Annotated in this window: 59 protein-coding genes (1 of these 59 running past the window's edge); 27 read left to right on the top strand and 32 right to left on the bottom strand. The window is 68.6% G+C overall.

Annotated features, from left to right (window positions below):
- The 9 genes from ACLQ7T_RS10475 to ACLQ7T_RS10435 form a co-directional block, all read left to right on the top strand.
- Nucleotides 1-123: the 3' end of a hypothetical protein gene (locus tag ACLQ7T_RS10475; RefSeq protein ID WP_420479381.1), read on the top strand. The gene continues 138 nt to the left of window position 1, outside the view; only the last 123 of its 261 coding nucleotides appear in the window; its start codon lies off the left edge, out of view; it ends in the stop codon at nt 121-123.
- On the top strand, nt 120-677 hold the full coding sequence (locus ACLQ7T_RS10470) for an endonuclease domain-containing protein (protein ID WP_420479380.1): 558 nt from the start codon (nt 120-122) through the stop codon (nt 675-677). Before ACLQ7T_RS10475 ends, ACLQ7T_RS10470 begins: the two co-directional genes overlap by 4 nt.
- Nucleotides 678-1,007, top strand: a complete 330-nt coding sequence (locus tag ACLQ7T_RS10465; protein WP_420479379.1) for an NAD(P) transhydrogenase subunit alpha part 2 — start codon at nt 678-680, stop codon at nt 1,005-1,007. It begins immediately after the preceding gene.
- Nucleotides 1,004-1,315: a hypothetical protein gene (locus ACLQ7T_RS10460; RefSeq protein WP_420479378.1), complete on the top strand. Its 312-nt coding sequence runs from the start codon at nt 1,004-1,006 to the stop codon at nt 1,313-1,315. The genes ACLQ7T_RS10465 and ACLQ7T_RS10460 overlap by 4 nt, the downstream gene beginning before the upstream one ends.
- The gene (locus tag ACLQ7T_RS10455) at nt 1,312-2,742 is read left to right on the top strand and encodes an NAD(P)(+) transhydrogenase (Re/Si-specific) subunit beta (protein ID WP_420479377.1); all 1,431 of its coding nucleotides are present in this window, start codon (nt 1,312-1,314) and stop codon (nt 2,740-2,742) included. The genes ACLQ7T_RS10460 and ACLQ7T_RS10455 overlap by 4 nt, the downstream gene beginning before the upstream one ends.
- Nucleotides 2,739-3,140 (top strand): hypothetical protein, encoded by a 402-nt coding sequence (locus ACLQ7T_RS10450; protein WP_420479376.1) that lies wholly within the window; start codon nt 2,739-2,741, stop codon nt 3,138-3,140. Before ACLQ7T_RS10455 ends, ACLQ7T_RS10450 begins: the two co-directional genes overlap by 4 nt.
- Before the next feature lie 57 nt (nt 3,141-3,197).
- Nucleotides 3,198-3,626 (top strand): hypothetical protein, encoded by a 429-nt coding sequence (locus ACLQ7T_RS10445; protein WP_420479375.1) that lies wholly within the window; start codon nt 3,198-3,200, stop codon nt 3,624-3,626.
- A 36-nt stretch (nt 3,627-3,662) separates the two neighbouring features.
- A complete protein-coding gene (locus ACLQ7T_RS10440; protein ID WP_420479374.1) occupies nt 3,663-4,082 on the top strand; it encodes a DUF1801 domain-containing protein in 420 nt (139 codons plus the stop codon).
- A gap of 64 nt (nt 4,083-4,146) precedes the next feature.
- Complete coding sequence (locus ACLQ7T_RS10435) at nt 4,147-5,244, top strand: acyltransferase family protein (protein WP_420479373.1); 1,098 nt, start codon at nt 4,147-4,149, stop codon at nt 5,242-5,244.
- Here ACLQ7T_RS10435 and ACLQ7T_RS10430 read toward each other — a convergent pair.
- The gene (locus ACLQ7T_RS10430) at nt 5,241-5,465 is read right to left on the bottom strand and encodes a hypothetical protein (protein WP_420479372.1); all 225 of its coding nucleotides are present in this window, start codon (nt 5,463-5,465) and stop codon (nt 5,241-5,243) included. The two genes, ACLQ7T_RS10435 and ACLQ7T_RS10430, sit on opposite strands and share 4 nt — an antisense overlap.
- Nucleotides 5,466-5,554: 89 nt before the next feature.
- Here ACLQ7T_RS10430 and ACLQ7T_RS10425 point away from each other — a divergent pair, with 89 nt between their 5' ends.
- Nucleotides 5,555-6,544 carry a helix-turn-helix transcriptional regulator gene (locus ACLQ7T_RS10425; RefSeq protein WP_420479371.1) on the top strand — a complete coding sequence of 330 codons (990 nt, stop codon included), beginning with the start codon at nt 5,555-5,557 and terminating at the stop codon, nt 6,542-6,544.
- Between the two features lie 65 nt (nt 6,545-6,609).
- Complete coding sequence (locus ACLQ7T_RS10420; RefSeq protein WP_420479370.1) at nt 6,610-8,028, top strand: hypothetical protein; 1,419 nt, start codon at nt 6,610-6,612, stop codon at nt 8,026-8,028.
- Between the two features lie 3 nt (nt 8,029-8,031).
- On the opposite strand, the gene ACLQ7T_RS10415 is transcribed toward ACLQ7T_RS10420, so the two are convergent.
- The gene (locus ACLQ7T_RS10415) at nt 8,032-9,465 is read right to left on the bottom strand and encodes a helix-turn-helix domain-containing protein (RefSeq protein ID WP_420479369.1); all 1,434 of its coding nucleotides are present in this window, start codon (nt 9,463-9,465) and stop codon (nt 8,032-8,034) included.
- A 154-nt stretch (nt 9,466-9,619) separates the two neighbouring features.
- Here ACLQ7T_RS10415 and aceA point away from each other — a divergent pair, with 154 nt between their 5' ends.
- Nucleotides 9,620-10,900: an isocitrate lyase gene (aceA, locus tag ACLQ7T_RS10410; protein WP_420479368.1), complete on the top strand. Its 1,281-nt coding sequence runs from the start codon at nt 9,620-9,622 to the stop codon at nt 10,898-10,900.
- A 29-nt stretch (nt 10,901-10,929) separates the two neighbouring features.
- A complete protein-coding gene (locus ACLQ7T_RS10405) occupies nt 10,930-11,139 on the top strand; it encodes a BAR domain-containing protein (protein ID WP_420471880.1) in 210 nt (69 codons plus the stop codon).
- 29 nt (nt 11,140-11,168) lie between these two features.
- Here the strand turns inward: ACLQ7T_RS10405 and ACLQ7T_RS10400 are convergent, their stop codons facing one another.
- From ACLQ7T_RS10400 to ACLQ7T_RS10370, 6 genes are all read right to left on the bottom strand, one after another.
- A complete protein-coding gene (locus ACLQ7T_RS10400; protein ID WP_420479367.1) occupies nt 11,169-13,469 on the bottom strand; it encodes an ATP-binding protein in 2,301 nt (766 codons plus the stop codon).
- 60 nt (nt 13,470-13,529) lie between these two features.
- Nucleotides 13,530-14,141, bottom strand: a complete 612-nt coding sequence (locus ACLQ7T_RS10395; protein WP_420479366.1) for a M23 family metallopeptidase — start codon at nt 14,139-14,141, stop codon at nt 13,530-13,532.
- Between the two features lie 221 nt (nt 14,142-14,362).
- Nucleotides 14,363-16,183, bottom strand: coding sequence for an autotransporter domain-containing protein (locus ACLQ7T_RS10390; RefSeq protein WP_420479365.1), 1,821 nt, complete (start codon nt 16,181-16,183; stop codon nt 14,363-14,365).
- A 90-nt stretch (nt 16,184-16,273) separates the two neighbouring features.
- Nucleotides 16,274-18,163, bottom strand: coding sequence for a phosphoglycerate dehydrogenase (gene serA, locus ACLQ7T_RS10385; RefSeq protein ID WP_489671820.1), 1,890 nt, complete (start codon nt 18,161-18,163; stop codon nt 16,274-16,276).
- A gap of 158 nt (nt 18,164-18,321) precedes the next feature.
- Entirely contained in the window at nt 18,322-18,639 is a 318-nt protein-coding gene (locus ACLQ7T_RS10375; RefSeq protein WP_420479364.1) for a hypothetical protein, read from the bottom strand.
- Nucleotides 18,640-18,856: 217 nt separating this feature from the next.
- The gene (locus ACLQ7T_RS10370; protein WP_420479363.1) at nt 18,857-20,263 is read right to left on the bottom strand and encodes an SDR family oxidoreductase; all 1,407 of its coding nucleotides are present in this window, start codon (nt 20,261-20,263) and stop codon (nt 18,857-18,859) included.
- A gap of 122 nt (nt 20,264-20,385) precedes the next feature.
- Here ACLQ7T_RS10370 and ACLQ7T_RS10365 point away from each other — a divergent pair, with 122 nt between their 5' ends.
- Nucleotides 20,386-21,309: an Hsp33 family molecular chaperone gene (locus tag ACLQ7T_RS10365; protein WP_420479362.1), complete on the top strand. Its 924-nt coding sequence runs from the start codon at nt 20,386-20,388 to the stop codon at nt 21,307-21,309.
- Here ACLQ7T_RS10365 and ACLQ7T_RS10360 read toward each other — a convergent pair.
- From ACLQ7T_RS10360 to ACLQ7T_RS10340, 5 genes are all read right to left on the bottom strand, one after another.
- Nucleotides 21,306-21,854 (bottom strand): SPFH domain-containing protein, encoded by a 549-nt coding sequence (locus ACLQ7T_RS10360; RefSeq protein WP_420479395.1) that lies wholly within the window; start codon nt 21,852-21,854, stop codon nt 21,306-21,308. The genes ACLQ7T_RS10365 and ACLQ7T_RS10360 overlap by 4 nt on opposite strands.
- A 431-nt stretch (nt 21,855-22,285) precedes the next feature.
- Entirely contained in the window at nt 22,286-23,077 is a 792-nt protein-coding gene (locus ACLQ7T_RS10355) for a hypothetical protein (protein ID WP_420479361.1), read from the bottom strand.
- A gap of 77 nt (nt 23,078-23,154) precedes the next feature.
- Nucleotides 23,155-23,574, bottom strand: a complete 420-nt coding sequence (locus ACLQ7T_RS10350; RefSeq protein ID WP_420479360.1) for a hypothetical protein — start codon at nt 23,572-23,574, stop codon at nt 23,155-23,157.
- A complete protein-coding gene (locus ACLQ7T_RS10345; protein ID WP_420479359.1) occupies nt 23,574-25,436 on the bottom strand; it encodes a gamma-glutamyltransferase family protein in 1,863 nt (620 codons plus the stop codon). Before ACLQ7T_RS10345 ends, ACLQ7T_RS10350 begins: the two co-directional genes overlap by 1 nt.
- Nucleotides 25,437-25,507: 71 nt before the next feature.
- Nucleotides 25,508-26,308 carry a hypothetical protein gene (locus ACLQ7T_RS10340; protein ID WP_420479358.1) on the bottom strand — a complete coding sequence of 267 codons (801 nt, stop codon included), beginning with the start codon at nt 26,306-26,308 and terminating at the stop codon, nt 25,508-25,510.
- A 346-nt stretch (nt 26,309-26,654) separates the two neighbouring features.
- On the opposite strand from ACLQ7T_RS10340, the gene ACLQ7T_RS10335 reads away from it, so the two are divergent.
- A complete protein-coding gene (locus ACLQ7T_RS10335) occupies nt 26,655-27,518 on the top strand; it encodes a bile acid:sodium symporter family protein (RefSeq protein ID WP_420479357.1) in 864 nt (287 codons plus the stop codon).
- A 61-nt stretch (nt 27,519-27,579) separates the two neighbouring features.
- Here ACLQ7T_RS10335 and phoB read toward each other — a convergent pair whose 3' ends face one another.
- From phoB to ACLQ7T_RS10305, 6 genes are all read right to left on the bottom strand, one after another.
- Nucleotides 27,580-28,269 carry a phosphate regulon transcriptional regulator PhoB gene (phoB, locus tag ACLQ7T_RS10330; protein WP_331045337.1) on the bottom strand — a complete coding sequence of 230 codons (690 nt, stop codon included), beginning with the start codon at nt 28,267-28,269 and terminating at the stop codon, nt 27,580-27,582.
- 20 nt (nt 28,270-28,289) lie between these two features.
- The gene (gene phoU / locus ACLQ7T_RS10325; RefSeq protein ID WP_420471892.1) at nt 28,290-29,003 is read right to left on the bottom strand and encodes a phosphate signaling complex protein PhoU; all 714 of its coding nucleotides are present in this window, start codon (nt 29,001-29,003) and stop codon (nt 28,290-28,292) included.
- Nucleotides 29,003-29,866, bottom strand: coding sequence for a phosphate ABC transporter ATP-binding protein PstB (pstB, locus tag ACLQ7T_RS10320; RefSeq protein ID WP_420471893.1), 864 nt, complete (start codon nt 29,864-29,866; stop codon nt 29,003-29,005). Before pstB ends, phoU begins: the two co-directional genes overlap by 1 nt.
- 5 nt (nt 29,867-29,871) lie before the next feature.
- The gene (gene pstA / locus ACLQ7T_RS10315; protein ID WP_420479356.1) at nt 29,872-31,185 is read right to left on the bottom strand and encodes a phosphate ABC transporter permease PstA; all 1,314 of its coding nucleotides are present in this window, start codon (nt 31,183-31,185) and stop codon (nt 29,872-29,874) included.
- Nucleotides 31,178-32,608: a phosphate ABC transporter permease subunit PstC gene (gene pstC / locus ACLQ7T_RS10310; RefSeq protein ID WP_420479355.1), complete on the bottom strand. Its 1,431-nt coding sequence runs from the start codon at nt 32,606-32,608 to the stop codon at nt 31,178-31,180. The genes pstA and pstC overlap by 8 nt, the downstream gene beginning before the upstream one ends.
- Before the next feature lie 137 nt (nt 32,609-32,745).
- Nucleotides 32,746-34,170 carry a sensor histidine kinase gene (locus tag ACLQ7T_RS10305; RefSeq protein ID WP_420479354.1) on the bottom strand — a complete coding sequence of 475 codons (1,425 nt, stop codon included), beginning with the start codon at nt 34,168-34,170 and terminating at the stop codon, nt 32,746-32,748.
- Nucleotides 34,171-34,322: 152 nt separating this feature from the next.
- Here ACLQ7T_RS10305 and ACLQ7T_RS10300 point away from each other — a divergent pair, with 152 nt between their 5' ends.
- Both ACLQ7T_RS10300 and ACLQ7T_RS10295 read left to right on the top strand, forming a co-directional pair.
- Nucleotides 34,323-35,285, top strand: coding sequence for an ABC transporter ATP-binding protein (locus ACLQ7T_RS10300; protein ID WP_420479353.1), 963 nt, complete (start codon nt 34,323-34,325; stop codon nt 35,283-35,285).
- Nucleotides 35,282-36,676: an ABC transporter permease gene (locus ACLQ7T_RS10295; RefSeq protein WP_420479352.1), complete on the top strand. Its 1,395-nt coding sequence runs from the start codon at nt 35,282-35,284 to the stop codon at nt 36,674-36,676. The genes ACLQ7T_RS10300 and ACLQ7T_RS10295 overlap by 4 nt, the downstream gene beginning before the upstream one ends.
- A gap of 277 nt (nt 36,677-36,953) precedes the next feature.
- On the opposite strand, the gene rpsU is transcribed toward ACLQ7T_RS10295, so the two are convergent.
- Nucleotides 36,954-37,190: a 30S ribosomal protein S21 gene (gene rpsU / locus ACLQ7T_RS10290; RefSeq protein WP_331045366.1), complete on the bottom strand. Its 237-nt coding sequence runs from the start codon at nt 37,188-37,190 to the stop codon at nt 36,954-36,956.
- Nucleotides 37,191-37,379: 189 nt separating this feature from the next.
- On the opposite strand from rpsU, the gene ACLQ7T_RS10285 reads away from it, so the two are divergent.
- On the top strand, nt 37,380-38,033 hold the full coding sequence (locus ACLQ7T_RS10285; protein WP_420479351.1) for a COQ9 family protein: 654 nt from the start codon (nt 37,380-37,382) through the stop codon (nt 38,031-38,033).
- 30 nt (nt 38,034-38,063) lie between these two features.
- Here the strand turns inward: ACLQ7T_RS10285 and ACLQ7T_RS10280 are convergent, their stop codons facing one another.
- Both ACLQ7T_RS10280 and purE read right to left on the bottom strand, forming a co-directional pair.
- Complete coding sequence (locus ACLQ7T_RS10280) at nt 38,064-39,143, bottom strand: 5-(carboxyamino)imidazole ribonucleotide synthase (RefSeq protein WP_420479350.1); 1,080 nt, start codon at nt 39,141-39,143, stop codon at nt 38,064-38,066.
- On the bottom strand, nt 39,144-39,635 hold the full coding sequence (gene purE, locus ACLQ7T_RS10275; RefSeq protein ID WP_420479349.1) for a 5-(carboxyamino)imidazole ribonucleotide mutase: 492 nt from the start codon (nt 39,633-39,635) through the stop codon (nt 39,144-39,146). It lies immediately after the preceding gene.
- Nucleotides 39,636-39,760: 125 nt separating this feature from the next.
- On the opposite strand from purE, the gene ACLQ7T_RS10270 reads away from it, so the two are divergent.
- Nucleotides 39,761-40,324: a GGDEF domain-containing protein gene (locus ACLQ7T_RS10270; protein ID WP_420479348.1), complete on the top strand. Its 564-nt coding sequence runs from the start codon at nt 39,761-39,763 to the stop codon at nt 40,322-40,324.
- Between the two features lie 9 nt (nt 40,325-40,333).
- Here ACLQ7T_RS10270 and ACLQ7T_RS10265 read toward each other — a convergent pair whose 3' ends face one another.
- From ACLQ7T_RS10265 to ACLQ7T_RS10255, 3 genes are read right to left on the bottom strand one after another with little or no spacing between them, the layout of a single operon-like run.
- Nucleotides 40,334-40,558: a YdcH family protein gene (locus ACLQ7T_RS10265; protein WP_420471904.1), complete on the bottom strand. Its 225-nt coding sequence runs from the start codon at nt 40,556-40,558 to the stop codon at nt 40,334-40,336.
- Nucleotides 40,559-40,597: 39 nt separating this feature from the next.
- On the bottom strand, nt 40,598-41,065 hold the full coding sequence (locus tag ACLQ7T_RS10260) for a TIGR02444 family protein (RefSeq protein ID WP_420479347.1): 468 nt from the start codon (nt 41,063-41,065) through the stop codon (nt 40,598-40,600).
- Entirely contained in the window at nt 41,062-41,664 is a 603-nt protein-coding gene (locus ACLQ7T_RS10255; protein WP_420479394.1) for a UbiX family flavin prenyltransferase, read from the bottom strand. Before ACLQ7T_RS10255 ends, ACLQ7T_RS10260 begins: the two co-directional genes overlap by 4 nt.
- A 128-nt stretch (nt 41,665-41,792) precedes the next feature.
- On the opposite strand from ACLQ7T_RS10255, the gene ACLQ7T_RS10250 reads away from it, so the two are divergent.
- Nucleotides 41,793-41,966: a YdcH family protein gene (locus tag ACLQ7T_RS10250; protein ID WP_420471906.1), complete on the top strand. Its 174-nt coding sequence runs from the start codon at nt 41,793-41,795 to the stop codon at nt 41,964-41,966.
- 140 nt (nt 41,967-42,106) lie between these two features.
- Here ACLQ7T_RS10250 and ACLQ7T_RS10245 read toward each other — a convergent pair whose 3' ends face one another.
- A complete protein-coding gene (locus tag ACLQ7T_RS10245; RefSeq protein WP_420479346.1) occupies nt 42,107-42,778 on the bottom strand; it encodes a DUF1013 domain-containing protein in 672 nt (223 codons plus the stop codon).
- Nucleotides 42,779-42,994: 216 nt separating this feature from the next.
- Here ACLQ7T_RS10245 and ACLQ7T_RS10240 point away from each other — a divergent pair, with 216 nt between their 5' ends.
- A complete protein-coding gene (locus tag ACLQ7T_RS10240; RefSeq protein ID WP_420479345.1) occupies nt 42,995-43,600 on the top strand; it encodes a beta/gamma crystallin-related protein in 606 nt (201 codons plus the stop codon).
- A gap of 79 nt (nt 43,601-43,679) precedes the next feature.
- On the opposite strand, the gene ACLQ7T_RS10235 is transcribed toward ACLQ7T_RS10240, so the two are convergent.
- Nucleotides 43,680-44,651, bottom strand: coding sequence for an NAD(P)H-quinone oxidoreductase (locus ACLQ7T_RS10235; RefSeq protein WP_420479344.1), 972 nt, complete (start codon nt 44,649-44,651; stop codon nt 43,680-43,682).
- Between the two features lie 58 nt (nt 44,652-44,709).
- Here ACLQ7T_RS10235 and ACLQ7T_RS10230 point away from each other — a divergent pair, with 58 nt between their 5' ends.
- The 3 genes from ACLQ7T_RS10230 (at nt 44,710) to ACLQ7T_RS10220 (ending at nt 45,943) form a co-directional block, all read left to right on the top strand.
- A complete protein-coding gene (locus ACLQ7T_RS10230; RefSeq protein ID WP_420479343.1) occupies nt 44,710-44,934 on the top strand; it encodes a DUF1192 domain-containing protein in 225 nt (74 codons plus the stop codon).
- A 113-nt stretch (nt 44,935-45,047) separates the two neighbouring features.
- Entirely contained in the window at nt 45,048-45,566 is a 519-nt protein-coding gene (rcdA, locus tag ACLQ7T_RS10225; protein WP_420471911.1) for a protease adaptor protein RcdA, read from the top strand.
- On the top strand, nt 45,563-45,943 hold the full coding sequence (locus ACLQ7T_RS10220; protein WP_420479342.1) for a hypothetical protein: 381 nt from the start codon (nt 45,563-45,565) through the stop codon (nt 45,941-45,943). The genes rcdA and ACLQ7T_RS10220 overlap by 4 nt, the downstream gene beginning before the upstream one ends.
- Before the next feature lie 6 nt (nt 45,944-45,949).
- Here the strand turns inward: ACLQ7T_RS10220 and ACLQ7T_RS10215 are convergent, their stop codons facing one another.
- Nucleotides 45,950-47,512, bottom strand: coding sequence for a L,D-transpeptidase family protein (locus ACLQ7T_RS10215; RefSeq protein ID WP_420479341.1), 1,563 nt, complete (start codon nt 47,510-47,512; stop codon nt 45,950-45,952).
- Between the two features lie 162 nt (nt 47,513-47,674).
- Entirely contained in the window at nt 47,675-47,899 is a 225-nt protein-coding gene (rpmE, locus tag ACLQ7T_RS10210) for a 50S ribosomal protein L31 (protein ID WP_420471914.1), read from the bottom strand.
- A gap of 134 nt (nt 47,900-48,033) precedes the next feature.
- Between rpmE and ACLQ7T_RS10205 the strand changes: the two genes are divergently transcribed.
- Nucleotides 48,034-49,884: an ABC transporter transmembrane domain-containing protein gene (locus tag ACLQ7T_RS10205; RefSeq protein ID WP_420479340.1), complete on the top strand. Its 1,851-nt coding sequence runs from the start codon at nt 48,034-48,036 to the stop codon at nt 49,882-49,884.
- Nucleotides 49,885-50,746: 862 nt separating this feature from the next.
- Here the strand turns inward: ACLQ7T_RS10205 and ACLQ7T_RS10200 are convergent.
- On the bottom strand, nt 50,747-51,004 hold the full coding sequence (locus tag ACLQ7T_RS10200) for a hypothetical protein (RefSeq protein WP_420479339.1): 258 nt from the start codon (nt 51,002-51,004) through the stop codon (nt 50,747-50,749).
- Between the two features lie 115 nt (nt 51,005-51,119).
- Here ACLQ7T_RS10200 and ACLQ7T_RS10195 point away from each other — a divergent pair, with 115 nt between their 5' ends.
- Complete coding sequence (locus ACLQ7T_RS10195; protein ID WP_420479338.1) at nt 51,120-51,446, top strand: hypothetical protein; 327 nt, start codon at nt 51,120-51,122, stop codon at nt 51,444-51,446.
- A gap of 85 nt (nt 51,447-51,531) precedes the next feature.
- The gene (locus ACLQ7T_RS10190; RefSeq protein ID WP_420479337.1) at nt 51,532-51,819 is read left to right on the top strand and encodes a GIY-YIG nuclease family protein; all 288 of its coding nucleotides are present in this window, start codon (nt 51,532-51,534) and stop codon (nt 51,817-51,819) included.
- Nucleotides 51,820-51,883: 64 nt separating this feature from the next.
- On the opposite strand, the gene ACLQ7T_RS10185 is transcribed toward ACLQ7T_RS10190, so the two are convergent.
- The gene (locus tag ACLQ7T_RS10185) at nt 51,884-52,927 is read right to left on the bottom strand and encodes a 2OG-Fe(II) oxygenase family protein (protein WP_420479336.1); all 1,044 of its coding nucleotides are present in this window, start codon (nt 52,925-52,927) and stop codon (nt 51,884-51,886) included.
- A 45-nt stretch (nt 52,928-52,972) separates the two neighbouring features.
- On the bottom strand, nt 52,973-53,432 hold a 460-nt coding region (locus ACLQ7T_RS10180; RefSeq protein ID WP_420479335.1), incomplete at its 5' end, for a superoxide dismutase family protein.

The raw sequence follows: 53,432 nt of genomic DNA, 5'->3' as shown, positions 1-53,432 counted from the left end.
ACGTTCGGTAGTGAGGCCAATGACGCTGTCGCCTATTTGCTGGTCGCCTTCTTCGGCGGGCTCGCCTACCTGCTTTCGTCGATAGATCATCGACTCGAACAGAAGCGGGAGGCGGCGGGATGATCGATACATCGACTCCCTTCCCCCTCGACGGGGGAAGGGCCGGGGATGGGGGTGCGCGCGCCGGCTTTGCGGAAGATGGACCGAAAGGCTTCGTCGACGACGCCTCCTGCGCCAATCCTTTAAACGACGGCGCGAACACCCCCACCCAACCCTCCCCCATCGAGGGGGAGGGCTATTCGCGGTTCGAGCGATCTGACGCCAAGACGGCCAGGATTGTCCGCCGGGCGCGCGTTCTGAGAGCCAAGCCGACGTGGACCGAGGCGAAGCTTTGGCAACGGCTGCGAGCCTTGCCGGTACGCTTCCGCCGTCAGGAGCCGATGGGGGCGTATGTCGTGGATTTCGCGTGCCATCGCGCAGACCTCGTGATCGAGGTGGACGGCGGCGTACATAGTCTTCCCGAAGTGGCGGTTCGTGATCTCGAACGCGACGCCTGGCTGGCGAGCCAGGGCTATAGCGTGCTTCGCTTTTCGACGCGGCAGATCGAGGATGACCTCGACGGAGTTTTCAGCGCGATCCGCGACGCCGTCTCAAACCGCCTGCGAAAGGTGATCTGAATGGAACACGTCGATCCCACCGTCTTCCGGCTGGCCATCTTCGTGCTGGCGATCTTCGTCGGCTACTACGTGGTCTGGAGCGTCACGCCGGCGTTGCACACGCCGCTGATGGCGGTCACCAACGCTATTTCCAGCGTCATCATCGTCGGCGGCCTGATCGCCGCCGCGGCGACCGCCTCAGGCGGGGACGGCTGGATCGCCAAGGGGGCCGGCGTGGCTGCTGTCACACTGGCCAGCGTCAACATCTTCGGCGGCTTCATGGTCACGCGGCGCATGCTGGCCATGTACCGCAAGAAGGAGAAGCCGAAGCCGGGAGCCGCCGTCTCGTGAACCCGGCCGCCGCCAGCATCGTCTTCTGGATTTCCATCGCCGGACTGGCCGTCGGCGTGGTGCTGTGGGCGTGGTCCTTCAACGAGAAGCACCCGATCCGTCGCCTGCGTCAGATGGATTGCGGCACGGTGCTGGTCTTCTCGTCGATCCTGCTGCGCTTTGTGGGGCAGGGAAAGCCGATGGGGGTGATCGACTGGGCGCTGGCCCTGCTGTCGCCGCTGTTCATCGCGGGGGCGCTGTGGCGGCTGTCGCGGACGGCCTGTCCGGCCCGCGGGCCGATGAAACATAACAAGGGGGGACTGGAATGAACGCATCCATCGCGGCGCTGGCCTATCTGGTCGCGGGCGTCCTGTTCATCCTCAGCTTGCGCGGACTTTCCAGTCCCGAGACCAGCCGTCGGGGCAATACCTTCGGCATGATCGGCATGGCCCTGGCTGTCGGCGTCACCGTGCTGACCCTGTGGACCTCGGGCGCGCTTGATCTGTTGACCGCAATCCTGATCGTCGGCGGCGTGGTGGTCGGCGGCGGGGCGGGGGCGTTGATCGCGGGTCGGGTGCAGATGACCCAGATGCCCCAGCTGGTCGCCGCCTTCCATTCGCTGGTCGGCATGGCCGCCTGTCTGGTCGCGGTGGGCGCGGTCTATGCGCCGGACAGCTTCGGCATCGCCACGGTGGCCAGTTCGGGGGCGGTCGGCATCAAGACCCTGTCGATCATCGAGCTGAGCCTCGGCGTCGCCATCGGCGCCATCACCTTCACCGGCTCGGTCATCGCCTTCGCCAAGCTGAACGGCAACATGAGCGGCGCGCCGATCATCCTGCCCGCCCGGCACCTGATCAACATCGCCCTGGGCCTGGCGCTGGTCCTGCTGATCGGCGTGATGATCGGCTCGGGCGGCACGGCCGTCTGGGCCTTCTGGGGCGTGTTCGTGATCGCCCTGATCCTCGGCGCGACCCTGATCATCCCCATCGGCGGCGCGGACATGCCGGTGGTCGTCTCGATGCTGAACTCCTACTCGGGGTGGGCCGCGGCGGCGCTGGGCTTCACCCTGGAGAACATCGCCCTGATCATCACCGGGGCGCTGGTTGGATCGTCGGGCGCGATCCTGAGCTACATCATGTGCAAGGGCATGAACCGCAGCTTCATCTCTGTAATCCTTGGCGGTTTTGGGGGCGGTGATGCCGCCGCAGGCGCCGGCGGCGCGGTCGAGACCCGCCCGGTCAAACAGGGCTCGGCCGAGGATGCGGCCTTCATCATGAAAAACGCCTCCAAGGTCATCATCGTCCCCGGCTACGGCATGGCGGTGGCCCAGGCCCAGCACGCCCTGCGCGAAATGGCGGACAAGCTGAAGGAGGAGGGGGTCGAGGTGAAATACGCCATCCACCCCGTCGCCGGCCGCATGCCGGGTCACATGAACGTCCTGCTGGCCGAGGCCAACGTGCCCTATGACGAGGTGTTCGAGCTGGAGGACATCAACTCCGAGTTCGGCACCTGCGACGTGGCCTTCGTGATCGGCGCCAACGACGTGACCAATCCGGCGGCCAAGACCGATCCGCAGTCGCCGATCTTCGGCATGCCGATCCTTGACGTCGAGAAGGCCGGCACCGTCCTGTTCATCAAGCGCGGCATGGCGGCGGGCTATGCGGGCGTCGAGAACGAGCTCTTCTTCCGCGACAACACCATGATGCTGTTCGCCGACGCCAAGAAGATGGTCGAGGGGATTGTGAAGGGGCTGTGAGCCTCCCGCCCAAGATCTACATCCGCTTCGTCTGCTTCCAGACCGTCGGCCGCCAGCGCACCAGGCTGGGCCTGTTCAAGGCGATCGACGAAGCGGTCGAGAGCGAGCATGCCGAAAGCTGGGCGATCGCCGAGGCGCGGCAGCAGTGCGGCTGGTTCAACGCCAATCTCGCGATCCCCAAACAGTTCTCGACCGGCGGGCACAGGGGCTTTGGTCAGCCCGGGCTGTCATGGTTCAAGCCGTCCGCGGCCGAGCACATTCAGCGTATGCATGCGCTGAAGGTGGCGCTCGAGGCCTGCGGCGTCCACGTCGAGGTGCTGACGACGCGCGACCCGGGCCTGATCGTCTGGCAGGATGAACATCAGGTGGTCGCCGAACCGCGCGGCCGGACGTTCTGATGTTGAAGTCAGGAACGATCAGTTCGCGCGATCCCGACGAACGATCAGGCTGAGCTGATGAAATGGATTCCTGCGCTCGCGACGCTTCTTCTTCTGTCCGGTTGCAGTCCGTCGCCCTTCGATCTCAAGGTGTCGGGTTCGCTTGAGCAGCCGGTGCTTGAGATGCGGCGCAATGACGGGCTGATCCGCGGCGAGGGCGTCTGTTTGCAACAGGTCCATATGGTGGCTGCGGCGCACGGGCTTTGGGCGCGGACCGTGCCGGATGAACAGGCGACCTGGCGGCTCACCAACCCTGGCGGCGGATGCACGACCCTGCGGCGTCTGACCTATGGCCAGCCGGTTCAGGGCCTTCTCACGGCGACGGCGCCCCGGCCTCTTTCCGCCGGCGTGCGCTACGAGATCTGGGGCGAGGGGGCGGGCGGTCTCCGGGCTTCGGCCGTCATCCTGTTTGAAAACGGCGCTTGGCGGCTGGTTGCGGAGCGCTAGTCTTCGCAGGAACCGAAGGCGGAAAAGGGAAAGACCATGCCCGCTGAACCCAAGACAAGGCCCACCGACGTCCCTGTCCCGGACTTTATCGCCGCCGTGGAGGACCCGCGCCGCCGGGCGGATGCGGAGGTCGTCAGCGCCCTTCTGGCCGAGGTGTCCGGCGAGCCCGCCGTCATGTGGGGGCCGTCCATCGTCGGCTACGGCAGCTATCGCGGCCCCACCGGAGACTGGCCCCTCGTCGGCTTCTCGCCGCGCAAGGCGCAGCTGGTGCTCTACATCATGCCGGGTTTCGCCGATCAGGCGGAGATGCTGTCCCGGCTGGGCAAGCATTCCATCGGCAAGTCGTGCCTCTACATCAAACGGCTGGACGATGTGGACCTGGGCGTCCTGCGGGAAATGGCCGCCCGCTCGGTGGCGTGGATGCGCGAGAAATACCCGCCTTCAGGGCTGGCGTAACAAGCCACTTTCGCGCGTTCGCGAGCGGCGCTAACACCCGTTCGTGAACACGTCCCCGCATCCCGTGAATCCCGTCCACCGACGCTTCGAGGCGCTGGATTCCCTGCGCGGGGTCTGCGCCATCCTGGTGGTCATGTTCCACATGCCGGTGGCCAGCCACTGGCGGGACTGGGGCCTGATCCAGCACAGCTACCTGTTCGTCGACTACTTCTTCGTCCTGTCCGGCTTCGTCATCGCCCATGCCTATTCGCAGCGGCTGAAGACGTCGCAGGACGCGGGGCGGTTCATGGTGCGCCGCCTGGGGCGGGTCTGGCCGCTGCACGCGACGGTGCTGGCCGCCTATATCGGTCTGGAGCTCTGTCGTCTCTGGTTCCAGATCGACAGCGCCACGCCCTTCACCCGGGACCGGTCGGTGGAGTCGATCTTCACCAACCTGTTCCTGATCCAGGCCTACAACATCCACCCGTCCCTGACCTGGAACGGGCCGTCCTGGACCCTGAGCGTCGAGGTCGGCTGCTATGTGGTCTTCGCCCTGCTGCTGCTGGCCACGCCGAAGGTCTGGCGCTGGATCGGGGCGGTGCTGGCGGTGATCGGCGCGGTGATCGTGCTGACGCAGGCGAAGCGCTACATGAACACCACCTATGACTTCGCCTTCCCGCGGGCGGTCTATGGTTTCTTCCTGGGCAGCCTGCTGCAGGGCCTCTGGACCGCGATCCCGCGTGTGAAGGGCCGGGCCGCGACAGCGCTGGAGATCGCGACGGTGATCGGGGTCTGCGTCTTCATCGGCTATGCGACCGGACCGACGACGGTGCTGGTGACCCTGCTGTTCATCGCGGCGGTCTGGGTTTTCGCGGGCGAGGACGGGGCCCTGTCGCGCCTGCTGGACACGAAGCCGCTGGTCACCCTCGGCCGGTGGTCCTTCGCCATCTACATGGTGCACATGTTCGTGCTGGTGGTGACCCTGATCATCGCCCGCAAGCTGGACTGGGTGGTCGAGCGCCGGATCGACTTCGGTTCGGTCTGGCTGAACAACCTGTTCGGTCTCGCCCTGTTCGGGCTGATCGTGCTGCTGGCCATTCTGGCCCATCGTTTCATCGAACAGCCGGCCCAGCGCCTGATCGACCGCTGGACACGGCCGAAGACGGCCCCCGGGACGGCCTAGGCCGCCATCCGGAAGTCGACCGACGGGTCGAAGGCCGGGCGGGCCTCGTCCCACAGGGCGTCCTCGTCGGCGTACCGGGCCGACTGGCGGGCGTCGATGACGTCGATCACCTGCTCTTCCAGACGATCCCAGATGACGGCCAGGCCGGCTTCGGCCTCGCAGGGGACAATCAGGTAACGGCTGGCGGCGACCTGGGCGGCGGGATCGAAGAGGCGGGCCATTCTGGAACTCCGTGGAGCGGTGTGTCTGTCGATAAGGAGAGGTCTAAAACAGCGTTGCGTCATTTTTGGACGTATGCTCTGGTCCGCCCATGAGATTTGACAAGGCGGCCCTGGTTCTCGAGCTGGCGCGGCGCATGGCCGCCAGCGCCGAAGGCGTGACCATGGAAGAGATCATGCGCGAGACGGGCACGGCCCGACGCACGGCCGAACGGCTCCGGGACGCGGTGGTCACCCTGTTCCCGCAGGCGGAGGAGGTGTCGGACCCGCCGTTCAAGCGCTGGCGCATCCGCGGCGGCCTGTCGGCTTTTGAACAGGCCCCGACGGCGGAGGAGCTGATCGAGCTGACCCGGGCGGCGCAAGGGCTGCGGGCGACCGGCGAACCGGCCCGGGCCGAGGCGCTGGAAGGCCTGGAGCGCAAGCTCAAGTCGGCGGTTCGATCCACCACCCTGAACCGTCTGGCGCCCGATCTGGAGGCGCTGGTGCGCGCTGAGACCCTGGCGGTTCAGGCCGGCCCGCGCGCGACCGCGGACGAGGTGGTGCTGGCCGAGGTGCGGCAGGCGGTGCTGGCCGGCCAGCCGCTGGGCTTCATCTACAGCCGGCCCGGCGCCGAGGCCCGCCGGCGGGTCATGACCCCCTGCGGCCTGATGTTCGGCCGCGCCAACTACCTGGTCGCCGCCGAGCGCGACACCGGCGCCATCAAGACCTTCCGTCTGGACCGGATGAGCGCGGTCAAGGCCGAGCCCGGCGTGGCGGTCCCCCCGGCGGACTTCGACCTCCAGGTCTTCGCCGGCCAGTCCTTTGGCATCTATCAGGACGCCATCGAGGACGTCGTCCTGCGCATCAGCTCCCAAGGCGCTGACGAGGCGAGGGGCTGGCGCTGGCACCCGACGCAGGCGATCGAGGACCGGCCGGACGGGAGCGTGGAGGTGCGGTTCCGCGCGTCCGGCATGCGCGAACTGGCCTGGCACCTGTTCACCTGGGGCGAGCAGGTCGAGATTGTCGCGCCGGAGCGGCTGAAGACCGTCATGGCGGAGGAGCTGGCCGCCGCCTCCCGCGCCCTCGCGCGGTCGCAAGCGTGACGAAAGCGTAAGCTGACGTCCGCGCGGCCTCGCCGCTACGCTTCGGTCATACAGGGGATTTGCCGATGCGTTCGATCATTCTGGCCGCCGGCGCGGCCGCCGTTCTGCTGGCCGGTTGCGCCACCTCGTCGCCGCCCATGGAGCTGGAAAGGCCTGTCCCCCTGGCCACGGTCGCGCGTGACGGCGACCGGTGGAGCGCGGACTTCGTCCTGCCCTCGGATTCGCCAGTCTGGGTTTTCACCCGCTCCGCCCTGGCGCGGGAGAGCGGCAAGCCCTGGCGGGACGGCCAGTGGTCGGTCGAGACGCCGGGCGTGGTGCTGGAGCGTCGTGGCCATTTCGACATCCTGCGCGCCGTGGACGGCGGCGCTGTGCCGCGCAGCCTGCGTATTCGCATGACGCCCAGGGCCGAGGACCTGATGGCGGACTATGATCCGGCGCTGATGTTCACCGACGGGTCGGCGGCGATCTATTCCGGCCATTTCAACGTCTTTCCAATGGGGTCGATCGAAGAGGTCGAGGCCCTGCCGATGGATCTGAACGAAATCCAAGTCGAAGCCGAGACTTCGCGCATCACCTGGCGCGACACGGCGGGGCCGGTGCTTCTGCAGGGGGAGCGCCGCAACAATCCGACCTCGGAGCAAGGCGGCATATACGTGCTGTTCGGTGCGGCGGAGCTGGTCGACAGTCCCCGGCTGGCCACGGTGATTGATCCCGGCCTTCCGACCTGGATGGGCAACGAGATCAAGACCTTCGCGCCGCGGATCGCGGGCTATTACGCGGAGCGGCTCGGGCCGGGCCAGACCGACAAGCCGACGATCATGGTCAGCTGGAACGGGCCGACGCCGCAACTTCGCAGCATGGGCGGCAGCGTCCTGCGCGGCATGATCATCATGGCCTTCGAGGGCGATAACGTCGTGACCGAGTCCACCGACATGCGCGATCACGCCCGCTGGTTCATCGGCCACGAGAGCGCGCACTTCTGGCTGGGCCAGACCGTCCGCTACGAGTTCACCCGCGAGGCGTGGATCACCGAGGGCGGCGCCGACCTGATGGCGATGCGGGCGCAGGCGGCGCTGAGCCCGACCTATGATGTGATGACCGCCCTGCAGGAGGAGGTCGACGACTGCACCACCCTGGCGGTCAGGCCGGTGGCCTCGGCCAACCAGCGTAGCGAGCACCGCGCCTACTACGCCTGCGGCGCCGTCTTCGCCCTCGCCGCCGAGGCGGCGCAGAAGCGGGCGACCGGCGGGGACTGGTTTGATTTCCTGAAGGGCCTGATCGACTCCAATCGCGATGACGGCAAGGTCAACCGCGAGGAGTGGCTGGAGGCCCTGCTGCAGGTCACGGGCGATCCGGACGTGCGCCGCGAGATTGATACGCTGCTGGATGAGGGCGCGCCCGACCCGGCCGTCCTGATCGCCCGCCTGTTCGACCGCACGGGCGTGGCCTACCGGCTGGACGGCGGAAAGGTGAAGCTGGTCTGACGGTCAGCCGGCGTCCTGCACGAACGGCCAGGGGCTGACGGACTTGGACCAGTCGTCCACCGCCGGGGCGCGGTCCACCGGCGGGGCGGCGCGTTCGGCGCAGGGGTGGCGGTGGCACAGGCGACAGGCGGGGCCGATCGGCGTCACCTCGGGCGCGGCGAGGTCGAGGCCGCGGGCGTGGATCAGACGGCGGGCGTGCTTGAGCTCGCACCCCAGACCGATGGCCAGGTCATGGCCCTCGGTGAAGGCGTCGCGGCCCTGACGTTCGACCGTGCGGGCCAGGGTGAACCAGCGACCGCCGTCCGGCGTCTCGATGATCTGGGTGACGACCCGGCCGGGCGTGCGGAAGGCGCTGTGCAGGCGCCAGCGCGGGCAGGCGCCGCCGAAGCGGGAGAAGGGGAAGGCGCCCGAGGCGAAGCGCTTGGAGATGTTTCCCGCCTGATCGACCCGCATCAGGAAGAAGGGCACGCCGCGCGCCGTCGGCCGCGACAGGGTGGTCAGCCGGTGGGCCGCCTGTTCGAAACTGACCCCGAACCGCGCCTCCAGCCGGGTCAGGTCATAGCCGGTCGCCTCCGCAGCGGCCTGGAAGGCGCCGTAGGGCATCAGAATGGCCGCCGCCAGGGTGTTGGTCAGGGCGACCTTCAGCACCCGGCGCGTCGCGTCGTCCGGCATGTCGGCCGCGGCGACAAGGGCGGTCAGTTCGGCGTCATGCTCGGCCAGGGCCAGCTGGAAGGCGACGGCGAAGGCGCGGGAGGAGGGCCCCAGGGTTTCGGACAGATGCAGCCGCTTGCGGTGCGGATCGTAACGACGCGTCCACTCAACCATTACATCGTCAGGCAGGGTGCGGACGGTCAGGCCGTGACGGGCCTGCAGTCGGGCGCGGGCGCGGGTCTCGAAGGGTTCACCCGGCGTTTCGGCCTCCAGCGCGGCCGCCAGCGTTTCGCCCAGCGCGTCCAACTCGGGGAAATGGTTCTGGCGGGCCTGAACGAAGTCGCGAACCCGGTCTGCCGGGGTCTCGCCGCCACCGCCGGTGCCCGTGATGTCCGCCTCGGCCCGTTCGCGCGCGCGGCGATCACTGAAGGCCCGGTAAAGGCGCAGGACGGCGTCGGCGACGGCGGGCTGGTCCTCGGCCAGCTGGACGATCTCGTGACGGGGCACGGAAAGCCCCTGGAACACGGGATCGGCGAAGGCCTCGGACAGGGTGGCTTCCGACGCCGGTCCGCCCGACTGGCCCAGCGTCCGCAGGTCGACGTCGTAGGTCTCGGCCAGACGCAACAGCAACTGGGCCGAGACGGGACGCTGGTTGCGCTCGATATGGTTCAGATAGCTGGGGGACACGCCGAGGTCGCCGGCCATGGCCGTCTGGGTCAGGCCCAGATCCCGTCGCAGCCGCTTCAGGCGGCCGCCGAGAAACAGCTTGCGGTCGGCGGTGTCCATGTCCGCAGAATGTCACAAAATGACTTAACGGCAAGTGTCATGTTATGACTCAATGACGCGAAACAAGCGCCTGCAGCTGTGTTGTTTGTGACATTGACGTGTTTCCTTCCTGTGACCCGCCGCGCATCGACGGCCCACAGGACAGAGACCCGCCATGACCACCTTCGCCGATCTGGTTCCGTCGCCCCAAGGCCGCTTCGACGGCATTGAGCGCCCGTACACCCCGGAAGACGTTCTGCGCCTGCGGGGATCGGTGCCGATCACCCACACCCTGGCCGAACGCGGCGCCAACCGCCTGTGGGAGCTGCTGCACAGCGAGCCCTTCATCAACGCCCTTGGCGCCGTCACCGGCAACCAGGCCATGCAGATGGTCCGCGCGGGCCTGAAGGCCATCTATCTGTCGGGCTGGCAGGTCGCCGCCGACGCCAACACGGCCGGCGCCATGTATCCGGACCAGTCGCTGTACCCGGCCAACGCCGCGCCGGAGCTGTGTCGCCGCATCAACCGCACCCTGCAGCGCGCCGATCAGATCGAGCACGCCGAGGGCGGCGCCAAGCGTGACTGGTTCGTGCCCATCGTCGCCGACGCCGAGGCCGGCTTCGGCGGCCCCCTGAACAGCTTCGAGATCATGAAGGCCTTCATCGAGGCGGGCGCCTCGGGCGTTCACTTCGAGGACCAGCTGGCGTCGGAGAAGAAGTGCGGCCACCTGGGCGGCAAGGTTCTGATCCCCACCCAGGCGCACGAGCGCAACCTGATCGCCGCCCGCCTGGCCGCCGATGTGATGGGCACGCCGACAATCACGGTCGCCCGCACCGACGCCGAGAGCGCCCAACTGATCACCTCGGACATCGACGAACGCGACCGGCCCTTCATCGACCGCGAGAACCGCACGCCGGAGGGCTTCTTCCGCCTGAAGGAGGGGACCGGCCTGGAGCACTGCATCGCCCGCGGCCTGAGCTACGCCAAGATCGCCGACGTCCTGTGGTGGGAGACCTCGCACCCGGACCTCGATGACGCCCGCAAGTTCGCCGAGGCGATCCAGAAGGAGCACCCCGGCAAGCTGATGGCCTACAACTGCTCGCCGTCCTTCAACTGGAAGGCCAAGCTGGACGACGCCACCATCGCCAAGTTCCAGCGCGAGCTGGGGGCGATGGGCTACAAGTTCCAGTTCGTGACGCTGGCGGGCTTCCACAGCCTGAACAACGGCATGTTCGAGCTGGCCGACGGCTACCGCGATCGCGGCATGGCGGCCTATTCCGAGCTGCAGCAGCGCGAGTTCGCCAACGAGGCCCGCGGCTACACCGCCACCCGCCACCAGCGCGAGGTCGGCACCGGCTACTTCGACCAGGTCGCGACCGTCATCTCGAACGGCCAGTCGTCGACGACCGCCCTGAAGGACTCCACCGAAACCGCGCAGTTCGTCGCGGCCGAATAGCAAGGCTCAAACGCAAGGAGAGTGTGATCATGGAACCGCTGCAAACCCCGTCGGCCATCATCGATTTCTGCCTGGCCCCGCTGAACCTCGACAGTCAGACGGAGGCCGAGCGGGAGGTCCGTCGGCGGCTGGAGCATGTGCTGAAGACCTTCCGGTCCAGGCTGGCCCAGCCGGTCAGCGTCGACTTCTCGAAGATGCCCTCACAGGTCATCAACGAGGCGGCGCACGGCTACGAGTAAACCCCCCTGGGGGGCGATCGCCGCCCTGATCAGGCGGCGATCGCGTCCCTGGCGGCGCGGGGCAGGGAGATGACCAGCTCCAGCAACTCGCCCGCATCGAACGGCTTGGCCAGGTGGCGATCGGCGCCGGCGGCCTCCGCCGAGGCGATATGCTCAGGCAGGGCGTTGGCGGTCAGCATGATGATGGGTGTCCGGGCCAGGCCCAGGGCGGCTTCGTGCAGCCGGATTTCCCGGGTCGCGGTCAGCCCGTCCATGACCGGCATCTGCATGTCCATCAGCACCAGGTCGTAGTCGCCGTCGCGGGCGGCGTTCAGGGCCTGGGAGCCGTCCTCGACCGCGGTCAGGTCGATGTCCGCCTGCGCCAGGATCATCTCGACGACCTTGCGGTTGACGGGGTGATCGTCGGCCAGCAGCACGCGCAGGCGACGATCCTCGCCGGCGGCCAGGGCGGAATCGTCCGCGGCGTTGACGACCGGCGCGTCGGCGAGGCGCAGCGGGACCGTCAGGATGAAGCAGGAGCCGCCGCCCGGCTCGCTCTCGCAGTCCAGTTCGCCGCCCATCATGTCGGCCAGCTGGCGGGAGATGGACAGACCCAGACCCGAGCCGCCGAACTTCCGCGTGATGCCGCCGTCGGCCTGTTCAAACCGGCTGAACAGGCGGGCGCGGGTCTCGCTGTCGAAACCGATTCCGGTGTCGTCGATCGAGAACTGCAGGGTCGGCTTGCCGTCACGGACCGGGCCGGGGAGGGCGGTCAGGGAGACGAAGCCCTGTTCGGTGAACTTCACGGAGTTGGAGACCAGATTGGTCAGGATCTGCTTCAGTCGCACGACGTCGCCGGCGATCCAGCGATCCACTTCCGGGGCGACCTCGACGAAGAACTGCAGCCCCTTGTCCCGGGCCGAGGTCTCGTACAGCTGGGCGGCCTCGCGGACGGCGCGGCCCAGGTCGAACGGCTCATCCGTCAGTTCCAGCCGGCCGGATTCGACGCGGGCCAGGTCGAGGATGTCGCTCAACAGGACCTGCAGGGTGCGGCTGGAGGACTGGATCAGCTCCAGCATCTCCTGCTGGCGGGCGTTGAGGTCGGTGTTGGCAAGGGCCTGCGCCACGCCGATGACGCCGTTCAGCGGGGTCCGGATTTCGTGGCTCATATTGGCCAGGAACTGGCTCTTGGCGCTGTTCGCGGCCTGGGCGGCGTCACGGGCTTCGGCCAGGGCGCGGGCGTCGCGCTTCAGCTCGGTGATATCGGTGCAGATGGTGACCGTACCGCCGGCCAGGGTCCGGCGATCGGACACCCGAAGCCAGCGATCGCCGGCGATGCGCTGCTCGATGGTGGTGGCCCGGGCGGCGCGCGTCGCCATCCGTTCCTCGACCCATTCCTCCTCCCGGCCGACAGCGTCGGCGTAGAGGCCTTCGCTCAGGCCGATGTGCAGGATTTCACGGAAGGTCGTTCCCCGCTGCAGATTGGACGACAGCTCGGGGTTCACCTCGGCGTAGCGGGTGTTCCACAGCACCAGCCGGTCCTCGCCGTCATAGAAGGCGAGGCCGTCCGGCATCGCCTCGATGGCCTGACGCAGCTGGCCGAGGGCGCTGGCGCGGGACATCCACCACATCCAGATGGCGATGGCGGCCACGGCAATGATGCCGACGATGATCCCGGCCAGCACCATGGTCATCACGCCCGGCGACACCGTAAACGACGTGACGTCGGCGCCCATCCGGGGCTCGAGGCTCATGGCGCTCATCGCGCCGAAATGCAGGATGACGATCGATACGGCCCCGCAGGCTCCCGCGGCGAACCGTCTCCAGCCCGCCCGACCGTACAGGAAGGCGGCGCTCGTCGAGGCGAGCAGGATGCCGCCCAGAACCGACAGCGCGACCAGGTCGGCGCGCCAGACGATCAGTCCGGGCAGGTCAAGCGCCGCGACGCCGAGGAAATGCATCGCCGCAACGCCCGACATGGCGATCGCGGCGCCCAGTCCACGAGCGACAGGCCCGTTGCGCGCGAGGGTCACCAGGCAGGCCAGGCCGATGCTGGCGAAGGCCATGAAGAAGGAGCTGATCGTCGCCCAGACGGCGTAGCGAACCTCTCCGCCGGCATCGTAGCCCTGCATCGCGAGGTAGTGGGTGGCGAAGACGGACAGACCGCCGGTCATGGCGGACAGCATGGCGAGATTGCGCCGCCGGGCGCCGATTCCCGCACGGGCCCGGCCCAGCAACTGATACGCGGTTCCAACGCCGAAAACGCAAACGATTCCAGCGGCGAGGGTCCACCGCCAGTCGTGCTGGAACGCGATGCAGTAGAGAATACTGTCCAAAAGGGCCCCCTTCATCGGACACTATCCGGGAAAGGGGTGAAGAAAGCGTGGGCGTATGTACGGAAAACGACTCTGTCAGGCGCCGGCGACCACAACCGGGAATGTTTCTCCCATCACCCGGACCGGATTGATCTGACGGTCCCCGCGTCGCACCTCGAAATGCAGGTGTGGGCCGGTCGAGCGGCCGGTCGAGCCGACCAGACCGATCCGGTGTCCGGCCTCGACTACGTCGCCGCTGGCGACGTCGATGCGGCTGAGATGCCCGTAAAGCGTGCTCATCCCGTTGGGGTGGCGGACCTCGATGAAGCGGCCGTAGCCGCCGGCGTCATAGCCTGTGCGCAGCACACGGCCTTCGGCGGCGGACCTCACCCCCGTCCCCGTCGGGGCGGCGATGTCGACGCCGTCGTGGTGACGGGCCGGACTGCCGGGGAGACGGCGCATGCCGAAGGCGGAGTTGATCGCATGACCGCGCACCGGCTCGGCGAAGGTGATCAGGCGCTGGACCGGCCCCGCCGGGGAGGCGACGGCGACCACAGGCGGCGCCTCGGGCACGGCGAGCGGCTCGGCCGCGGCGGGGCGGGAGGTCAGCGGCGCGGCGGCCATGGCCAGGACAGCCACGGCGCCCAGGACTGAGGCCTGGCCGGAATACAGAAGGAACGACCGGGCGGTCGGCAACAGGCGTCGCATGGGCGGCGTCGGCTCCGTCTTCGGCTCGGGATGAGCGGGAACAGGCGGCGCGGCGGCGCTCCGGCGGGCCGGGGCGACCGGGGCTCCGCGCCTCGGGAAGACGGCGGAATACCGGGGGCAGGGGGCGACTTTGGGGCGCCGGGGGCGGCAGGTCGTCGCAGGGGGCAACGAAAAGGGGCGCGGGCGATTGCCCGCGCCCCCGGTTCGCCGGTTCCGGGATCCTACTCGAGGGTGAGGGTCCAGGTCAGGGCGCCGACATGGCTGTCGGCGTGGTCGCCGAAGCGGCCGCGGTAGCCGAGGCTGAGCTTGCCGGGGCCGACGTCCGCCTCAACCCCGACGGAGGCCAGCAGCGAGCCGCCGAACGGGTCCTCGATCTCGCGCTCGAGGGCCTGGGCCGGGTTGCCGAGGATGCCGACCGTCACCGGATCGGAGCTGTCGCCGAAGCTGTCGCGATAGCCGCCCTCGACGAAGAAGCTGAGGCCTTCGCCGCCGCCTTCGGCGCGCAGCGACACCTCGGCCGCGGCGCCCTGAACGGTCCGGTCATGGTAGTCGTACTGGGCCGCGTAGCCGGTTTCGGCGTATCCGTTCACGTCCGTCGAACCCCAGCTGACGGCGGCGCGGGGCGACAGGGCGATCCCGCCCATATCGAACCACAGTCCGCCCTGCAGTCGGGCCCCGACGCTGCCGCCGTTGGTCTCGCCGCCGTGGACGATCGGCGCCAGCGAGGTCAGGCGGGTGATGTCGTCGTAGTTGTCGATCGAGCCGCCGATCGCGGCGCCGAGGAACATGTTCCCCGAACGCCAGCCGGCCCAGGCGTCAATGGCGTAGGTCTCCAGATCGAAGGCCATGGCGCCGGCCTCCACGTCCGCGGTCCGGAAGGCCGCGGCCAGACCGAACCGCATGTCCGGGCTCATCACATGGTCGATCCCCACGCGGCCGCCCCAACCGGTCGCCTTGGCGCCGGAGATGGTGTCGCGCGCGTCGGTCTCGACGCTGTCGGCCAGCACGCCGAAGGTCATCCGCGTACCGGGCTCCCAGGCCTCATGGCCGGCGAAGGTCTCGGTCGACAGGTCCAGCAGGTCCTCGCGCTGGCGGAAGGCGGTCTCGGCCTGGACGGCCGACTGGGCGCCGATGTCGCCGTAGTAGAGGTAGTCGACCGCCAGCTGGGAGATCAGCCGGTGGCCCGCGGCGGTCGGGTGGACGCCGTCCCAGTACAGATAGCTGTCGGGATTGGCGCAGACGGTGACCCCGTTGAAGCAGGGGTTGGTCACATTGCTCAGGCCGAACCGGCCGGGGTTGGCCGCCAGCGGATCGCTGAGCTTGTACAGGTCCATCAGGATGATGTTGGTGTTGGGCTGGGCCCCGGCCGTGGTCATCAGTCGGGTGAGCAGGGCGCTGTTGAACTGCTGCCCCGAGAAGTCGGCCAGGGCGGCGGCGCTGGCCCCGAGCGCCGAGAACTGCGGCGTGATTCCCAGGCGCGGCAGGTTGGTGACCAGGATCGTTCCGGCGCCGCGGGTGGCGATGTCGTTGACGATGAAGTTCACGTCGGTGGCGGCGGCGTTGACCACCGACTGCATGGCGCCGGTCGGGTTGGTCGAGGCGGCGGCGGCGGGGAAGGCCTGGAAGATGTTGTTGGCGCCGCCCAGGACGCTGACCAGGTCATTGGCGCCGAAGGTTCCGCCCGCGCCGGTATAGGCCGAGAGCTGGGTCCGCATCCCCGGAGGGTTCAGCGAGGTGTCGGTGCGGGCGCCGCCGAAGGCGTAGTTGATGCTCCCGGTCACCGGCGCGCCGGCGGCATAGCGCCCGGCGTTGAAGCCCAGCAGTTCGGTGAAGACCGGCCCGTTGGAGAATCGGCCCTGGTAGTAGGGCGGCGAGGTGGGCTGGGTTCCGGCGGTGACGGCGTACAGGTTGCCGTTGTCGCTGAGGCTGTCGCCGAAGACGACGAGGCGGTTGTAGGTCTGGGCGCTGGCCGTGGAAGCGACGGCGCCGACAGCGGCGACCGCCAACGCGGCGGCGGCCGCGTTACGCAGAAAACGAGACATCGATGTTCCTCCCTCGGTCGTCATGATGCGACCGTTAACCGCACTGTGCGCCCGTTTTCCGGGTATGCAAGATGCCGTCGGGTAAGGTTCTCAGTACAACATGCGGAATCGCAGCGTTCCTTCGACGGCGCGCAGGCTTTGAACCGCCTCCGGATCATAGTTCCGGTCGACGTCGGTGATGACGTAGCCGGTCCTTTCATCCGTCTTCAGATGCTGCCCGAGGATGTTCAGGCCCGCCCCGGCGATGGCGCGGTTCAGTTCGGCGAGGACGCCGGGCTGATTCCGGTGGATGTGCAGGATCCGGTGGGCGCCCGAGACCTCGGCCAGCTGCACGTTCGGCAGGTTGACGCAGAAGGTGGTGTCGCCCCGGTTCAGATAGGCCAGAAGCCGTTCCGCGGCGAATTCGCCGATGGCTTCCTGGGCCTCCTCGGTGGAGCCGCCGATGTGGGGCGTCAGGATGACGTTCTTCAGCCCGCGCAGGGGGCTGTCGAACGGGTCGGCGTTGGTGGCGGGTTCGTCCGGGAAGACATCGACCGCCGCCCCGCCGATCCGGCCCGAGCCCAGGGCCTGGGCCAGGGCGCCGACGTCGACGATATGCCCGCGCGACAGGTTCAGCAGCAGGGCGCCCGGCTTCATCTTCGCGAACTGCGCCGCGCCGATGATGTTGGCGTTGTCCGACCGGCCGTCGACATGGAGGGTGACGACGTCGCTCTCGGCCAGCAGGACGTCCAGCGACGACATGCGGCGGGCGTTGCCGAGCGCCAGCCGTTCGGTCAGGTCATGGAAGATGACCCGCATGCCCAGGTTTTCGGCCAGCACCGACAGCTGGCTGCCGATGGCGCCGTAGCCGACGATGCCGAGGGTCTTGCCGCGCAGCTCGCGCGAGCCGGTGGCCGACTTGTTCCATTCACCGCGGTGCATGGCGGCGGACTTGTCCGGCACGTCGCGCATCAGGTTGATCATGACGCCGATGGCCAGCTCCACCACCGAGCGGGTGTTGGAGTAGGGTGCGTTGAAGACGGCGACGCCGTGGTCCGAGGCGGCGGCGAGGTCGATCTGGTTGGTGCCGATGCAGAAGGCGGCGACGGCCATCAGACGATCAGCGGCGGCCAGAACGCGCTCGGTGACCATGGTCTTGGACCGGATGCCCAGGACGTGGACGCCCTTGATGCGCGCGATCAGCTCGTCCTCGCCCAGCGCCCCTTTCGCGGTCTCGACGGTGTAGCCCGCGTCCTCCAGCCGCTCGACGGCGGCGGGGTGGATGTTCTCGAGCAGCAGGATGCGCATGCGGCTGCGCGGGTAGGACCAGCGGCCGGTTTCGCCCTCGGCGTGCAGCAGTTCGTCGATGGAGGCGGCCTCGGCGTCGGCGGCCTCGACGACGGTGGGACGACGGACGATCTCGGTGAAGGCGTAGAAGCGGTCGGCCGCGCCGGCCAGCTTGACCTCGGCGTCGTTCCAGCCGTCGCCGACCATGACCACGGGCGAAGGCAGGCCCAGGGCCTTGATGACGGCGGGCTTGCCTCCCGCCTCGGACAGGGGGTTGGCGCCATCGACGCCGGTGACGCGGCCGTCGGCGTCATAGGTCAGGTCGTTGCACAGCACCCGGTCGGGCGCGACGCCGAGCCGCTCGGCGATCGGGGCGATGATCTCGCGGAAGCCGCCGGACAGGATGACGATGCGATGGGCGTTGGCCTTGAAGAAGGCGAGGTTCTTGCGGACCGAGGGCGCGCCCTCGTCGAGGATGCGATCGGCCAGGGCCTGCACATGGTCGCGGGTGAGGGGCAGCAGCGACAGGCGACGGCGCAGGGCTTCGCCGAACGGGAGGGCCCCGGCCATGGCCTGATCGGTCAGCTGCGCGATCTGCGCGCGCACGGACGCCGCTTCGGGCGAACCCTCGAGCGCGATATCGGCCAGAGCCTCAAGCGTCTCGACCCGGACGAGGGTCGAATCGAAGTCGAAAACATAGGTCGCGTCAGCCATTCCGGGACCTTGGCCCACCTTCGCACGTGCAGCAACGGACACGGCGGCGGCGGAGGGAAAAAGAGGGGCAGGGCGTGGGCGCGACCTATCCTCCACCTCGCCTGAAAGGGGGGCGGGAGCGGTCAGACGACGCGGAAAGTCCGGGTGGAGGGGCGACGTCATCGTCGTCGGAGGTGTTCGCGGACGGCATGGCGGCGGCTTGTTTCCGGCAAGGCCGTCGATTTCGGGGCCTCGCGCCCTGTTTTCGGTACGCCGGAAAAATTGGAGTCCGGAGAGTCCGGTTCCTCCGTCGCCCGGTCGGCCCGGACGCGGGCCGCGTAGCGCAGGGCGCGCAGGCATCGGGCGATGAGGCGGTGGGTCTGGCGGACAGCGTTCAGGTCGCGGCGGCGGCGCGCGTCTGTCCGGATTGTCAGGAGCCGGCGGTGCATGACCCGCAGGTCGGCGCACTGTTCGGAAAGGCGGCGGGCGAGGTCCATGAGGACAGGCTCGCACGCCGGTGCGTCAGGATTGGACGCACGGCGTTCCGCCGGTGGTGGCGGCTGACCGGGCCAGATGGTGGTCTGGAAGGTGACGGGGGTGATGGGTGACGAGGGTCGTCCCCGTCCGGGCGTGTCCTGCAACAGCCCGTTCCGCCGCCAATCACCACCCACCAGTCACTGGCGAGGCTCCAGCCCGACCAGCGGAAGCGCGCTCCTAGAACCGGCCGATATTGCGCAGGCGGCTGTCGGGGCGGCGGGCGTCGAGGGCGGCGGCGCCCACGGCGGCGGCGATGGTGGCCAGGGCCAGAAGAGCGCCGCCCTCCCGGGCGTGGGTCTTGGCGTAGTCACCGGCGTCCTCGGCATAGCGGCGGGCCGTCTTGCCGTGTTTTTTCAGCGCCTTGCGCGAAGACTTTTGCGTCTGCTTCCACCAGCGGCCGCTCCGGTCGCGGGCGTCGTCAGTGAAGTTATGGGCGCGATCGCCCGCTTCGCTCAGGCCGTGGCGGACGGTTTCCGCCAGATCCTCGAACCGGCCGCGGAGACCGTCCGTATCCACCCAGCCGCGCGGGTTGAAACGGCCGCGAAGCGTTTCCAGCCGGGTCGGGCCGGTGCGCTGGTTCAGCAGCAGGGTGGCGAGGCCGACCCCGGCCAGAACCGCCACGGCGCCGGCGGCGACGCCGGGATGTTTGCGGACTTCGGCGAGGGCGGAGAACTGGCGAACCATCGGATAGTGAACCTCTTCATCGAGGCCGTCTTCGGTCGGGTCGTAGAGCCCGTCGTCGTCCGGCGCATAGGCGGAACCCCTGTCCCGCATCAGGGAAGGAGCGAACCGGGCGAGAAGAGGTTCCGCCACGCCGGGCAGGGCGCTGTAGAGTGAGGCGATCAGGCGTCCGCCGCCGCCGACGGTGATTTCGCGGATCGGATGGACGGCGCAGTACAGGATGGTGTCCGCCGCAACCCGGGTCGCATAGACCGGCTGGGGGTTGTGGACCGCATAGCCGGTCAGATTGCGGGCGTGCTTGCGATAGGGGGTGTCCAGCGCCGCGGGCTTGACCAGGGTCAGGCTGACCGGGGCGTCGTCGCGCATCAGCTCCATCCGCAGGGCGTTGGTGAAGCCCTTCACCGCATGCTTGGACGCCGAATAGACGCCCTGAACGGGCAGGGGCGCGTCGGACAGGATGGAGCCGACATTGATGATCGCCCCGCCCCACGGCCGGTCGCGCAGGCGTTCGGCGGCGAGGATGGAGCCGTTCACCACGCCCCAGTAATTGGTCTCGAACAGCCGCCTCTGGTCCGCCAGCGTGGTCTCGCGGATCGGGCCGAAGATCGAGACGCCGGCGTTGTTGATCCAGGTGTCGAAGCCGCCGAACAGACGCTGGCATTTGTCGGCGGCCTCGGCCAGGGCGTCCGGATCGGCGACATCGGCGACGGCGAAGGCCGCGCGGGCGCCGCCGGCCTGGAGTTCCTCGCACAGGGCGGCCAGATCCTTCTCGCCGCGCGCGATCAGAAAGACGCAGGCGCCCGCCTTCGCCGCGCGACGGGCCACGGCCAGACCGATTCCCGAGGTCGCCCCCGTGATCACAATCGTCTGTTTGTTCAACGGCTTGAGGTGGGCTCTGGACATCCGGTCACCGCTTGAGGTTCACGGGAGACTATACCGCTGCACGCGGCGTGGGGGAGGGGGCCTTATCATCGCCGCTTCGGCCCCCTATCTAGCCGCCTTCGCATTCATGACCGAGGACCGCCGTGACCGATCACGCGCCTGCCCATTCCACGCCTTCCGACGACCTGGCCGCCGCCTTCCAGATCGAGGGCTGGCCCGTGCGCGGTCGTCTGGTGCGTCTGGGCGAGACCATCGACACCATCCTGTCGGCCCACGCCTATCCGGAGCCCGTCGCGGCCCTGCTGGGCGAGGCCTGCGCGCTGGCGGCCCTGATCGGGTCGAGCCTGAAGTTCGAGGGCCGGCTGCTGGTGCAGGCGCAGGGCAACGGCCCGGTGCGCTATGTGGTGGCCGATTACGGCACCGACGGGCACCTGCGCGGCTATTGCCGGTTCGACCCGGATGAGGTCGCGGCCGTGTCGCAGGGCTTCGCCCGTCCCGGCGCGAAGACGCTGCTGGGCGACGGCGTGTTCGTGATGACGCTGGACCGCGGCCCGGATTTCGAACGGACCCAGGGCATCACCCCGATCGAGGGCGAGAGCCTGTCGCTGGCCGCCGAACACTATTTCCAGCAGTCGGAGCAGATCCCGACCAAGGTGCGTCTGGCCGTCGGTTCGGTGGAAACCGCCGAAGGGTCGCAATGGCGCGCGGGCGGGGCGCTGATCCAGCTGATCGCGGGCGACGAGACGCGCGGCTCGACCGAGGACGTCTGGGATCGCACGCGGGCGCTGTTCCAGACGCTGGCTGACGACGAGCTGATCGATCCGACCATCACGCCGGACGTGCTGCTGTTCCGCCTGTTCCACGAGGACGGGGTGCGGCTGGAGGGCGCCAGGGCGCTGCAGGCCCAGTGCCGGTGCTCGAAGGACCGGATCAGCGGCGTGCTGGCCTCGTTCGACCCGGCCGAGCGCGCCGCCATGATCGAGGACGACGGCAAGATCCGCGTGACCTGCGAGTACTGCGCGACGGTCTATGAGCTGGAGCCGAACGAGGTGACGGCGGCGGGTTAACCGCCGGTCGGCGACCGCGCCAGCGCGCCGTCGCCGATCACCAGCGTCGCGCCCTTGCCGGCGGTTCCGACCGCCTGCAGCACCCGCAGGTTCATCAGCTCTGGATTGTCCTTGAGCAGGCGCGCGGCGTTGGCCAGCGAGCGCAGGGCGGCATGCTCGCCCCGCGCGCGCTCCAGCGCCGCCTGGCCTTCCAGACGGGCTCGCTCGACCTCGGTGACGGCGCGGCGCAGCTCCGGGGGCATGACCACCCCGGCCAGAACCAGATCGGTGATCCGCGCGGGTCCGGCCACGGCCTCCGGCTCGGCGCGCAGCGGTTCGCCGTCGGCGGTCGTGCGGGCGAGAAGCTCATCCAGCGTATGGCGGGCGGCGAAGGCGCTCAGGGTCTGGCTGACCGACAGGCGGACGGGCTCGAACGGCGGATGGCTGAGCGAGGCGACGATGTCGGTGACTTCATAGACGACGGTGGCCGACAGGCGGATCGGCTGACGGTCGGCGGTGACGACCTCGACCGGACCGACCTGCACATACTGCGGGCCGGTGGAAATGCGCTGGACGAACAGGCTGCGACCGGAGCCGAAGACGTGATGCTTTCCCCGGCGGCAGCAGGCGGTCGAAGCCGCCGTCGCGGTAGAGGGCGCCGTGCTCCCACGGGGCGATCAGGAAGGTCCGCATGGACAGCTTCACCGCCACAGAGGCGATGATGACGAGCACAAAGGCTCCTGCGATCCCGGCCAAATCCATTTCGAACTCCGTCAGAAGTCCCGGCGTCTCGAGATGGAGGCGGGGGCGCATGACCCGCAGAGCCTCCCTCCCGACTGCCTTTCGGCCGACGCCGGGCTCCCTTTTTGCTTTCAACCAAAGGAGATGCTGCCCCTTTATCGGCTGACCGCGCCCCCCTGGGGGACGTCACGCCGGGGATGACATCAGACGCGGAATCGAACCGCGGACCCACGCTATGCGGGCGCCGATGGCAGGTCTAGTCCTGACGGGAGACGGGCGGGGAGGCGGTGGCCGGACCGACGGCGAGATAGCCGTCGAAGGTCCCGTCCGCCTCGGGCGCGATGACGACGCCGCGACGGTCGCCGAGGCCGAGCGGGGTGACGGGATTCGGGCCACACTCATCCCGACAGTTCCAGGCCTCGCCCCCGTCGGCGGCGACGTAGAGGGACAGGACTTCCTCCGGGCGGAAATGGGCGGCGGCGGGCAGGCCGATGCGCGAGCCGACGCGGCGCGCCTTTCCGGCATGGACCGAGCCGACGAAGATCATCATGCGCCGCTCGGGAGCCGCGCGGGCGGCGGCGGACCAGAGCTGGGCGCGATCGAGTTCGTCATGCGACTGGGTGAAGCCCTCGACGCGGGGGCTGTCGGGGACGGAGGCCAGCAGCTTCAGGTCGGCGCCCGCCTGATGCAGGGCCCGGAAGCGCTGAAACATGGCCAGCATCGCCTCGCTGCCGCGCCCGTCGTGATAGCGGAAGGGGCCGTGCGGGTAGGCCAGCAGGAGGACGCGGGCGGCGTCGGCGTCCGGCTCGGCCATGAAGGCGTCGAAGGTCGCCTGCATCGGCGCCGGATACTCCAGCACCGCCGTGACCGGGCCCTTCTCCAGCGCCAGACAGACCAGATCGGCGAAGGCGGCGGGGGCCTCGGCGGTGCCGTGCATCTCGCCGACGGCGATGAAGCGCAGGTCCTCGTTCCAGAGCGCCTCGGAGCCGCGGACGGGGGCGCAGGCGGGCTGGGCCGTCAGCAGGGCGGCGGCGAGCAGCGAGATCATGGAACCCCCGGTTACATGCGCCTCCCACCGGCGCGTGTCCAGGCTCGGCAGTCAATGTGGCCGGGCTGTGGCCGCAGTCAGCGCTTTGCCTGCGCCCCGACGGTTTCGGCCACGCTTTCGGAGACCGCGCGGCGCTGCATCCGGAACGTGCCGGACCAGTCTCCGTAGATCGACCAGCTGCCCACGATGGTGTCGCCGTCGTCCAGGATCTGGCCGGTGTAGTCGATCGGATCGTCGTGGCCGCCGCCTTCGGAGAATTTGGTGAAGGTCAGGACCGCGCCGTCGTGATGGCCGTCCACAATGGCGGGGATGTCGGGCTGGTCCGCGCCGCCGAGGGTGTCGGGCTCGATGGTTGTGCCGGTCACCGCGCCGCCCGTGTCGCTCAGCTCGGCGACGAAGGGCGTCGGCGGCAGATCGTCGTCAGGATTGGACACGGGATCGTGGGGATAGAAATAGACCCCGGTCCAGCGCCCCGTCAGATCGACCTGCCCCGCCATCAGTACGCCAGCGCGATGCCGTCCTTGCGCATCTCCGTCGCCGCGCCGTAGGTCCAGCGACCGGCCATGGGTCCATCGGGGTTCTGCTGCATGACCACGTTCTGGTAGCCGCCGAAGCCGCCGTCGGGCGGGCCGAGCGTCCAGCCCATGGCCTCGAGTTGCGCCCTGGTGGCGGCGGGGACGCCGGATTCCAGATGCAGGCGGCCGACGCCCTCGGCCGGTTCGCCGGTGGGCTCGGACGAGCCGTAGTGCTGCCAGCGCGGGGCGTCGCCGGCCTCCTGCGGGTCGAGGCCGTAGTCGACCATGTTGATGATGATCTGGGCCTGTCCCTGGGGCTGCATCCCGCCGCCCATGACGCCGAAGGCCATCCACGGATGGCCGTCCTTGCAGGCGAAGCCGGGGATGATGGTGTGGAAGGGACGCTTGCCGGGGGCGTAGACGTTGGGGTGGCCGTCGGTCAGGGCGAACAGCTCGCCCCGGTCCTGGAACATGAAGCCCAGCGTGTTGCCCGCGCCGTCGTCCGCGACCAGGCCCGAGCCCATGCCGCGGTAGTTGGACTGGATCCAGCTGACCATCATGCCGTCCTTGTCGGCGACGCTGAAATAGGTGGTGTCGCCCTGGGTCGGGGCGTCGCCGGGGAAGACGCGGTCCATGACCCGGTCGGGGCGGATCAGGGCGGCGCGCTGGCGGGCGTATTCTTTCGAGTTCAGCCACTCGACCGGGGTGCGGCTGAAGCGGTCGTCGGCGAACCATTTGGCGCGGTCCTCGAAGGCCAGACGCTTGGCCTCGGCCTGATGGTGGATTGAGGCGGCGGACTGGAAGCCCATGCTCTTCAGGTCGAACTGTTCGCAGACGTTGAGGATCTGGTTGGTCGACAGGCCCTGGGTGTTCGGCCCCAGGCCATAGACGTCGACGCCGCGATAGTTGGTCCGGATCGGCTCGACCCATTCGGTGCGGTGGGCGGCCAGGTCGGCGCGGGTCATCCAGCCGCCGATGCGGCGGAAATAGCCCTCGATGGCGTCGGCGATGGGGCCGTCATAGAAGGCGTCGCGGCCGTGTTCGGCGATCAGGCGGAGCGTCCGGCCGAGGTCCGGATTGGCGAACATCTGGCCGACCTTGGGCGTCGCGCCGCCGGGGGCGTAGACCCGCTTGCGGTTGTCGTTCTCCTCGATGATCTGCGCCGAGCGGTCGAAACCGGCCATGTTGCGCTCGAGGTAGTAGGCGATGACCTGCGGCATCGGCACGCCTTCCTCGCACAGCTCGGCGACGGGCAGCAGGACGTCCTTCCACGGCAGCTTGCCGTAGCGCTGGTGGGCGCTCCACCAGGCGTCGACCGTGCCGGGGACGTTGACGGTGACCGCGCCGTAGGAGGGCAGGTGGCCGTTGGGGCGGGCCTTTGACCGCGCCGTCTCCAGCGACAGACCACGGGGGCTGTTCCCCGAGCCGTTGAAGCCGACGACCTTGCCCTGGGCCGGGTCCCACAACATGCAGAAGGCGTCGCCGCCGATGCCGTTCGCCACGGGCTCGAGGAAGCCGAGCGCCGCATTGATGGCGATGGCGGCGTCGATGGCCGAGCCGCCGCGCCGCAGGGTGTCGATGCCGATCAGGGTGGCGCGCGGATGGGCCGTGGCGGCGGCGCCGTTGGCGCCCCAGACGGTCGACCGGCCAACGAACTTCGGACCCGTGATCCGGTCGCCGATGCCGATGCCGGCGTAAGGGTCAGGACGCGGCGTCGGGCGGGGCGGCGCGCCGGCGGGGGCTTGCGGCTGGGGCGTCGCTTGCGGAGTCTGTGCGTTGGCGATTCCGCTCCCGGCCAACAGCGCCCCGGCGGGCAGGGACGACAGGAAGGTGCGACGACGCATGGGCGAACTCCCCTTGGAACTGAGGGAGGGGAGCCTAGCGAGATTGGGACAGGAGGGAATAGGCTAAGGGCTCAGTTGGCCTCGTTGTGTCGGATTGTATATATCCAGTCCACCCGGGACATTTTTGCGCCACTGGCCCTAGAGGACTTGTCGATCTCTGCAAATTCCGGGCCTCCGACCCAACAACAGAATCGAGTAATTCTTTCTTTTCCAAACGTATCTTCGTATTCGATCTCTCCGACAAGATACAGAGCCTTGGTGCCTTCCATCACGGCGTCGTATTCGACTTGTTTCATTGGCTTGTACTGTATCGCTTCGGCTTCAAGGGATTCGCTGGACTGTACGACGAAAGCCGGAGGTACTTCGTTGGGGTCCTTTGCAAATTCTCTAGATATGTCTCCAATATATGGATTTGGAAACACTTCTAGTGCTGCCCGGTATCTTACTTTGTAAGCGGGAGTTGCTCCCGAATTTGTAATTTTAAAATCTACTCTGGCCTTTTGGCCGGGGTGTAAGCGATGTAATGTACGTTCTTTGATTGCCAGATATGCTCTTAGCTCTGCGGTCGTATGTCGGCGACCGTCGCTGATTGATACATATGCGATAGCTAGGGTTCCGACTAATGCCGAAAACTCAAGCACGCTCCATCTCCACTGTCGCTCAGCAAGCGCGACAGCATTGGTCGCGGCGACAGCCGCTCTCCATTGAGCATCCAGTTCAAGTTGGGCGGTCTGCGCATTTTGAACTGCCTCCAAGCATGCCGGAGAGTTAGGACCAGTTTCGGCTGTGGCGTGCTGGTCGCTTGGTTCCCCATCTCGCACTTCAGGGACCAGTTTTGCTGGCATGCAGTCCGCCAGCGGTCCAATCGGCATGCGAGTGGGGTCTTGCGGAGAGTATGATATCGGGCGCGGACCACCTGCGGCCCAGAATACGGCCGTCGCTAGGACACAGACCCCAGCCAAGATTGGTAGATAGCTTCGTATTTTCATCGAACCGAAATACGCGAAGATTCGGCTCAGGGTTAGTTTCGAATGGCTGCCTGTTGTGGAAGGTCACTGCTTCAGCCTCTCAGAGCCGGCAATGAGCAAGTCGAACCAACGATGAAGGCTTCGATTCCATTCCGCGCTCGCTGCGACGCGCCGTCGCTTGGCGGGGTTCGCGGGACGTGACACGCTGACCCTGAAAAGGCGCGGGACAGCGCTCGGGGGAGACAGGATCATGGGTTCGGCCATCACCGTCATCGGCCTGCCGATCGCACTGGGGATCATCATGTTCGGGCTGGGGCTCAGCCTGAGCCCCGGCGATTTCGTGCGGATCGGGCGACGGCCCAGGGCGGTGGCCGTGGCGCTGGCGTGCCAGTTGATCCTGCTGCCGCTTGTGTGTTTCGGACTGGTGCTGCTGTTCCGTCTGCCGCCGGTGCTGGCGGTGGGGATGATGCTGCTGGCCGCCTCGCCGGGCGGGACGACGGCCAATCTCTACAGCCACCTGTTCCGGGGTGATGTGGCGCTGAACATCAGCCTGACCGCGATCAATTCGGTTATCGCGGTGGTGTCGCTGCCGATCGTGGTCAACCTGTCGCTGGCCCTGCTGCAGCCGGGCGGGGAGCAGGTCGGGCTGCAGTTCTCCAAGACCGTCGAGGTCTTCATGATCGTACTGGGCCCGGTGGTGCTGGGCATGCTGGTGCGGGGCCTGAAGCCGGCCTTCGCCGCGGCCATGGACAAGCCGGTGCGGATCGCCTCGGTGGTGATCCTGACGCTGGTCATCGTGGGCGCGGTCTCGGCCCAGTTCGATGTGCTGATGAGCAATCTGGGCGCGCTGGCGGGGATTGTGGTGACCTTCTGCCTGCTGAGCCTCGGGATCGGCTTCCTCGTGCCGCGGCTGCTGAAGATCGAGCGATCGCAATCGGTGGCCAGCGCCTTCGAGGTCGGGCTGCACAATGCGACGCTGGCGATCGTCATCGCCCGCTCGGTGCTGCAGAACCCGGACATGTCGCTGCCGGCGGCGGTCTATGGCGTGCTGATGTTCCCGTTGGCGGCGGCTTTCGGGGTGCTGATCACGCGCGGGAAGAAGGGGGCGCAGTAACCTCTTTCGTCATCCTCCGGTGCTCCGCAGGAGCGACCGGAGGATGACGAAAGGGAGGGTGTCAGCCTCCCAGATCCAGCGAATACCCGGCGGAGCGGACGGTGCGGATCGGGTTGACGGTGCCTTCGACGTTGAGGGCCTTGCGCAGGCGGCCGACGTGGACGTCGACGGTGCGGGCCTCGACGTAGACGTCCGAGCCCCAGACGGCGTCCAGCAGCTGTTCGCGGCTGAACACCCGGCCCGGGTGCTGCATGAAGTGGTCGAGCAGGCGGAACTCGGTCGGCCCCAGGTGGATCTCGAGGCCTGCGCGGCGGACGCGGTGGGCGACGCGGTCGATGACGATATCGCCGTGGTTGATGCGGTCGTCGGCCAGACCCGGACGGATGCGGCGCAGGACGGCGCGGATGCGGGCCGTCAGCTCGGTCATCGAGAAGGGCTTGGTGAGGTAGTCGTCGGCGCCGGTGTCCAGGCCGCGGACGCGGTCGGATTCCTCGCCGCGGGCGGTCAGCATGATGATCGGCAGGTTGCGGGTCTCGGACCGGCCGCGGATGCGGCGGCAGACCTCGATGCCCGACAGCTTGGGCAGCATCCAGTCGAGCAGGACCAGGTCGGGCAGGCGCTCGTCGATCTGGAGCATGCCTTCCTCGCCGTCCGAGGCGACGACGACCTTGTAGCCCTCTTTTTCGAGGTTGTAGGACAGCAGCGTCGCCAGCGCGTCCTCGTCTTCCATCACCAGAACATAGGGCTGCACGTCAGGCTCTCCGGTCGAGGTCAGGCGGGGGTCGGCAGGTCGCCGTCGGTCTCGGGGTTCCAGCGCGGGCGCTCGCCCGTGAACTCCAGACCGGTGATTTCGTAGTGGATGGTCTCGGCCACATTGGTCGCGTGGTCGCCGATGCGTTCCAGGTTCTTGGCCATGAACAGCAGGTGGGTGCAGGCCGTGATCGTGCGCGGGTCGCCCATCATGTAGGTGAGCAGCTCGCGGAACAGGGCGTTGTAGTGCTCGTCCACCTCGTCGTCGGTGTTCCAGACGGCGATGGCGCGATCGACTTCACCGACCGCATAGGCGTCGAGCACGTCGCGCAGGCGCATGGAGACCAGCTTGCCCATCCGCTCGATCGAGCGGGTGAGGAGCTGCATCGGTTCGCCCTCGGCCAGGATCAGGGCGCGCTTGGCGATGTTCTTGGCGAGATCGCCGGTCCGCTCGAGATCGACCGCCAGCTTCATGGCGGACAGGGTCTTGCGCAGGTCCGAGGCGACCGGCTGGCGCAGGGCCATCAGGCGGATGGCCTTCTTCTCGATATCGCGGTGCATGGCGTCGAGGCGGGCGTCGCGCTCGACCACGGCCTTGGCGAGGGCCACGTCACGACGGGCCACGGACTCGACGGCGTCGGCGACCTGGGCCTCCGCCAGGCCGCCCATGCGGGCGACTTCGGCGGTCAGCTGGTTCAGTTCGTCGCCATAGGCCTTGACGGTGTGCTGGTTCATCAGCCGAAGCGCCCCGTGATGTAGTCGAGGGTGCGCCGCTCGCGGGGATTCGTGAAGATTTCCTCGGTCGGGCCGGTCTCGACCAGACGACCGAGGTGGAAGAAGGCGGTGCGCTGCGAGACGCGGGCGGCCTGGGCCATCGAGTGGGTGACGATGACGATGCAGTAGCGCTCGCGCAGCTCGTCGATCAGCTCCTCGATCTTGGCGGTGGCGATCGGGTCCAGGGCGGAGCAGGGCTCGTCCATCAGGATGACTTCAGGCTCGACCGCGATGGCGCGGGCGATGACCAGACGCTGCTGCTGGCCGCCCGACAGACCGGTGCCCGGCGAGTGCAGACGATCCGCGACCTCGGTCCACAGGCCGGCGCGCTTGAGCGAGGCCTCGACGATGCCGTCCAGATCGGCCTTGGTCGCGGCCAGACCGTGAATGCGCGGGCCGTAGGCCACGTTCTCGTAGATCGACTTGGGGAAGGGGTTCGGCTTCTGGAACACCATGCCGACGCGGGCGCGCAGCAGGACGGGATCGACCGCCCTGGCGTTGATGTCCTCGCCGTCCATCTCGATCTGGCCGGTGACCCGGGCATGCGAAATGGTGTCGTTCATGCGGTTCAGCGTCCGCAGGAAGGTGGACTTGCCGCAGCCCGACGGACCGATCAGGGCGGTGACGGTCTTGTCCGGAATGTCCAGCGAGACGTCGAACAGCGCCTGTTTGCCGCCGTAGAAGACGGAGACGTCGCGGGCGTTGATCTTGGTCGGGCCGACCGGGCCGGAGGGGGCGACGGGCGGGGCGGTCAGCACGCCGGTCTCCGGGGCGGCGGCGGGGCCGTCCGTACCTTCGGCGGCGCGGAAAATCTTCGAGAACATGGGGGTTACCACCGGCGTTCGAAGCGCCGGCGCAGCAGGATGGCGGCGGCGTTCATGACGATCATGAAGACGAGCAGGACCAGGATCGCGGCGGCGGTCCGCTCGTGGAAGGCGCGTTCGGACGCGTTCTCCCAGATGTAGACGAGCGAGGGCAGGGCGCCCGACGGCTCGACGATGCTGTGCGGCAGGCCCGGCACGAAGCTGACCATGCCGATCAGCAGCAGCGGGGCGGTCTCGCCCAGGGCGTGGGCCATGGAGATGATGGCGCCGGTCATCACACCGGGCATGGCCAGCGGCAGGGTGTGCTGGAAGACCGTCTGGGTCTTCGACGCGCCCATGGCCAGGGCGGCCTCGCGGATCGAGGGCGGCACGGCCTTCAGCGACGACCGGGTGGCGATGATGATGGTCGGCAGGGCCATCAGGGCCAGCACCAGGCCGCCGACCAGCGGGCTGGCGCGGGGCAGGTGCATCCAGTTGATGAACAGGGCCAGGCCCAGCAGGCCGTAGATGATCGACGGCACGGCGGCGAGGTTGTTGATGTTGACCTCGATGATGTCCGTGATCCGGTTCTTGGGGGCGAACTCTTCAAGGTACAGGGCCGCGCCGACGCCGAGCGGAATGGCGATGACGGCGGTGACCAGCAGCATCAGGGCCGAGCCGATGACGGCGCCGAGGACGCCGGCCAGCTCCGGTTCGGTCGAGTCGCCCTTGGTGAAGATGGCGGTGTTGAAGTGGGCCGAGACGTGGCCGTCGGCCTTCATCCGGTCCAGCCAGGCGAGCTGCTGGTCCGACAGGCGGCGCTGGTCGGACGGAGTCGCCTTCGAGATCTCGCCCTTGAAATAGAGGTCGGCGTCGTCCGAGGCCGGGGCGGCGATCATCACCGTCTGGCCGACCAGGTTCGGCTGCTTCTGGATGCGGGCGGCGGCGGCGAACTTCAGTTCCGACGAGAACAGGCCGCGCATGGCGCTGGCCTTGGTCCCGGCCTCATCATCGGTCTCGCCCAGACGGGCCAGCTGCTGCTCGGCGACCAGCTGTTCGAAATTCGTGCCTTGCGGATAGGCGCGGTCGATGCGGGCCGGGTCCATGTAGACCGGCACGGTGACCGTGTGGGTGTAGAAGGCGGTGTGACCCTGTTCGACGATCCGGCCGAGCAGGAGCAGCAGGAAGCCGACCGCGACGCCGATGGCCAGAAGGCCATAGAGCCGGAAGCGGCGCTCGCGGGCGTAGCGCTTCTTCAGACCGGCGCGCAGGCGGTCGACGCGGGCGGCGTCGGCGGGCGTGGCGGCCGCGATGGGGGCGTGATCGGCTGCGTCAGTCATATTGCTGCCGGTAGGTCTGGACGATGCGCTGGGCGACGATGTTCAGCAGCAGGGTCACGAGGAACAGGGTCAGGCCGAGACCGAAGGCCGACAGCGTCTTGGGGCTGTTGAACTCCTGGTCGCCGGTCAGAAGGGTGACGATCTGGACGGTGACGGTGGTCACGGTCTCGAGCGGGTTGAGCGTCAGGCGGGCGGCCAGGCCGGCGGCCATGGTGACGATCATGGTCTCGCCGATGGCGCGCGACATGGCCAGCAGCATGGCGCCGGCGACGCCGGGCAGGGCGGCGGGCAGCAGCACGCGCTTCACCGTTTCGGACTTCGTCGCGCCCATGGCGTAGGAGCCGTCGCGCAGCGACTGGGGCACGGCGTTGATGATGTCGTCCGAAAGCGAGCTGACGAAGGGGATCAGCATGATGCCCATGACCCCGCCGGCGACGAGGGCCATCTGGTTCTGGACCAGCATCAGATACTGGCCGAGGCCGTCCAGCGGCCCGCCGGCCATCCAGGCGCCGATCGTGTTGAAGAAGACCCGCATGGCCGGACCGACAGTCAGGGCGGCGAAGAAGCCGTAGACGACGGTCGGAACGCCGGCGAGGATCTCGAGGATCGGCTTGACCGTCGCGCGGAAGGTCGGGCCCGCGTACTCCGACAGGTAGATGGCCGAGAACAGGCCGACCGGGCCGGCCACGATCATGGCGATCAGCATGATCAGGAAGGTGCCGGCGAACAGGGGCAGGGCCCCGAAGGCGCCCGAGGAGCCGACCTGGTCGGCGCGGATCGCCGTCTGCGGGCTCCACTGGGTTCCGAACAGGAACTCGGTGATCGGCACGGAGCCGAAGAAGCGGATCGAGTCCCAGACCAGAGAGGCGACGATGCCGACGGTGGTCAGGACGGCGACGGCCGAGCAGGCGAACAGGGCGCCGACGATCCAGCCCTCGACCCGGTTGCGGGCGCGCATCTCCGGACGGATCTGGCTGAAAACGAACAGGGCGCCCAGAAGGGCGGCGAGGGCCGCGCCGACGACGCCCGACAGGCCCAGCATCAGATGGATGCGGGCGGCGCGCTGGCCCTCGGCGGGCAGGAGTTCGGAATAGGGGGCAGGCCAGATCTGCATCGCCTCGCGCCCCGCGCCGATGGCCTGGGCGTCAGCGTAGAAGGCCTGGCGGCGGAAGGGCTCGAGCTGCTGCACGGCCTCGGGCGCGCCCGAGGCCATCAGCTGATGCTCGACGGGGGCGGAGAAGACCGAGGCGAGGGTCAGCACCAGCAGGGCCGGGATCGCCGTCCAGATCAGGGCGTAGGCGCCGTGCTGGGCGGGCCGCGAATGCGCCCTGACGGTCTTCGCACGGCGCGCCGCAAGGGTGCGCGCGCCGAAATAGGCGGCGACGGCTGCGGCGATCAGGATCGGCAGAAAGAGCCAGGTCATGGTGATCCGGGAGGGAGAATCGGAAGGGTCCGGTCGCCCGGTTCGCCCCGCGGCGGAAACTGCCCGGGAATGGTCAGCGGATTAAGACGGCTGCGTGACAGTTCTGTTACGCCGCAGGGCGCGGTGTCGCAGGGGCGTCACGCGGCGGTCGCGTCGATCCGGCCGGCGGATTTCTCGGCGACGGGGAAGTAGGCGGTGAAGACCGCGCCCTGTCCCGGCGCGCTTTCCACCGTCAGGCCGCCGCGGTGGCGGTTGACGATGTGCTTGACGATGGCGAGGCCGAGGCCCGTGCCCTGTCGTTCGCCGCTCTTCTGGCCCTCGACCCGGTAGAAGCGCTCGGTCAGGCGCGGCAGGTGCTCGCGCGCCATGCCCGGCCCGTGGTCGCGCACCGTGATGGCGGCGTAGCGGCGGCCCGGCTCCCGATCCGGAGTGACCAGCGGCAGGCGGGTGATCCCGCCTTCGCGCGCGCCGCCGGACCAGGGGGCGGAGGCCTCGTCGAGCGTGACGTCGGGGCGGATGACGATCTCCACCGTGTCGCCCGAGGGCGAGTATTTGATGGCGTTGTCGACCAGGTTCTGGACCACCTGGACGATCTCGTCCCGGTCGCCGTGGACCGGGGCGGACAGGTCCCGGTCGTCCAGACGGACGGTCACCGACCGCTCGGCCGACAGGATGCTGACGGCGTCCATGACGTCGACGGTGGCGCGGGCCAGGTCGACCCGGCCGGCGGGCGGAATGTGTTCGTTCAGCTCGATGCGGCTGAGCGACAGCAGGTCGGCGACCAGCCGGCTCATCCGGTCGGCCTGGACGGCCATGATGTCGAGGAAGCGGTCGCGGGCCTTGGGATCGTCCTTGGCGTGGCCCTTGAGCGTCTCGATGAAGCCGGCCAGCGAGGCCAGCGGCGTCTTCAGCTCGTGCGAGGCGTTGGCCAGGAAGTCGACGCGCATCAGCTCCATGCGCCGCACGTCCGTCTCGTCGCGCAGGACCAGAAGGGCCAGGGTCTCCGCGCCGCCCGGCGCGGGCAGGGGACGGGTCAGGGCGCGCCAGTGGCGGGTCTGGGCGCCGACGCCGGCATAGTCGGTGGTCCGGGCCACGCCGCCGAACAGGGCCTCGTCCACGGCCTCCAGAACGGAGGGTTCGCGCACGGCCGAGACCAGCAGGGCGCCCTCGCGCTGGATGCGGAACAGTTCGCGGGCGGCGTTGTTGGCCAGCACCACGCGGCGTCCGGCGATGTCGTCCGCCTCGCCGCCGGAGATGACCAGCACCGGGTCGGCCAGGGCCTCGAAGGCGCTGTCCAGCAGGCGGGGATCGGCGGCGTCGACCGGGGGCGGCGCGACATCGGCGGCGTCGGGATCGCTGATCGCGACGGGGCGTTTCCGGTTCACGGCCCAGGTCAGGACGATCACCAGCAGGGCGGCTCCGATCAGCCAGGGGGCGAGCGAGGGACGGACGACGGCGAGGGCCAGCAGGACGGCGATGGAGACGCCCGCGCTGGCGCCCACGGTCCACAGACGCGAGGCCGCGGACGGCGCGACGGGAGACTGGGCGGCTTCGTAGGGCATTGCCATTCGGGCGGGTCGACCAAGGGGGTGAGTCGTATGCACCGAACATGACATGGAATTCATGACAATCGACCCGCGAACCCCTCCGGCTCGGGTTGTCAAACGTCCTTTACACTTCTAGGCTTCTCCCGGTTGTACAAGGGGAGGGGCTTATGACGGCGGCTTTGACGCTGGAGGGTGTGAGCAAGCGATACGGCGACTTCCAGGCCGTGCGCGATCTCAGCTTCGAGGTGCCCAAGGGCTCGATCTGCGGCTTCCTGGGGCCGAACGGGGCGGGCAAGACCTCGACCCTGCGGATGATCCTGGGCCTGCAGCCGGCGACGGCGGGGCGGATCACCATCCTGGGCGCCGACGACGGGCGCAAGGTCCGCGACCGGATCGGCTTCCTCCCGGAGGAGCGCGGTCTCTACAAGAAGATGACGCCCGTGGACGCCATCGCCTTCTTCGGCTCGCTGAAGGGCCTGCCGCTGGGCGAGGGCCGCAATCGGGCGAAGGAGATGCTGGAGGCCCAGGGGCTGGGCGCGTCCAGGCGCAAGAAGATGAAGGAGCTGTCCAAGGGGATGGCCCAGAAGGTCCAGTTGATCGCGTCAGTGGTGCATCGCCCCGAGTTCGTCATCCTGGACGAGCCCTTTTCGGGGCTGGACCCGATGAACCAGCAGGGGCTGGAGCAGATGATCCGCGGCCTGGCCGCCGACGGCGCCACCGTCCTGTTCTCGACCCATGTGATGCAGCACGCCGAGCGGCTGTGCGACCAGGTCGTGTTGCTGGCCCGGGGGCGGAAGGCCTTCGAGGGCACCATCGCCGAGGCGCGCGCGACCTCGCGGCGCTTCCTGGAGCTGGAAGGGGCGATCGATCCCGATCAGGCGGCGCGGCTGCCGGGGGTGACGGGCGTCGAGACCGTCGCGGACGTGGACGGGGTTCGGGTGCTGAAGGCCGCCCTCGGTCAGGGCGCGCAAGGGCAGGAGGCCCTGAAGGCCGCCTTCCTGACCGGGCTGGACGTGCGTCGCTTCGAGCTGCGCGAACCGACCCTGCATGACGCCTTCATCGACCTGACGGGCGACCGGCCCGATGTCGACCAGTCCGTCAAGCCGACCGCCGTGGAGGCCGCCCGATGAACCGCATGTTCCTGATCGCGCGGCGGGAGTACGCCGCCTACGCCATGACCGCCGGCTTCTGGCTGTCGCTGCTGGCCTTCCCGCTGTTCGCGGTGCTGGGCGGCGCCATTCCGGTGCTGATCAAGTCCTCCGAACCGGTGCGCGAGGTGGTGGTGATCGAGGACGGGGCCGGGGCCGCGGGCCTGTCGGCCTCGATCCGGGACGCCCTGGCCCGGGACGCGGACCGCCAGCGCGAGCGGACGGAGGAGGCGATGAAGAAGGCGGCCGCGGCGAGCGGCGGCGCGGCCAATCCGGCGGCGACGCAGGGGGCGATGGCCTCCCTGTCGCGTCCCGCCCTGCGCATCGTCGACACGCCGGCCGACATCACGGCCGCGGCGCCGGGGGCGGCCCGGGATGAGGCGGCGCGGCGTCACCTGACCGACGAGACGCCTAAGGATCAGCGGCTGGATGCAGTCGTCTTCCTGACCCGCGACGAGAGCGGCAAGCCGGCCGCCCGGGTGTGGAGCGCCCGCGCCACTGACGACACGGTGGAGGATTTCGTGCGCGACGCCCTGCGGTCGGCCAACCGCAAGACCGTGTTCGAGGGCGCCGGCATCGACGCCGGCGTGGTCGAGGCGGCCGAGAAATTCCGTCCGGAGGTGAAGGCCTTCTCGCCGCAGTCCGCCGGCGGGGGCGAGGTGTCGTTCCGCGACCGGCTGCCCGTGATCATGGGGCTGGGCGGCGGCTTCCTGCTCTGGTCGCTGATCATCACCGGCGCCTCGATCCTGCTGAACAGCGTGATGGAGGAGAAGTCGAACAAGATCCTGGAGGTTCTGCTGTCCTCGGCCTCCACGACCGAAATCCTGACCGGGAAAGTGCTGGGCGTCGCCCTGCTGACCCTGACCATGCTGGCGGCGTGGGGCGGTCTGGGCGCGACCGCCTTCTTCCTGTTCCAGCCGGACTACGCCGCCATGGCCGGCGACATCCTCTGGCAGGGCGGGCTTCTGGCCTGGTTCGTCGGCTTCATGGTCGGCGGCTATCTGATGTACGCGGTGCTGTTCGCGGCCATCGGCGCCTTCTGCGAGACGCCGCGGGACGCCCAGACCCTGATGGGGCCGATCATGATGGTGCTGGTGGTGCCGATCATGGTCATGTCGATGGCCCTGCGCTCGCCGGACGCCCCGGTGATCCAGATCCTGTCGTGGGTGCCCTTCTTCACGCCCTTCCTGATGATGGCGCGGCTGCATTCCAATGTGCCCGTGGTCGAACTGGTCGGAGCCATGGCCGGGATGTTCGCCTTCGCCTTGTTCATGGTCTGGGTCTCCGGCCGCGCCTTCCGCGCCGGCGCCCTGTCGGATGTGAAGCTGAGCTGGAAGAGCTTCGCGGGCGCCATCCGGGGCGGGGGGAACTAGGCGGTCCGCATCTCACCTCTCCGTTCGCCCTCAAGCGAATGGAGAGGATGGACCGGCGCGCCAGCGACGGTCAGGTGAGGGCGGCTCCGTCAGGACAGGAGGTGTCTCGAACACCGGTTTCGGCGGGCCAATCCCCACCACCTGCGCCGCCCCCTCCTGATCGCTGCGCGATCTGTCCTTCCCATCGCCTTGAAGGGGCGATGGGGAGGTGAATTGAAAAAGGGCCGCCCCGGTTTCCCGAGGCGGCCCTTCGATCTTTCAGCCTTGCGGCCCGGTCTTACCGGGGCGAGCGCGGCTTCGGCGCCGGCAGCAGGCCTTCGCGCTGGGCGCGCTTGCGGGCCAGCTTGCGGGCGCGACGGACGGCTTCAGCCTTCTGGCGAGCGCGCTTTTCCGACGGCTTTTCGTAGTGCACGTGGCGCTTCATTTCACGGAAGCTGCCTTCGCGCTGCATCTTCTTCTTCAGGGCCTTGAGGGCCTGATCGACGTTGTTGTCGCGGACGAAAATCTGAACCAGGTGAAACTCTCCTTTGGCCGCCCGCCGCGTCCTGTGAGGGAGACGGGCAGACAAATAAAATTCTTGCTCCCGAACCGAGGGGCTCGCGAGGGAAGGCGGGCAGATACACGAGCCCACCCGGTCTGTCCAGATCGTCGCGGCACATTGTGAAGGCTCGAAACGCCCGCCGGACAGGCCTATGCTGCGTTCATGACACAGACCCCGGAACCGGATTGGGCCGACCGCATGGAGCAGGCGGTGCTGGACGCAGCCATCGCCCGCGCGCCCGCCCTGGGCTGGAATGCGCGGCTGGTGCGGGCCGCCTGCGAGGACAACGGCCTGTCGCTCGGGGATGAGGAGCTGCTGCTGCCCAACGGCGCGCGCGATCTGGCCGCCCTGTTCTCGCGCCGGCATGACGACCTGGCGCTGGAAGTCCTGTCGGCGGTGGAGCCCGCGTCGCTGAAGATTCGCGAGCGAATCGCCCGGGCCGTGTCGGAACGGCTGGAGGCGGCGGCGGCGGACCTTGAAGCGTCGAAGAAATGCGCGGCCTTCCTGGCCCTGCCGGTCAACGCCGATCTGGGGCTGAAGCTGGCCTGGGAAGGCGCCGACCAGATCTGGAACTGGGCCGGGGACACGGCCACAGACTGGAACCACTATTCGAAGCGCACGATCGTGTCGGGCATTCTGGTTCCGGCCCTGACCCTGCGGCTGTTCGACGGGAAAGAGCGCGCCGACGCCTTTGTCGCCGCCCGCATCGAGAACGTCATGGCCTTCGAGAAATGGAAGGCCGGCAAGGATTTCGATGCCCCGCTGCGCAAGCTGACCGAGGCGCTGAGCCGGGTGCGGTACGGGGCGCGGGGGTAACCTCCCTCTCCCGATGGGAGAGGGAGGCTGTCACAGCTTCGACACCCGGTTCACGTGCGCCATCTTGCGGCCCGGGCGGGCTTCGGCCTTGCCGTAGAGGTGCAGGCGGGCGTCGGGTTCGGCGGCGAGGGCCGTCCACTGATCGACCTCGTCGCCCAGCAGATTGGTCATCTCGACGCGGGCGTGCGGCTCGGTGGGGCCCAGGGGCCAGCCGGCGACGGCGCGGATGTGCTGCTCGAACTGGTCGCAGACGCAGCCGTCCTGGGTCCAGTGGCCGGTGTTGTGGACGCGCGGGGCGATCTCGTTGACCAGCAGGACGCCCTTGCCGAGGTCAAACAGCTCGACCCCCAGCACGCCGACATAGTCCAGGCCGTTGAGGATGGCGGCGGCGATCTCGCGGGCGCGGGCGTCGGTCTTCCTGTCCACCTTGGCCGGGGCGAGGGTGGTGCGCAGGACGCCGCCCTCATGGATGTTCTCGCCCAGCGGATAGACGGCCACCTGACCGTCGCGGCCGCGGGCGGCGATGACGGAGAGTTCGCGGGTGAAGGCGGCCTTCGCCTCCAGCACGGCAGGCTTGCCGTCGATGGCGTTCCAGGCGTCGGCGGCCTCGGAGACCGCGCGAACCCAGACCTGACCCTTGCCGTCATAGCCTTCACGGCGGGTCTTCAGCAGGGCGGGGACGCCCAGGCGCTCGAGCCCGGCGACCAGATCATCCACGCTGTCCACGGCCGCGAAATCGACGGTGGTGGCGCCGACGCTGTTGAGGAAGGTCTTTTCGTCCACCCGGTCCTGGGCCACGGCGAGGGCGCGGGCGCCCGGGGCCACCTCGGCACCGCTTTCGACCAGGGTCTGGACCGAGGCGGCGGGGACGTTCTCGAACTCGAAGGTCACCGCCTGCGCCACGCGGCCCAGCACCTGAAGGGCGGTGGGGTCATCATAGGCGGCGATGACCTGGCCCTGGGAGACGCGGCCTGCGGGGCTGTTCTCTTCCGGATCGAGGATGACGACGTTGAAGCCGAGGCGCGAGGCGGCCTGGCTGAGCATGCGGCCCAGCTGGCCGCCGCCGAGAATGCCGAGGGTCGAGCCGGGGGGGAGGGGCAGATCGGCCACTCAGTCCTCGACCGTTTCGAGCACGGAGGCGGTCTGGGCGTCACGGTAGGCGGTCAGCCGCTCCATCAGCGCCGGATCGTTGAGCGCCAGGATCTGGCCGGCCAGCAGGCCCGCGTTCTTCGCCCCCGCCTCGCCGATGGCGAGGGTGGCGACGGGGACGCCGCCGGGCATCTGGACGATGGAGAGCAGGGAATCGAGGCCCTTGAGCGCCTTCGACTGGACCGGCACGCCGAGGACCGGCAGTTCGGTCATGGAGGCGGCCATGCCGGGCAGGTGGGCCGCGCCGCCGGCGCCGGCGATGATGACCTTGAAGCCCGCGGCGCGCGCGCCGGTCGAGAACTCGACGAGGCGTTGCGGCGTGCGGTGGGCGCTGACGACCTTCGCTTCCCAGGCGACGCCGAGCGCGTCCAGCGCGTCGGCCGCGTGTTTCATCGTCGGCCAGTCCGAGCGGCTGCCCATGATGATCGCCACCGGCGGGGTCTCGGTCGCCATAAGTCGAGGCCTTTCTCGCGGAAAGCGGCGCGATACAGGACTCGCGTTGCGCCCGCAACCGACCGCGTTAGGCTCCGGACAGGCCGGACGTGCTGAGTCGCCGGTCGCAGAGCGCCTTTTTCCCCGTGACCCAAGCGGCCGCCATCGACCCCTATGCCGAGATCGAACGGCTGCGCGCCGAGCTCGAAAGCCTGCGTGCGCGCGCCGAGGCGGCCGAGGCGGCGGCGGATCACGACGTCCTGACCCCCGCCCTCAACCGGCGCGGCTTCGTGGCGGCGGTGAAGAGCGCCATGGCCTACTGTCAGCGTCACGAGACCCCGGCGGTGCTGCTCTACCTCGATCTCGACGGGTTCAAGGGCGTCAACGACCGGCTGGGCCACGCAGCGGGCGACGCGGCGCTGGTGCATGTTGCGGCCCTGCTGAAGGCCAATCTGCGTGAGTCGGATGCGGTCGGCCGTCTGGGCGGCGACGAGTTCGGCCTGCTGATGCTGAACGCCGGGCTGGACGAGGGCCGGGAAAAGGCCCGCCGTCTGGCCGAGGCGCTGGAGACAGAGCCGTTCGAATATGAGGGGCAGGCGACCGGCCTGGGCGGTTCGTTCGGCGTGCGCGCCTATACGGGCCAGGCCGACCCGGAAATCTGGCTGGCCGAAGCCGACGCCGCCATGTGGGTCAGGAAGAAGGGGCGTTAGACCCCTGTCCTAGGCGATGATGTCCGGCAGGATGCGGGCCTCGATCTTCACGATTTCGTCCTTGAGGGTCAGCTTCTTGCGCTTCAGGCGGGCGATCATGAGCTGGTCCGGGATCGGCATGTGGCCGAGCGCCTCGATGGAGGCGTCGAGATCGGCGTGCTCGAGCTGGAGTTCCTTGAGGCGGGCGTGCAGCGCCACTTCTTCCTCGGACAGGAAAGGTTCGTCGTCGTTCATACTCAGTCCCCGGACGCGGCGATCATAGCGTGCCGCCGGTCAGGCCGGAAGGCGTTCAGCGAACAGTTCGAGCGAGCGGCGCGGGGTGATCGGAGACCACTCGCGCGCCACCGCGATCAGGGCGGGCAGGACCGGCTTCGCGGCTCCGGCCGGGGCGGGGGCCAGGGCTTCCAGAGCGGCCAGAAGGCGCCTTTCGGCGTCCAGTTCCACGGCCTTCACCTGGGCGCGCAGCGCCTCGCGGTCGGCGTCCGCGAAATCGGGCATGCGGCTCTTCAGGGTGCGGCGGACGGCGCGCAGGGGGGCGACGGTGGTCTCCTGCCAGATGCGGGCGGTGTCGCAGGCGGCCTCGATGTCGTCGGCGTCCGGGCTGCGGCCGGTTTCGGCGCACCATGCGGCCCACAGGATGAGGGGGAGGTTCTGCCCCTGGGCGTCCTGCAGATCGAGGCCGGCGGTCTGGACCGCGTCGACGGCCCAGACCCGCAGCGACCAGTCCCAGAGGCCGCTCATTCCGACACCGGGCCCTTCAGCCCGTCCCAGCGTTTCACCGCCGACCAGTCGAGGCCGAAGACGTCCAGCGCCCGGCCGACCGACTGATCGACCAGGTCCTGAAGGGATGTCGGCTTGGCATAGAAGGCGGGCAGGGGCGGGGCGATGGTGGCGCCCATCTCGGCCAGGGCGGTCATGGTGCGCAGGTGGCCGAGGTGGAAGGGCGTCTCGCGCACCATCAGCACCAGCGGGCGGCGCTCCTTCAGCACCACATCAGCGGCGCGGGTCAGCAGGGTGGAGGTCACGCCGGTGGCGATCTCGCTCATGGTCCGGACCGAGCAGGGGGCGATCAGCATGCCCATGGTGCGGAAGGAGCCGGAAGCGATGGTGGCGCCGACGTCGTTGAGCTTGTGAACCACGTCCGCGCGGCCGGTCAGATCGTCCGGCGAAAGGTCGGTCTCCTGCGACAAAGTGAGCAGGGCGGCGCGGGTCACCACGAGGTGGCTTTCGACCCCGAGTTCCCTGAGGGCCTCAAGGGCGCGGACGCCGTAAGTTATTCCGGATGCACCCGAAATTCCGACAATGAGGCGTCGGGGCGGGTTCCGTACGGCTCCGTTCAAATCTTCGGCCAATTCGGGCTCCAGGGTCGTCGGGTCCGGCGGGCCGCCAGCCTCACCGGAATGTGATTCTACAGGCGGTCAAGCCGGGCGCTCACTCTAGTGGTCCCTTAGACATGGAGGCGCAAGCCATGACCATCGAAGCTCGTATCCGCGAACTGGGAAACCGTCACCGCAGCCTGGATGAGACCATCCAGCGCGAGACCCGGAACCCGGCTTCGGACTCGCTTCGCGTAAGGGAGCTCAAGCAGCAGAAGCTCCGCCTCAAGGAAGAGATCACCAGTCTGGAGGCGCGTAGCCACTAGGTTCACGCCTCCCGAAATGACGAAGGCCCCGGAGAGCGATCTCCGGGGCCTTTTTGATTGGCGTCGAGGGCGCGAACAGAACCCCACCACCATCCTTCGCCTGCGGCTTCGGATGGTCCCCCTCCCCACAGGTGGGGAGGTTAATCCCGGGTGCCGAAGACCGACTCGGCGGTCGGTTCGGCGCCGCGGCGCTCGCGCTCTTCCGGGACGAATTCCGGTTCGGCGTCCTCGGCCGGAGCATCGACGGCCTGCAGGGTGGCGCCGCCGCGCTTGGCGTCGTCCTTGGCCTTCTTCTCGGCGGCCTTCTTGACCAGTTCGTCCAGCGCCAGCTGGCCGACCAGGCCCAGGGTCACCGGGTCGACCGGCTTGATGTTGGCCGAGTTCCAGTGCGTGCGGTTGCGCACGGTCTCGATGGTGGCCTTGGTGGTGCCGAGCAGCTTGGAGATCTGGGCGTCGGTCACTTCGGGGTGGTTGCGGACGAACCAGGCGATGGCGTCCGGACGGTCCTGGCGACGCGAGACCGGGGTGTATTTCGGCGCCGGCTTGGCCGACTTCAGCAGTTCGGCGTGGCGGCTGACCACGGCCTTCATGCGGTAGCTCGAATCGTCCTGGGCCTTGTCCAGCTCCTCACGGGTCAGCTGACCGCCGGTGATCGGATCGACGCCGCGAATGTCGCGGGCCACGTCGCCGTCGGCGATGCCGCGCACTTCCAGCGGGTGCAGGCCGCAGAAGTCGGCGATCTGCTCGAACGTCAGCGAGGTGTTGTCGACCATCCAGACCGCGGTGGCCTTGGGCATCAGAATGTCGGTCATAAGCGTGTTCGCTTCTCTGGTTTGGACCCGTCCAGGCGGGTTCCGGATACGACGGCGCCCGACCTTTCGGCCGGGCGCTGATGATGCAGATATAGGCCGGTTCGCGAGAAAAAGAAACGTTCTCCGACAGTGTCGTACAGCTGAGGTTCAGCTTGGCTATTGAACAGTCCCCCTATCGGCGCGTTGATGCGTCACTCTAGGAACTGGGAGGGACCCATGTTTATCGAGACTCTTGCGGCAGTGGCGTTGATGTCGGCCGGAGGCGGCCAGGAGCGGGCTCCCGTCATGGGCGGCGGTCAGGAGCGGGTTGCGCCGCGCGGCGACTACCGCGACTCCTGCAGCGGCGAGTACGTGAACCGGGGCCGGCTGTATGCGGACTGCCGCACGCGACGGGGCGATATCCGCGGCACCTCCATCGAACTGAGCCGCTGCGGCAACTATGAAATCCGCAACAACGACGGCCTTCTGGTCTGCGGCCCCGTCCGTGGCGACTATGAAGACCGTCCCGGCCACGGCGGCGGCGGCGGCGGGCAGGGCGGTCCGGGCGGCGGCTGGGGCGGACGCGCCTCGATCACCGTTTATCGCGACGCCGACTATCGCGGCGCTTCGTACAGCTTCCAGGACGCGATCCCGAACCTGGCCAACTCGGGCCTGAATGACGCGATCAGCTCGATGCGGCTGCGCGGCGAGTGGGAGGCCTGCACGGATGCCTACTTCCGCGGCAACTGCCGGACCTTCCGGGACGATGTGCGGAACCTGCAGAACTGGGGCATGAACGACCGCATCTCGTCGCTGCGCCCCGTTCGGCGCGGCGGTCGCTAAGGGTCGCTGAAGGGTCGGGAGGCTTCCGTTCCGCGCGAGCGGGGCCTCCCCTGACCTGTCGGCCTTCCGGACCCGCGGCTCAGGCGGTCAGCACGATCTTGCCCACATGGCTTCCGCCCTCCAGCCGCTGGTGGGCCAGGGCCGCCTGTTCCAGCGGGAAGACCGCGTCGATCGGCGGCCGCAGCGTTCCGGCGGCGAGCCAGGGCCAGACAGACGTCTCGACGGCGCTGATCAGGCGTGCCTTCTCGTCCGCCGGCCGGGCGCGGAGGGTCGAGCCGGTCAGCACAATCCGCTTCATCATCAGCCTGAGCAGGTCGATCTCGGCCAGGGCGCCGGTCAGGGTCGCGATGACGACCCAGCGACCGAAGGGATTCAGCACCGCCTGGTTGAGCGCCGCATAGTCCGCCCCCAGCATATCCAGCACGACGTCGGCGCCGCCGAAGGCCCGGATCGCGTCGGCCATGTCGCCCGCCGTGGCGTCGAGGCTGAGGTCGGCGCCCAGCGCCCGCGCGGCGTCGGCCTTGGCCGGGCCCCGCGAGGTGGCGATCACCTTCGCCCCCGCGGCCTTCGCCATCTGGACAGCGGTGACGCCGATGCCGCTGGTCGCCCCATGGACGAGCAGGGTCTCGCCGGCCTTCAGGGCGCCGGCCTCGAACACATTGGCGAAGACCGTGCAGACCGTCTCCGGCAGGGCGGCGGCCTGGATGAAGTCCAGGGCGTCGGGGACGGGCAGGGCGTGACGGGCGTCGACCACCACCCTGTCGGCATAGCCGCCGCCGCCCAGCAGGGCGCAGACCCGGTCGCCGACAGCCCAGCGGGTGACGCCTTCGCCCAACTGGTCCACTTCGCCCGCGACCTCGAGCCCGAGGATGTCCGACGCCCCGGGCGGGGGCGGATACAGGCCGTTCCGCTGGAGCAAATCGGGACGGTTCACCCCTGAAGCGTGGACCCGGATGCGGATCTGTCCCGGGCCGGGCGCCGGATCGGGACGCTCGGCGAGGGTCAGGGCTTCGGCGGGACCGGCCCCGTTCGTGATTTCGATGACCCGCATTTCGCCTCGTCCTTGCAATCGTCCGTGTCCGGGCGTGAGATAGGGGTTTGCGTCCCCGATGACCACGAAGGAGGCGGTGATGTTCGAGGATCTGGAGCCCCGCGCCGGAGGCGGCGGTCCGCTGAAGGCGCTGACGCGGGAGGATCTGGACGGCTATTCGGTTGAGGACCTGAAGGCTCGGATCGAAACCCTTGAGGCCGAGATCGTCCGCGCCCGGACAGCGATCGACGGCAAGTCCTCCCAACGTAACGCCGCGGATGCGCTGTTCAATTTCCGAAGCTGACCGCTTTTCCCCGCTCACGTGTATGGCACAGGCGTTGCAGGTGGACGAGCAGCCGCGCACGACTGCGCGGGCCGTGATACGGATAAGCGCATCCCATGAGTTTGGTTGAGTTCATGACCACCGACGCAAACCCTCTCCTGACGCCCTCGGGCCGCAGCCGCGAAGCGGTGGTGGACGATTTCGCGCGCTCGGAGCTGTTCGACCGCACCTTCCGTGAAGGGATGGAGCTGGTCGAGGAGACCGCCGCCTATCTGGACGGGGACGGTCGCCGGGAATCCAAGCTGCTGTCGCGCGCCGCGGCCCTGGCCTATGCGGGCGAGAGCATGAAGCTGACGACGCGGCTGATGCAGATCGCGTCCTGGCTGCTGGTGCAGCGCGCCGTGCGGGAAGGGGACATGACGGCCCTGGCCGCCTGCGAGACCCGCTACCGGCTGGCCGAGCGCAAGCTGGACGCCGAACCCGGGCACGGCGACCTGCCGATCGCCCTGGTCGAGTATCTTGTCCGCTCCGAGCGCCTGTACGACCGCGTCCTGCACCTGGACCGCAAGATGTATCTGGACGCGCCGGAGGAAGAGGCGGTCAATCCGGTACAGAGCCAGCTGGATCGTCTGGCGGCGGCCTTCCGGCAGTGAAGAGAGTGGGCGGCGGATGGCGTCTGCTGATCGCTCTTCTCGGCGCGGCGACGTTTCTCGGCGTGCTCGCCGCGGGGATTGTCCTGAGCGGACGGTCGCTGGTCATCCTCGACAACCGGAGCCCCGCGACCCTCGCCCTGGCGGTCAGGTCGACGACACCCGGTGACTTCGACTGGTCGGGCGATCTGAAGCCGGGCCGCAGAGTATACCGGCTGGCCCGTTTCACCACCGACGGAGGGCTGCGGGCGTCCTGCACCGATGCGGAGGGCGTTTACCGCGCCACGGGCGGCTATGTGACGTCCGGCTGGCCCTATCGGGTGGATGTCGTCGCGGCCGGTTGCGGCGCCATTCGCATCGACGCCGACAGACTCCCCTGAAGCCGCTTACGGTCCGACGTCGTTGGCGTCGCGGCCGCGGCCGTCGTCCACCGGACGGGGCAGGCTGACGCCGATGCCCAGCGCCTCGGCCAGCTTGGCGTCGCGCTCATAGACATCCTCGCGGAAGGCGACCCGGCCCTGACCGTCGACGAAGGCGGTCCAGTAGAGCAGGCGCACGCCGATCTCGCGGCCGACCTGGATGCGCTTGGTCTCGCGCGTGTCCTGGGCGGTGTCGAACTGGTCGAGCAGGGTGGGGTCGGGCGAGAGCAGCAGGCGGGCGAAATCGACCGCGTTCTGGACCCGCACGCAGCCATGGCTGCGCTGGCGCATGGCCAGGTTGAAGGCCGCCTTGGACGGGGTGTCGTGCAGGAAGATGGCGTAGCTGTCGCGCAGCTCGAACTTCACATAGCCCAGCGCCGCGGTCGGGCCGGCGCGCTGGATGACCGTGCCGTTCTGGACGTACATGTTCTGGCTGGCCAGATAGGCCGGGCCGCGCGGCAGGATCTCGCGACGGGCGATGCCGGCGGGGACGTACCAGGGCGGATTGGCCACGACCGAGGCGAACGGCTTCTCGAGGCTGGGGGTCTGGTTGTCGGCCGAGCCGACCACGACGCGGTTCGAGTGAACCGGGCGGCCGTCCTTCCAGTAGACCATGATGGCGGCGGCCGTGTTGACCTCGATCCGCTCGGGCTGAAGCTCGCGCTTGAGCCAGCGGCGGCGTTCCAGGTTCAGGGCGATCTGACGGGCGCGGTCCTCGGCCGAGGCCGAAAGGGAGCGTTGGGTGCCCGTGCCGATGCGGGCGTCGGCGACCAGACCGTGGCGGGCCTGGAAGCTGCGCACGCCCGCCTGCAGGTCGGGCCCATAGACCGGGCCCATGGCGGCGATGCGGGCGCCGTCGGCGGCGGACAAGTCGCCTTCGGCGACGAGGCGCTGCACCAGCGCCGGAATGCGCGGGTCGCTGCCGCCCGGCTCGATGTTGGCGCCCACGTTGAACGCCGGCCAGCCGCCGCCGGCGCTGATCAGGCGGCGATAGCGCACGTAACCCGCCGAGAGGTTGGCGTAGCCGATGTCCGTCGGGGCCAGACCCTCGAACCAGTCGAGCAGGCGGTTGGCGGCCAGGGCGTCGTTCAGCCCGGCGGGGAGGTCGACCCGGTTCTTCTGCATCTCCCACAGGTCCTCGACCGTCTCGGGACGGACGCGGCCCTCGGCGAGGACGCGGGCATAGGTCATAGCCGCCGCGGTGGTCTTCATCTCACCGCCGGCGCGGTCCGCGGCCAGGGCGTCGAAGTTGAAGAAGTCGCCCTGCGACAGGCCGTGGCGTTCGGCGCGGGCGGCGGAGGACTGCAGGGCGCGGACGCGCTCGGCGGTCCAGACCGGACGCCAGCCGTTCAGCTCATAGAAAGTGCGGACGTCCGGCTGGATGGTCGCGGGCAGGCGGGCCAGCTGGTCGTTGAAGCTGTCGTAGAAGGCCACGGCGCCCGGATCACGGGTCTGCGCCAGCGCCTGGGCGCCGAAAGCGGACGCCAGCGCCGAAACCGCCGCGCCAAGACCCAGTTGCCGTCGATTCATCACGTCGCTCTTCGTCCGTTTCGCCGCACGGACCCAACGCCCACGCCCCGAAAGCCAACGCGGCGACCTTATCGGCGTTCCGGAAAAACAGAAAGGCGCCGGTCCCGGGGACCGACGCCTTCTTTTCGTCTTGCCGAAGCGGTGTGGCTGGAAAGCCAGACCTTACTTCTTGATGAAGCCGGCGAACTTGTTGTTGAAGCGCGAAACGCGGCCACCGCGGTCCAGCATGTGCTGGTTGCCGCCGGTCCAGGCCGGGTGGGTGGTCGGATCGATGTCCAGGTTCAGGGTCGCGCCCTCTTTCCCGTAGGTCGAACGGGTCTGATAGGAGCTGCCATCGGTCATCACGACAGTGATGAAGTGGTAGTCGGGGTGCGTGTCCGCTTTCATGGTCGTCGTCCGGTCTCTGCGCGGTGACGATGCCGACCGTCCGTGCGCGTAAAATGAGAAACCCGCCGAAGGGCCCGGCGGGAGTGAGGGGCGGCGTTTACACCGGGGGGCGTTCCGGGGCAAGAGGCGCGACCATGACCGACCTGAACGCCTCGTCCCCCAACGCCGCCGACCTGCGCGGGCGCCCCGGCGCCGGCGCCGTGCTGGCCGAGCAGATGAGCGAGGCCGGCGAACGGCGGGAGAAGCGGCGCGACGTTCGGCCGCTGGCCCGGCTGCTGCCGTACGCCCTGAAGCACAAGGGCCATGTGACCATGGCGGGCTTCTGGCTGATTCTGTCGACCGTGACCTCGCTGAGCCTGACGGCGGCGGCGCGGGGCGCCATCGACCACGGCTTCGAGAACGGCGGGACGCAGCTGAACCTGTGGTTCCTGATGCTGGGCGGCAACGCCCTGTTCCTCGGCGTCGCCACGGCGGTGCGCTACTTCTATGTGACCAAGACCGGCGAGCGGGTCGTGGCCGACCTGCGCAAGGGACTGTTCGACCGCATCCTGACGCTGGACCCGGCCTTCTATGCGCGCATCCGGACGGGGGAGGTGCTGAGCCGCCTGACCACGGACATCGCCCTGGTCGAGACCCTGATGACGACCTCGGTGTCGTTCGCCCTGCGCAATTTCCTGACCCTGATCGGCGGGATCATCCTGCTGTTCGTGGTCAGTCCCAAGCTGACCGGGCTGGTGCTGCTGGTGGTGCCGCTGCTGCTGGGGCCGATCTTCCTGTTCGGCCGCCGGGTGCGGAAGCTGACCGTGGCGACGCAGGACCGGTTCGCCAGTGCGGTCGGCTTCGCCGGCGAGAGCGTGGACGCCATCGAGACGGTGCAGGCCTTCGGCCGGGTCGGCGGGGCGGTGGCCCGCTTCGGCGCGGCGGTGGAGGACGCCTTCAGCGCCTCGCTGGTCCGCATGAAGGCCCGGGCCCTGATGACCGCCATGATCATCGTGGTGATGTTCGGCGGGGTGACGCTGGTCCTGTGGCTGGGCGCGCAGGACGTGATCAGCGGGCGAATGAGCCCCGGGGCCCTGCTGCAGTTCGTGCTGCTGTCGGTGTTCGCGGCGGGCGCGGTCGGCGCGCTGGGCGAGAGCTGGGGCGATGTGCAGAAGGCGGCGGGCGCCATGGAGCGGATCGACGAGCTGATGCGGGCCCAGGCAGCCATCGCCGCGCCGGAGGCCCCCAAGGCCCTGCCGCGGCCGCCGGTGGGCGAGGTGTCCATGTCGGCGGTCGGGTTCGCCTATCCGGGCCGTCCGGACCTGCCGGCGCTGAAGGGCTTCAGCCTGACGGTGCGGCCGGGCGAGACGGTCGCCCTGGTCGGGCCGTCGGGGGCGGGCAAGTCGACCGTCTTCCGCCTGCTGCTGCGCTTCTATGACCCGCAGTCGGGCGTGGTGTCGGTGGACGGGGTGGACGTGCGCGACGCGGACCCGACCGAGGTGCGCAACCGCTTCGCCTGGGTCTCGCAGGAGGCCCCGCTGTTCTCGGGTTCCGCCAGCGAAAACATCCGCTTCGGTCGCGAAGCCGCCACGGACGAGGAAGTCCGCACCGCCGCCGGAGAGGCGCAGGCGCTGGGCTTCATCGAGGCCCTGCCGGAGCAGTTCAACACCCCGCTGGGCGAGCGCGGCAAGAGCCTGTCGGGCGGCCAGCGGCAGCGTCTGGCCATTGCGCGGGCGCTGGTGCGCGAAGCCCCGATCCTGCTGCTGGACGAGGCCACCTCGGCGCTGGACGCCGAGAGCGAGCGGCTGGTGCAGACGGCGCTGGATCAGGCGATGGAGACGCGGACCACGCTGGTCATCGCCCACCGTCTGGCGACGGTCCTGCGCGCCGACCGCATCGTGGTGATGGAGGACGGCAAGGTGGTCGAGGAGGGGACGCACGCCGCCCTGATCGCCAAGGGCGGGCTGTACGCGCATCTGGCCGAGCTGCAGTTCAAGGGCGGGTAAGCCCTGTCACCCGAAAAATCGCGAAACCCTGTCTTCCCGACACAGCCGCGAAAAGTGCACTCCGAAAAAATGGAGTGCACATCGTGGCCTTTTTCGCGTGAGGCGGGGGATGGCGAGCGGGGTTCTACCGTTAGCGATGTCAAAGACCTGATGTGGGGGAGCCTAGCAGGTCGATGCGTCAGAATTGGACGTAGCCGGCATGCAGGGGCTTGCCCGGAGCGCTTCGGGGCGACCGACGGAGCAAGGTCGAGCCGCCAGATCAGGTTTCGGTAGTGGTTCGGGGCGAATGACTGACACATGGTCGAGGCTGGACCGCATATTGATCGTCGGGGAATGTCGGTGACCAAGCTTTCGTTTTCAGCACTGTTCTTTGCGGGGGTGCTGCTCGCCTGTTCCGCATCGCCTCGCGTGGAGCCTGTCGAGCTGCCGACAGGGGAAAACCTTCCGTATCGGGTCAATGAAAGCTGCGCGTGCCTCCAGCAGAGCAGATGCACCCTGCTTGAGGACCGACCGGGGGCGCCGGAGATCCGCGGTCTGACCTGCCGATGGTTGGAGCCGAACACGACATCGCAGTGTGATTTCGAAGAGCGGTGGGTTTACCGGAGCGACGCCGATCCGTGGCGAACCCGTTCCCTGACGGTGGTGGCCATGGCCGATGGAAGATGGTGTTCGGCGGGGTAGGGGCACTGTTCGCTTGACGGCAGGCGCGGCTCACCTCTCCATCGCCCTCAAGCGAATGGAGAGGTGAACCGGGCGTACGGCTCTCCGCTTTGCTGCGGCCGGGATGGCAGGGTTTGGCAGGGATGGAGGGTGTCGGGAGTGGTGTCCGGAGACCGGTTCCATTTTCGACCCAGAGCAGCCTTTAGCCGAGCCGTCGCGCGATCAGCGATTTGACCTGATCCACCACCTCTTCCGGTCCATCGAGCACAAGGCCTATGTATGTTTCGGCAGTGAGAGTCAGAGGCCCTGTTGAAGACAACCAACACTGCTCTATGACTTCCTGCGAGCCGAACAGCGACCATTTATGGTCCAGTCGTCGAGCCCCGGCCTTCCGCAACGCCCATGCCGTGGCTCTGGCCAGACGCGGATCATGTTCAGGTCCGAGAACTTCCGTCGTCATGAGCCCTCACCCTTCAAGCGATACCCCGCCACTACCAAAGTTCGCTTTCCACTCCTAGGCGAACTTCGGGTTCCGACCCGTTGCGGTCGTTGCCGAAAGTCGCCAACCTCAAGCTATGCCGAAGGCTCATCCTCCGCTACCGCTCGAAAAACCCGCTCCTCTGACAGCCGAGGAAGAGCAGTATGTTCTGAAGACCATCCGGGCCTACTACGGAAATGACGCCGTGGTTCGAAACTGGGGGCCAAATCCCCGCCGCCTGATGCTTCATGTTGAAAGCGACCGGGATATCGGCCTCGACCGCTATGAATGTCTCGGACTGCTCATGTGTGAGATTGTCCGCGATCAAATCCTTCTGGATGCTTCAGGACCAAGCGGCAGGTGGAAACAGGATAAGACGGCCTACCGGCAGGGCGTGATCCTTCCAACCCTTACGACCGACTGATCGGCGATGTCCGCTATCGGTGTTCGAGCCCGGGACCGAAATCGACCCATTGCGGACATCCGAGTGCGGCGTTTAGGTGGTCGCTATGGACACCTCAGGCTCTGGCTATGTCTACATCGCGACCAGCGACGGTATCGCCAATTCCTACGTGGGGGTTTCGGCGTCGCTCCTCGATATGGAAGGGATCGCCAAGTATGGTGTCGACAACCTCGTCTGGTTTGAGGGCTATTCAGATATCGCGCTCGCCCAAGCTCGCGCCGATCAACTGGGCAACATGTCGGAAGATCAGCGACGAAGCCTGTTCTTGAAGGGCAATCCTACCCAAGCCGATCTGTCCGCTCGCATCTGGGGCAGCGACAAGGAGGAAGCCTAATGTCCGCTTCCCACCCCGGGAGGACGTCTTCCATGTCCGCTTCGGGCGCTCCGGCCCCTCATCCTCACCCTGTCAATGCCGGGTCCAGATACTGCAGGTTCTCCTCGCGCACCCGGGCCCCCGCCTCGTCATAGAGGAAGGGCAGGAAGGCGAAGCGTTCGCCGCGGGTGACCGGGGTGGCCTCGTGCAGGATCGAGCAGGAGAAGACGCAGGCGCCGCCGGGGGGCGGGCGGTAGGTGCGGTCGCCGAACTCGGGGAAGCGCAGGTCGCCGCCGTCGTAGTCGCTGTTCAGATTGATCGAGACGGCGAAGCGGCGGTGGGCGGTGCCCTTGGTGGTGTTGTCCCGGTGCGGGCGGAAGAAGCCGCCGGTCTCTGAATCGTAGCGGGCGACCAGATAGCGTTCGATGCGCGTCGGCTTGAAATTGAACGCCTTTTCGATCTGGGGGATCAGGCGGCGGTTGAGGCGCGCGACGACCTGTTTCTGCAGCGCTTCGTCCTCGACGATGACGTCGGAGCGGCGCTTGTGCTGGTCGTTCATCATCAGGGTGGTGACCCCGTCGATCTCGCGCATGAAGCCGGACGCCTCGCCGCCGGTCTGGCGATAGAGGGCGATCAGCCGCTCGCAGAAGCCGGGTTCGAAGATGCGGGGCGTGACCAGGACCGGCGCCAGGGCGGGGAAGCCGCCGTGGCGGGCGGGCGGGGGCAGTTTTCCGACATGCTCGATCAGGGCCGGGGCCCCCTCGGGGCCGCTGAGGCTGATGACGTGGAGGGCGGGATCGATCAGGAACCAGCGCTCGGCGTCGGCCGCGTCGTAGCGGGCGGCCGCGGCGCCGTCCTCGTCGAACAGGAAGCGCAGGCCGGGCAGGCTGTCCTGCCGGTCCTCACGCGCCGGGTCGGCGCCGACAATCAGGATGAAGGCGCTGGCGTGGACGTCGTTGAAGACCGGGCGTCGGGCCTCGACCGCGGCGATCGCCCGCTCCACCGCCGGACCGGCGGGGACAACCGCCAGCAACAGATAACGCCCCGCCGCCGTGTCGAAGACATAGCGGGGGTTGGTGACCCCCGGGGCGGAGAAGGTCGGTGCGGGATCGCCGAAAAGCAGGGCCATGCGGCGACGATGCGCGGCATGGCCCGGGGAATTCAAGCCTTGAGCTTACTCGAAGACGCCGCAGGCGATGCGGGCGCCGGCGCCGCCGATGGGCTGGCTGACGTGATCATCGGGGTTGGCGTGGACGAGGAAGGAGAGGCCGTCGGTCGAGGTGACGTCGGTCGTGCCCAGATAGACCTCGGCGTGGACGGATCCGTCAGCGGCCGCATGGACGTTCTGCAGGTCGCCGAGATCGGGGCCCTCCGGGTTCAACAGGCCGTGCGGCATGGTGTGGTCGGCGTGGTTCACGTGGGAGCCCGCCGAGGTGAAGCCGGGGCCTTCGCACTTGCCGACCGCGTGCAGATGGACGCCGTGCCACCCCGTCGGCCAGCCCCGGCCCTCGACGCGGAAGAGCAGGCCGCGCGGGCCGCGGAAGGCGGTGACCATGCCCGCGTCGGCGCCGTCCGCCGTCTTCAGCATGGCGTGACCGACCGGCTCCGGAGCCGCGGCGGGCGGCGGCGTCCGG

Origin of the sequence: Brevundimonas sediminis (genome assembly GCF_048799765.1) — a bacterium.
Classification (GTDB): Bacteria; Pseudomonadota; Alphaproteobacteria; order Caulobacterales; family Caulobacteraceae; genus Brevundimonas.
This window is presented reverse-complemented; position numbering and strand designations above follow the sequence as displayed.

What these genes read in the sequence shown, in the direction of transcription:
- ACLQ7T_RS10430 (WP_420479372.1), bottom strand. Translation starts at nt 5,465, where the DNA reads ATGGCCCGCCTCTTCGATCCCGCCGCCCAGGTCGCCGCCAGCCGTTAC.
- aceA (WP_420479368.1), top strand. Translation starts at nt 9,620, where the DNA reads ATGACCACCTTCGCCGATCTGGTTCCGTCGCCCCAAGGCCGCTTCGAC.
- ACLQ7T_RS10440 (WP_420479374.1), top strand. Translation starts at nt 3,663, where the DNA reads ATGCCCGCTGAACCCAAGACAAGGCCCACCGACGTCCCTGTCCCGGAC.
- pstC (WP_420479355.1), bottom strand. Translation starts at nt 32,608, where the DNA reads ATGACCTGGCTCTTTCTGCCGATCCTGATCGCCGCAGCCGTCGCCGCC.
- ACLQ7T_RS10370 (WP_420479363.1), bottom strand. Translation starts at nt 20,263, where the DNA reads ATGTCCAGAGCCCACCTCAAGCCGTTGAACAAACAGACGATTGTGATC.
- ACLQ7T_RS10350 (WP_420479360.1), bottom strand. Translation starts at nt 23,574, where the DNA reads ATGGCGGGGCAGGTCGATCTGACGGGGCGCTGGACCGGGGTCTATTTC.
- ACLQ7T_RS10195 (WP_420479338.1), top strand. Translation starts at nt 51,120, where the DNA reads ATGCCGAAGGCTCATCCTCCGCTACCGCTCGAAAAACCCGCTCCTCTG.
- ACLQ7T_RS10405 (WP_420471880.1), top strand. Translation starts at nt 10,930, where the DNA reads ATGGAACCGCTGCAAACCCCGTCGGCCATCATCGATTTCTGCCTGGCC.
- rcdA (WP_420471911.1), top strand. Translation starts at nt 45,048, where the DNA reads ATGACCACCGACGCAAACCCTCTCCTGACGCCCTCGGGCCGCAGCCGC.
- ACLQ7T_RS10295 (WP_420479352.1), top strand. Translation starts at nt 35,282, where the DNA reads ATGAACCGCATGTTCCTGATCGCGCGGCGGGAGTACGCCGCCTACGCC.
- ACLQ7T_RS10390 (WP_420479365.1), bottom strand. Translation starts at nt 16,183, where the DNA reads ATGTCTCGTTTTCTGCGTAACGCGGCCGCCGCCGCGTTGGCGGTCGCC.
- ACLQ7T_RS10190 (WP_420479337.1), top strand. Translation starts at nt 51,532, where the DNA reads ATGGACACCTCAGGCTCTGGCTATGTCTACATCGCGACCAGCGACGGT.
- ACLQ7T_RS10340 (WP_420479358.1), bottom strand. Translation starts at nt 26,308, where the DNA reads ATGCCGATTGGACCGCTGGCGGACTGCATGCCAGCAAAACTGGTCCCT.
- ACLQ7T_RS10420 (WP_420479370.1), top strand. Translation starts at nt 6,610, where the DNA reads ATGCGTTCGATCATTCTGGCCGCCGGCGCGGCCGCCGTTCTGCTGGCC.
- ACLQ7T_RS10235 (WP_420479344.1), bottom strand. Translation starts at nt 44,651, where the DNA reads ATGCGGGTCATCGAAATCACGAACGGGGCCGGTCCCGCCGAAGCCCTG.
- ACLQ7T_RS10335 (WP_420479357.1), top strand. Translation starts at nt 26,655, where the DNA reads ATGGGTTCGGCCATCACCGTCATCGGCCTGCCGATCGCACTGGGGATC.
- ACLQ7T_RS10400 (WP_420479367.1), bottom strand. Translation starts at nt 13,469, where the DNA reads ATGAAGGGGGCCCTTTTGGACAGTATTCTCTACTGCATCGCGTTCCAG.
- ACLQ7T_RS10185 (WP_420479336.1), bottom strand. Translation starts at nt 52,927, where the DNA reads ATGGCCCTGCTTTTCGGCGATCCCGCACCGACCTTCTCCGCCCCGGGG.
- ACLQ7T_RS10285 (WP_420479351.1), top strand. Translation starts at nt 37,380, where the DNA reads ATGACACAGACCCCGGAACCGGATTGGGCCGACCGCATGGAGCAGGCG.
- ACLQ7T_RS10455 (WP_420479377.1), top strand. Translation starts at nt 1,312, where the DNA reads ATGAACGCATCCATCGCGGCGCTGGCCTATCTGGTCGCGGGCGTCCTG.
- ACLQ7T_RS10300 (WP_420479353.1), top strand. Translation starts at nt 34,323, where the DNA reads ATGACGGCGGCTTTGACGCTGGAGGGTGTGAGCAAGCGATACGGCGAC.
- ACLQ7T_RS10355 (WP_420479361.1), bottom strand. Translation starts at nt 23,077, where the DNA reads ATGATCTCGCTGCTCGCCGCCGCCCTGCTGACGGCCCAGCCCGCCTGC.
- ACLQ7T_RS10265 (WP_420471904.1), bottom strand. Translation starts at nt 40,558, where the DNA reads ATGAACGACGACGAACCTTTCCTGTCCGAGGAAGAAGTGGCGCTGCAC.
- ACLQ7T_RS10345 (WP_420479359.1), bottom strand. Translation starts at nt 25,436, where the DNA reads ATGCGTCGTCGCACCTTCCTGTCGTCCCTGCCCGCCGGGGCGCTGTTG.
- ACLQ7T_RS10415 (WP_420479369.1), bottom strand. Translation starts at nt 9,465, where the DNA reads ATGGACACCGCCGACCGCAAGCTGTTTCTCGGCGGCCGCCTGAAGCGG.
- ACLQ7T_RS10465 (WP_420479379.1), top strand. Translation starts at nt 678, where the DNA reads ATGGAACACGTCGATCCCACCGTCTTCCGGCTGGCCATCTTCGTGCTG.
- purE (WP_420479349.1), bottom strand. Translation starts at nt 39,635, where the DNA reads ATGGCGACCGAGACCCCGCCGGTGGCGATCATCATGGGCAGCCGCTCG.
- ACLQ7T_RS10395 (WP_420479366.1), bottom strand. Translation starts at nt 14,141, where the DNA reads ATGCGACGCCTGTTGCCGACCGCCCGGTCGTTCCTTCTGTATTCCGGC.
- serA (WP_489671820.1), bottom strand. Translation starts at nt 18,163, where the DNA reads ATGGCTGACGCGACCTATGTTTTCGACTTCGATTCGACCCTCGTCCGG.
- ACLQ7T_RS10305 (WP_420479354.1), bottom strand. Translation starts at nt 34,170, where the DNA reads ATGCCCTACGAAGCCGCCCAGTCTCCCGTCGCGCCGTCCGCGGCCTCG.
- ACLQ7T_RS10250 (WP_420471906.1), top strand. Translation starts at nt 41,793, where the DNA reads ATGACCATCGAAGCTCGTATCCGCGAACTGGGAAACCGTCACCGCAGC.
- phoU (WP_420471892.1), bottom strand. Translation starts at nt 29,003, where the DNA reads ATGAACCAGCACACCGTCAAGGCCTATGGCGACGAACTGAACCAGCTG.
- ACLQ7T_RS10425 (WP_420479371.1), top strand. Translation starts at nt 5,555, where the DNA reads ATGAGATTTGACAAGGCGGCCCTGGTTCTCGAGCTGGCGCGGCGCATG.
- ACLQ7T_RS10445 (WP_420479375.1), top strand. Translation starts at nt 3,198, where the DNA reads ATGAAATGGATTCCTGCGCTCGCGACGCTTCTTCTTCTGTCCGGTTGC.
- ACLQ7T_RS10375 (WP_420479364.1), bottom strand. Translation starts at nt 18,639, where the DNA reads ATGGACCTCGCCCGCCGCCTTTCCGAACAGTGCGCCGACCTGCGGGTC.
- ACLQ7T_RS10205 (WP_420479340.1), top strand. Translation starts at nt 48,034, where the DNA reads ATGACCGACCTGAACGCCTCGTCCCCCAACGCCGCCGACCTGCGCGGG.
- ACLQ7T_RS10240 (WP_420479345.1), top strand. Translation starts at nt 42,995, where the DNA reads ATGTTTATCGAGACTCTTGCGGCAGTGGCGTTGATGTCGGCCGGAGGC.
- ACLQ7T_RS10470 (WP_420479380.1), top strand. Translation starts at nt 120, where the DNA reads ATGATCGATACATCGACTCCCTTCCCCCTCGACGGGGGAAGGGCCGGG.
- rpmE (WP_420471914.1), bottom strand. Translation starts at nt 47,899, where the DNA reads ATGAAAGCGGACACGCACCCCGACTACCACTTCATCACTGTCGTGATG.
- ACLQ7T_RS10230 (WP_420479343.1), top strand. Translation starts at nt 44,710, where the DNA reads ATGACCACGAAGGAGGCGGTGATGTTCGAGGATCTGGAGCCCCGCGCC.
- pstA (WP_420479356.1), bottom strand. Translation starts at nt 31,185, where the DNA reads ATGACTGACGCAGCCGATCACGCCCCCATCGCGGCCGCCACGCCCGCC.
- pstB (WP_420471893.1), bottom strand. Translation starts at nt 29,866, where the DNA reads ATGTTCTCGAAGATTTTCCGCGCCGCCGAAGGTACGGACGGCCCCGCC.
- ACLQ7T_RS10200 (WP_420479339.1), bottom strand. Translation starts at nt 51,004, where the DNA reads ATGACGACGGAAGTTCTCGGACCTGAACATGATCCGCGTCTGGCCAGA.
- ACLQ7T_RS10260 (WP_420479347.1), bottom strand. Translation starts at nt 41,065, where the DNA reads ATGAGCGGCCTCTGGGACTGGTCGCTGCGGGTCTGGGCCGTCGACGCG.
- ACLQ7T_RS10245 (WP_420479346.1), bottom strand. Translation starts at nt 42,778, where the DNA reads ATGACCGACATTCTGATGCCCAAGGCCACCGCGGTCTGGATGGTCGAC.
- ACLQ7T_RS10215 (WP_420479341.1), bottom strand. Translation starts at nt 47,512, where the DNA reads ATGAATCGACGGCAACTGGGTCTTGGCGCGGCGGTTTCGGCGCTGGCG.